Source organism: Myxococcus sp. AB025B (assembly GCF_006518215.1).
GTDB classification, from domain to species: Bacteria; Myxococcota; Myxococcia; order Myxococcales; family Myxococcaceae; genus Myxococcus; species Myxococcus fulvus.
Genome location: NZ_SRLW01000037.1, coordinates 1 through 45246, shown reverse-complemented (window position 1 = coordinate 45246; position 45246 = coordinate 1). Strand labels below are relative to the sequence as shown.

The 45246-nt window shown below is 70.8% G+C and carries 32 protein-coding genes and 1 tRNA gene; 22 read left to right on the top strand and 11 right to left on the bottom strand.

Features of this window, described 5'->3' with window-relative positions:
• Positions 1–86 precede the first annotated feature (86 nt).
• Complete coding sequence (locus FL311_RS08705; protein ID WP_141324472.1) at positions 87–1484, bottom strand: hydroxymethylglutaryl-CoA reductase, degradative; 1398 nt, start codon at positions 1482–1484, stop codon at positions 87–89.
• Between the two features lie 585 nt (positions 1485–2069).
• On the opposite strand from FL311_RS08705, the gene FL311_RS08700 reads away from it, so the two are divergent.
• From FL311_RS08700 to FL311_RS08650, 11 genes are all read left to right on the top strand, one after another.
• Entirely contained in the window at positions 2070–2762 is a 693-nt protein-coding gene (locus FL311_RS08700; protein WP_141324471.1) for a response regulator, read from the top strand.
• 66 nt (positions 2763–2828) lie between these two features.
• Entirely contained in the window at positions 2829–4121 is a 1293-nt protein-coding gene (locus FL311_RS08695; RefSeq protein WP_141324470.1) for a porin, read from the top strand.
• Positions 4122–4170: 49 nt separating this feature from the next.
• Positions 4171–4992 carry a phosphate ABC transporter substrate-binding protein gene (locus FL311_RS08690; RefSeq protein WP_141324469.1) on the top strand — a complete coding sequence of 274 codons (822 nt, stop codon included), beginning with the start codon at positions 4171–4173 and terminating at the stop codon, positions 4990–4992.
• A 42-nt stretch (positions 4993–5034) separates the two neighbouring features.
• Positions 5035–6042, top strand: coding sequence for a phosphate ABC transporter permease subunit PstC (gene pstC, locus FL311_RS08685; RefSeq protein ID WP_141324468.1), 1008 nt, complete (start codon positions 5035–5037; stop codon positions 6040–6042).
• A complete protein-coding gene (gene pstA, locus FL311_RS08680) occupies positions 6039–6950 on the top strand; it encodes a phosphate ABC transporter permease PstA (protein ID WP_141324467.1) in 912 nt (303 codons plus the stop codon). The genes pstC and pstA overlap by 4 nt, the downstream gene beginning before the upstream one ends.
• Before the next feature lie 48 nt (positions 6951–6998).
• A complete protein-coding gene (pstB, locus tag FL311_RS08675) occupies positions 6999–7742 on the top strand; it encodes a phosphate ABC transporter ATP-binding protein PstB (protein WP_228556758.1) in 744 nt (247 codons plus the stop codon).
• A gap of 23 nt (positions 7743–7765) precedes the next feature.
• Positions 7766–8452 (top strand): phosphate signaling complex protein PhoU, encoded by a 687-nt coding sequence (gene phoU / locus FL311_RS08670; RefSeq protein ID WP_141324476.1) that lies wholly within the window; start codon positions 7766–7768, stop codon positions 8450–8452.
• 137 nt (positions 8453–8589) lie between these two features.
• Positions 8590–9798: a ceramide glucosyltransferase gene (locus FL311_RS08665; RefSeq protein WP_141324465.1), complete on the top strand. Its 1209-nt coding sequence runs from the start codon at positions 8590–8592 to the stop codon at positions 9796–9798.
• Between the two features lie 63 nt (positions 9799–9861).
• Positions 9862–10713 (top strand): metallophosphoesterase, encoded by an 852-nt coding sequence (locus tag FL311_RS08660; protein WP_141324464.1) that lies wholly within the window; start codon positions 9862–9864, stop codon positions 10711–10713.
• 96 nt (positions 10714–10809) lie between these two features.
• On the top strand, positions 10810–11199 hold the full coding sequence (locus FL311_RS08655) for a response regulator (RefSeq protein ID WP_141324463.1): 390 nt from the start codon (positions 10810–10812) through the stop codon (positions 11197–11199).
• Between the two features lie 78 nt (positions 11200–11277).
• Positions 11278–12567 (top strand): hemolysin family protein, encoded by a 1290-nt coding sequence (locus FL311_RS08650; protein WP_141324462.1) that lies wholly within the window; start codon positions 11278–11280, stop codon positions 12565–12567.
• 9 nt (positions 12568–12576) lie between these two features.
• Here FL311_RS08650 and FL311_RS08645 read toward each other — a convergent pair whose 3' ends face one another.
• Positions 12577–13128, bottom strand: a complete 552-nt coding sequence (locus FL311_RS08645) for a LuxR C-terminal-related transcriptional regulator (protein WP_228556757.1) — start codon at positions 13126–13128, stop codon at positions 12577–12579.
• 355 nt (positions 13129–13483) lie between these two features.
• On the opposite strand from FL311_RS08645, the gene FL311_RS08640 reads away from it, so the two are divergent.
• Positions 13484–14629, top strand: coding sequence for a hypothetical protein (locus FL311_RS08640; protein WP_141324460.1), 1146 nt, complete (start codon positions 13484–13486; stop codon positions 14627–14629).
• Between the two features lie 880 nt (positions 14630–15509).
• Positions 15510–15583, top strand: a tRNA-Arg gene (locus tag FL311_RS08635).
• 246 nt (positions 15584–15829) lie between these two features.
• Here the strand turns inward: FL311_RS08635 and FL311_RS08630 are convergent.
• Positions 15830–16153: a hypothetical protein gene (locus FL311_RS08630; RefSeq protein WP_141324459.1), complete on the bottom strand. Its 324-nt coding sequence runs from the start codon at positions 16151–16153 to the stop codon at positions 15830–15832.
• Between the two features lie 590 nt (positions 16154–16743).
• Here FL311_RS08630 and FL311_RS08625 point away from each other — a divergent pair.
• The 4 genes from FL311_RS08625 to cml all read left to right on the top strand — a co-directional run bounded on the left by FL311_RS08625 (position 16744) and on the right by cml (position 20186).
• Complete coding sequence (locus FL311_RS08625; RefSeq protein ID WP_141324458.1) at positions 16744–17655, top strand: hypothetical protein; 912 nt, start codon at positions 16744–16746, stop codon at positions 17653–17655.
• Positions 17656–17803: 148 nt separating this feature from the next.
• Positions 17804–18169, top strand: coding sequence for an HPF/RaiA family ribosome-associated protein (locus FL311_RS08620; RefSeq protein WP_141324457.1), 366 nt, complete (start codon positions 17804–17806; stop codon positions 18167–18169).
• Between the two features lie 99 nt (positions 18170–18268).
• Positions 18269–18823, top strand: coding sequence for a TlpA disulfide reductase family protein (locus FL311_RS08615; RefSeq protein WP_141324475.1), 555 nt, complete (start codon positions 18269–18271; stop codon positions 18821–18823).
• Between the two features lie 178 nt (positions 18824–19001).
• Positions 19002–20186 (top strand): CmlA/FloR family chloramphenicol efflux MFS transporter, encoded by a 1185-nt coding sequence (gene cml / locus FL311_RS08610; RefSeq protein ID WP_255510327.1) that lies wholly within the window; start codon positions 19002–19004, stop codon positions 20184–20186.
• A gap of 55 nt (positions 20187–20241) precedes the next feature.
• On the opposite strand, the gene FL311_RS08605 is transcribed toward cml, so the two are convergent.
• The 6 genes from FL311_RS08605 to FL311_RS08580 form a co-directional block, all read right to left on the bottom strand.
• Positions 20242–21600 carry a family 16 glycosylhydrolase gene (locus FL311_RS08605; protein ID WP_141324456.1) on the bottom strand — a complete coding sequence of 453 codons (1359 nt, stop codon included), beginning with the start codon at positions 21598–21600 and terminating at the stop codon, positions 20242–20244.
• Between the two features lie 76 nt (positions 21601–21676).
• Positions 21677–22744 (bottom strand): sulfate/molybdate ABC transporter ATP-binding protein, encoded by a 1068-nt coding sequence (locus FL311_RS08600; protein ID WP_141324455.1) that lies wholly within the window; start codon positions 22742–22744, stop codon positions 21677–21679.
• The gene (gene cysW / locus FL311_RS08595; protein ID WP_194869121.1) at positions 22741–23592 is read right to left on the bottom strand and encodes a sulfate ABC transporter permease subunit CysW; all 852 of its coding nucleotides are present in this window, start codon (positions 23590–23592) and stop codon (positions 22741–22743) included. The genes FL311_RS08600 and cysW overlap by 4 nt, the downstream gene beginning before the upstream one ends.
• Before the next feature lie 5 nt (positions 23593–23597).
• Complete coding sequence (cysT, locus tag FL311_RS08590) at positions 23598–24440, bottom strand: sulfate ABC transporter permease subunit CysT (protein WP_141324454.1); 843 nt, start codon at positions 24438–24440, stop codon at positions 23598–23600.
• Between the two features lie 3 nt (positions 24441–24443).
• Complete coding sequence (locus FL311_RS08585) at positions 24444–25475, bottom strand: sulfate ABC transporter substrate-binding protein (RefSeq protein ID WP_141324453.1); 1032 nt, start codon at positions 25473–25475, stop codon at positions 24444–24446.
• Positions 25476–25486: 11 nt separating this feature from the next.
• Positions 25487–26791 carry an OprO/OprP family phosphate-selective porin gene (locus tag FL311_RS08580; protein WP_141324452.1) on the bottom strand — a complete coding sequence of 435 codons (1305 nt, stop codon included), beginning with the start codon at positions 26789–26791 and terminating at the stop codon, positions 25487–25489.
• Between the two features lie 377 nt (positions 26792–27168).
• Between FL311_RS08580 and FL311_RS08575 the strand changes: the two genes are divergently transcribed.
• Positions 27169–29760 carry a LamG domain-containing protein gene (locus FL311_RS08575; RefSeq protein WP_141324451.1) on the top strand — a complete coding sequence of 864 codons (2592 nt, stop codon included), beginning with the start codon at positions 27169–27171 and terminating at the stop codon, positions 29758–29760.
• Positions 29761–29773: 13 nt separating this feature from the next.
• Here FL311_RS08575 and FL311_RS08570 read toward each other — a convergent pair whose 3' ends face one another.
• Positions 29774–31531, bottom strand: coding sequence for an aminotransferase class V-fold PLP-dependent enzyme (locus FL311_RS08570; RefSeq protein ID WP_141324450.1), 1758 nt, complete (start codon positions 31529–31531; stop codon positions 29774–29776).
• A 139-nt stretch (positions 31532–31670) separates the two neighbouring features.
• Here FL311_RS08570 and FL311_RS08565 point away from each other — a divergent pair, with 139 nt between their 5' ends.
• The 4 genes from FL311_RS08565 (at position 31671) to FL311_RS08550 (ending at position 43872) form a co-directional block, all read left to right on the top strand.
• A complete protein-coding gene (locus tag FL311_RS08565; RefSeq protein ID WP_141324449.1) occupies positions 31671–35084 on the top strand; it encodes an AAA family ATPase in 3414 nt (1137 codons plus the stop codon).
• A gap of 3 nt (positions 35085–35087) precedes the next feature.
• Entirely contained in the window at positions 35088–38486 is a 3399-nt protein-coding gene (locus FL311_RS08560; protein WP_141324448.1) for an AAA family ATPase, read from the top strand.
• 1 nt (position 38487) lies between these two features.
• On the top strand, positions 38488–40800 hold the full coding sequence (locus FL311_RS08555) for an AAA family ATPase (protein ID WP_141324447.1): 2313 nt from the start codon (positions 38488–38490) through the stop codon (positions 40798–40800).
• A 96-nt stretch (positions 40801–40896) separates the two neighbouring features.
• Positions 40897–43872, top strand: a complete 2976-nt coding sequence (locus FL311_RS08550) for a tetratricopeptide repeat protein (RefSeq protein ID WP_228556756.1) — start codon at positions 40897–40899, stop codon at positions 43870–43872.
• A 7-nt stretch (positions 43873–43879) separates the two neighbouring features.
• On the opposite strand, the gene FL311_RS08545 is transcribed toward FL311_RS08550, so the two are convergent.
• Positions 43880–45246, bottom strand: a 1367-nt coding sequence (locus tag FL311_RS08545) for a M28 family metallopeptidase (RefSeq protein ID WP_141324445.1), incomplete at its 5' end; no start/stop codon positions are given.

Here is a 45246-nt window from a genome sequence, read left to right as displayed (position 1 = left end):
GGGCGGGGTCATGGCGTGCTCGCCCCGCCGTTGTGGCACAGCCCCCGCGCCTGGGGAACCGACAACGCGCGGGCGTCAGCCCGCGCTCACTCCAGGTCCTCGCGACGCCGCAGGTCCCCCGTGGGAGGCGGCGGCGCCAGGCTGGCCGCCTCCCCTCCGCCGCGCATCCTGTCCAGCACCTGACGCGCCCGGTCCGGCTTCACCTCGCCCTCCTGCACGAGCAGCGCGGCGATGGCCTCCACCCACTCGGGCGGCGCGCCCACGCTCGAGGCCACGGTGCGCGCATGCACCGCCATGTGGCCCCGCTGCACGCCCGCCGCGCCCAGCTCGCGCAGCGCCGCCAGGTTCTGCGCCAGCCCCACCGAGACGAAGATGCACGCCAGCTCCCGCGCATTGGGCCGCCCCAGCAGGGTGAGCGCCGACTGGACGCCGGGGTGCGACTGGAGGGTGCCGCCCACGGTGCCCAGCGCCAGCGGCAGCTGGAGCTCGCCCACCAGGTTGCCGGCCTCCCTGCGCCACACCGACAGCGGACCGTAGCGCCCCCGGAGGGCCGCGAACGCGTGCGCGCCCGCCTCGATGGCGCGCCAGTCCTGCCCCGTGGCGAGCGCGAGCGCGTCGATGCCGTTCATGATGCCCTTGTTGTGCGCGGCCGCCCGGTACGGGTCCGCCTGGGCGAAGCGGCTGGCCTGGACCACGCCCTCCGCCACCTCGGTGCCGGACAACCCGAAGTCCCCCAGCGTCCGCTCGGGGATGGAACAGCGCGCGCGCGCCAGGCACTGCGCCGACAGGTGCGTCAGGGCGCGCACGTAGACCTTGCCCCCGGTGAGCTGCTCGATGCGCGGCGCGAGCGTCTCCATCATCGAGTCCACCACGACCGCGCCCTGCGCCTCCCGCGTGTCGACATGCACGTGCACCACGAGCAGCGGCTCCATCCCGGGCTCCGGCGAGGGCAACAGCCGCACCTCCACCTCCCGCGCCCCTGCGCCTTCCTCCGCCAGCTGGGGATGCAGGCTGTTGGCCAGCGCGAGCAGCTCCGTGCGCGCCTCCAGGACGCGCGCCATGGCGAAGCTGGGCGGCCCGAAGCGGGTGACCTGGATCTGACCGAGCATCAGCGACGGGTCCGCCTCCGCGAGGAACCCACCCGCCTCTCCCACCAGCTTCGTCGCGAAGGAGGCGGCCGTGATGACCGACGGCTCCTCCACCACCATGGGCACCGCGTAGGCGCGCCCGTTGACCTTCAGGTGGAGCCCCAGGCCCAGGGGCAGGCTGAACAGCCCCACCGCGCTCTCCACCGCCGACAAGGTCGTCTGCATCCGGGGGCCCTGCTCCCCGGTGAGCCCGCTCAACGCCTCCGCGTCCAACCCCAGCTCCACCCCCACCCGCTCGCGACGCTCCTCCAGCGACAACCGCTGGAAGCCCGCGAACACGGACTGGGTGGACCTGTCACCACGAACGCCCTGCGTATCCAGAAACTCATCCGTCATCAATCACCTCACACCATGACAATCCCTCTCAAATGAGCCACACGCAACCCACGAGCAATATGACACATCACCGCCCCGCGGGAACCATTGTCGCACCGCGGACATCCGCGCCCCGACGAGGTTCGTCAGCCCACAGAGACATTGAACCCAGGCACAAGGAACCCCGCCCCCGAGCAATGGACCGGGTCTCATGGACGATTCCTTGCATCCGGCATCTGCAACCGCACCGCATTTATCCCGGGGCCCCATCCTCCCCGCCCGCACTCCGGCCCGCATGCAATCCGTCTGTCTTTCACAAAGCCTTGCAGCCCGCGCTGACTCCGCGCCGTGAAACACGTGCGGGCTGTCTTGCGCATGCGGGCGACGGCCGGTAGGAAGACCTCCGGCCCCACCGGACCTGCCTTGAGTAATGGGGTCGGGCCGGCGGACGAAGGACCCCTCGGTCCCAGACCATTGTCACATTCTCGTCAGGACGCCCCGGCCCGCATTCCTGGCGGCTCGCCCGCCCTGGCGTCCGCCCGCATCACACAATCGTTGCAAACGCGTCACGTGCCTGGAAATCGGGCCACGCAGACTCCGGGCGCCATGGCCCACGTCCTCATCGTCGACGACGAACCCGATCTCGCCCAGCTCATCGACTTCAACCTGCGCGACTCCGGCTTCTCCACCCAGCTCGCAGGCACGGGCGAGGCCGCCCTCGTCGCGGCCCGGGAGAAGCCCCCCGAGCTGGTGCTGCTGGACCTGATGCTGCCCGACATGTCCGGAATCGATGTCTGCCGGCAGCTGCGCGCCCAGTCCCCGTCGCGCGAAGTCCTCATCGTCATGCTCACCGCCAAGGGCGAGGAGGCGGACCGCATCCGCGGCTTCGAGGTCGGCGCGGACGACTACGTCGTCAAGCCCTTCAGCGTCCGGGAGCTGGTCCTGCGCCTCAAGGCCATCCTGCGCCGGGGCGGCACGCCGCAGACCAGCGCGCAGGCGGCCCCCCTGGCCCTGGGCGCGCTCAAGCTGGACCTGTCCGCCCACCGCTTCTACGTGGAGGACAAGGAGGTCCCCCTCACCGCGCTGGAGTTCCGGCTGCTCGGCCACCTCATGACGCGCACGGGCCGGGTCCAGACGCGCGAGCAGCTCCTCGAGGAGGTGTGGGGCCTGTCCTCGTCCCTGGAGACGCGCACCATCGACACCCACGTCATGCGCCTGCGCGACAAGCTGGGCCCGGCGCGCACCCTGCTGGAGACGGTGCGCGGGGTGGGCTACCGCATCGTCGACCCGGCCCACTGACTTCGTGACACGGATGTCACACAAGGGACCCGAAACAGCCACGGACGTTACCTAGAAGCCAGTTTCGTGACCCTTCCGAAACCCTCCTCGATGCGTCTCGTCACCACCTTCCTCACCCTCTGCGTGGCGTCCGGCCCGGCCCTGGCCCAGCAGCCCGCGTCACCGCCGGCCGAGGCGTCCGCCCCCCAGGCGCCCTCCGCCGACGCCCAGGCGCCCGCCGAGCCGCCCCCCGCCGACAGCGCGCCGGCGGACGCGGACCTGGACGAGCGGATGACCAACGCCGAGGGGAAGGTGGCCGCGCTGGAGGAGCAGAACGCGGAGACGAAGGTGGACCTGTCCGCGCTCAAGAAGCTGAAGATTTCGGGGTACGTCCAGGGGCGCTACCAGTACCAGCAGAGCCTGGATGACAGCGGCTCGGGCGGCTTCAGCCGCTTCACCGTGCGCCGCGGCCGCCTCAAGACGACGTACACCACGGACTGGTCCCAGCTGATGTTGCAGTTCGACGGCGTGCCCACCACGGGCGTCACCGTGCGCGACGCGGAGGCCACCCTCTACATCCCGGGCACCCACCAGCAGCTGGGCCTGACGCTGGGCCAGATGAAGTGGCCCTTCGGCTACGAGGCCGTGCAGTCCTCCAGCGACCGCGAGATTCCCGAGCGCACCCGCGTGGTGCGCGCCTTCCTGCCCGACGAGCGGGACCGCGGCGTGAAGTTCGCCGGCAACTTCCTGGACGGGAAGCTCCACTTCAGCGGCGGCGTGTTCGACGGCGACGGCATCTTCAACCAGGGCTACGTCGGCTCCGACAACGACAAGGAGAAGGACGCCATCGGCCGCGCGGGCTTCGACCTGGGCTGGGTGTCCGGCGGCATCTCCGGCTGGTACGGCCACACCATCACCAAGGGCCCCACGGACACCTACCGCAAGGCGTACACGCGGGATCGTCTGGCACTGGACGCCCAGCTCTACCTGGACGTGCTGCCCTTCGGGGCCACGGCCCTCAAGGGCGAGTACATCACCGGGCGCTCGTACTGGAAGAGCTCTGGCGACGTGAAGATTGAACAGCCGGGTGTGCCCGCCAGCGGCTGGTACGGGCTCATCGTCCAGAACATCGGCCTGACGGACGCGGTGGCTGTCCGCTACGACTTCTTCGACCCGGAGAACGGCCGGAAGAACACGGTGACGGACGGACGCCCGGCCAGCACCAACTCGGTGGGCACCCTGGCCGTCGCCGTCCTCCACTACTTCGGCGAGCACTTCAAGGTCACCGCCGCCTACGAGATGCCCGTGACGTCCGCGCCCGGCGCCCCGAAGGACCCGCACGACAACCTCTTCACGCTTCAGATGCAGGCCCGCTACTAGGCCCTACCTTCCCACCGACCCACAACGCTTCGTCAAGGAGCTGACCACCATGAAGACTTTCATTGGCTCACTCATCGCGGGCCTGCTGCTCGCCCTCCCGCTCTCCGCCCATGCGGGCAACGTCACCGTGAAGGGCTCTGACACCATGGTCATCCTCGGGCAGCGATGGGCCGAGGAGTTCATGAAGAAGACGCCCGCCACCAAGGTGCAAGTGACGGGCGGAGGCTCCGGCGTGGGCCTGGCCGCGCTGCAGAACGGCACCACCGAAATCGCCATGTCCAGCCGCGAAATCAAGGACGCGGAGAAGCAGAAGCTGCGCGCGCGCTACAACACCACGGGCCAGGAGATTTCCGTCGCCAAGGACGGCGTCACCTTCTACGTCAACGAGGGCAACCCCGTGACGGCCCTCACCGTGGAGCAGCTGCGCGGCATCTACGTGGGGGATGTCACCAACTGGAAGCAGGTGGGCGGCCCCGACGCGCCCATCATCATCTACTCGCGCGAGAACTCCTCGGGCACCTACGTCTTCGTCAAGGACCACGTCCTGGACGGCGAGGACTACGCCGCCTCCGCCCAGACGCTGCCGGGCACCGCCGCCGTGGTGAACGCCGTCTCCAAGGAGAAGAACAGCATCGGCTACGGCGGCTCCGCCTACGCCAAGGGCATCAAGGAGCTGAAGATCAAGAAGGGCAACGAGGAGATCTCCCCCTCGGCCGAGAACATCAAGACGGGCAAGTACCCGCTGTCGCGCGACCTCTACTTCTACCTGCGCAACAAGCCCGCCGGGGAGGCCAAGGCGTTCATCGACTTCGCGCTGTCCCCGGAAGGCCAGGCCGTCGTCACGAAGGTCGGCTACTTCCCGGTGAAGTGACGCCGGGCCGTCACACGAATGTCACGCGAGGCTGGAGGCCACATGGATAGACAGGCCGTCATGGAGCAGGGTCTCACTCAGCCTCTGGTCGCGCCCTCGCTGTCCCCGGCCGCGCGGCGGCGGCAGCTCAAGGAGAAGGCCATCGCGGGGTTCATCACCCTGATGGCCTTCACCGGCATCGCGGCGCTCATCCTCATCATCATCTTCGTGGCCAAGGAGGCCCTCGCCCTCTTCACCGAGGCCGAGGCCCGACACGAGGCCAGCCTGTCGAAGATGTTCCTGCCGCAGGAGGTCCCCCCCGGCCGCCCGCCCTTCCGCTGGCAGCCGGTGTCGAAGATTCCCAAGGTCAGCATGATTCCCCTGTTCGTCGGCACGCTGAAGACGACGGTGGTCTCCATGCTCGTCGCGGTGCCGCTGGGCGTGTTCGGCGCGCTGTTCGCCGCGGAGTTCGCGCCCCGCCGCCTGCGCGAGCTGCTCAAGCCCGTCATCGAGCTGCTCGCGGGCATCCCCTCCGTCGTGCTCGGCTTCTTCGCGCTGATGGTGATGTCCACCGTCGTCAAGGACGTCTTCGCCTTCGACCGGCCGCTCAACGCCATGGTGGCGGGCCTGGGCCTGGCGCTCGCCATCGTCCCGGTCATCTTCACCGTGTCCGAGGACGCGCTCACCGCGGTGCCGCGCAGCTACCGCGAGGCGTCGCTCGCGCTCGGGGCCACCCCCTGGGAGACGGCCTGGAAGGTGGTGCTCCCCGCAGCGGCCCCCGGCATCCTCGCCGCGTGCGTGCTGGGCTTCGGCCGCGCCATCGGTGAGACGATGATCGTCCTCATGGCCTCCGGCAACGCGGACGTCATCTCCTGGAGCCTGGGGGACTCGGCACGCTCGCTGTCTGCCACCATCGCCGCGGAGATGGGCGAGGTGGTGGTGGGCAGCCCGCACTACTCGCTGCTGTTCTTCATCGGCGTGCAGCTCTTCCTGTTCACCTTCGTCCTCAACCTGCTCGCGTCCACGTGGACCCGGCGGGTGGTGAGGAAGCTCACCGGAGGTGCGGCGTGACGCCCGGCACCCGCCGCGCCGTGGGCCTCGCGCTCACGTCCCTCACGGGCCTCGCCGCGTTCGTCATCGTCGCGGTGCTGGCCATCATCCTCTTCAACGTGGTGGAGAACGGCGCCGGGGGGGTCACCTGGACCTTCCTCACCCAGCCGCCCACGGACGGGATGATGGCGGGCGGCATCTTCCCCGCCATCTTCGGCACCGCCGCGCTCACCCTCCTGATGACGCTCGCGGTGATGCCGGTGGGCGTGCTCACCGCGGTGTACCTGCACGAGTACGCACCCCCCAATTCCCTCTTCGCCCGCCTCGTCCGCGTGGCGGTGGTGAACCTGGCGGGCGTGCCCTCCATCGTGTTCGGCCTGTTCGGCCTGGGCTTCTTCATCCTCTTCGTGGGCCAGGGAATGGACCGGGCGCTCGGCCACGAGGAGATGTACTGGGCCCAGCCCGGCATCCTCTGGGCGTCGCTGACGCTCGCGGTGCTCACGCTGCCGGTGGTCATCGTCTCCACCGAGGAGGCGCTGCGCGCGGTGCCCATGGACCACCGCACCGCGAGCCTCGCCCTGGGCGCCACCCAGTCCCAGACGCTGGCGCGGGTGGTGCTGCCGGGCGCGCTGCCGGGCATCCTCACCGGCGCGGTGCTGGCCATCTCCCGCGGCGCGGGCGAGGTGGCGCCCATCCTCTTCACGGGCGCGGCCTACTTCCTGCCGGACCTGCCCTCGCACCTCAACTCGCAGTTCATGCACCTGGGCTACCACACGTACGTGATGGCCACGCAGTCGCCGGACGTGGAGGCCACCCGTCCCCTGCTCTACGCGACGGTGCTGGTGCTGCTGCTGCTCACGTTCGCCCTCAACCTGGTCGCGGTCATCATCCGGACCCGCACGCGCCGCAAGGCCGCGGGCGCCCACTGACGGTACACGCCCTCCATGTCCCTCACGCCCAACGCTCCCCGCCCGAAGATGGAGGCCCGCGAGCTGACGCTCCGGTACGGCGCCAAGGAGGCCATCAAGAAGGTCTCCCTGGCCATCCAGGACCGGCGCGTCACCGCCCTCATCGGCCCGTCCGGCTGCGGCAAGTCCACCTTCCTGCGCTCGCTCAACCGGATGAATGACCTGATTCCGGGCGCCAACCACACCGGCACCATCCTGCTGGACGACACGGACATCCATGACCGGAGCGTGGACGTGGTGGACCTGCGCCGCCGCGTGGGCATGGTCTTCCAGAAGTCCAACCCGTTCCCCAAGAGCATCTTCGAGAACGTCGCCTACGGCCTGCGCGTGGGAGGGATGAAGGACAAGTCGGCCCTGGCCCAGCGCGTGGAGAAGTCCCTGCGCGGCGCGGCCCTGTGGGACGAGGTGAAGGACCGGCTGCACGAGAGCGCCCTGGGCCTGTCCGGCGGCCAGCAGCAGCGGCTGTGCATCGCCCGCGCGATGGCGGTGGAGCCGCAGGTGCTGCTGATGGACGAGCCGGCGAGCGCGCTGGACCCCATCGCCACGGCGAAGATAGAGGAGCTCATCCACGAGCTGAAGGCGACGTACACCATCGCCATCGTCACCCACAACATGCAGCAGGCCGCCCGCGTGAGCGACAGGACTGCTTTCTTCTACATGGGTGAGCTGGTGGAGTGCGGGCCCACCGAGCAGATCTTCACCAACCCGCGCGAGAAGCGCACCGAGGACTACGTCACCGGGAAGTTCGGGTGAGCGCAGAGAAGGGATTGTCGCAGATGCCGTTGACCCACACGGACAAGGCGTTCGAGCAGGACCTGAGGGACTTGCGCGAGAAGCTCCTCGCGATGGGGGCCAAGGTGGAGGGCCTCATCGTCCAGAGCATGCGCGCCCTCACGGACCGCGACAGCGCCCTGGCGGAGAAGGTCGTCGCGGCCGACAAGGACGTCAACCGGCTGGAGGTGGAGATCGACGAGCTGTGCCGGCGCATCCTCGCGCTGCGCCAGCCGGCCGCCAGTGACCTGCGCCTCATCACCACGGCCCTGAAGATCGTCACGGACCTGGAGCGCATCGGAGACCTGGCCGTCAACATCGCCGAGCGCTCCATGGACCTGAACCAGGTGCCGCCGCTGGCGCCCTACGTGGACACGCCCCGGCTGGCGGAGCTGGCCCAGCAGCAGGTGAAGCGCTCCCTGGATGCCTTCGTGTCCAACGACGTGGCGAAGGCGGAGGAGGTGCTCCAGGGGGATGACCTGCTGGATGCGCTGTTCCTCAAGATCTTCAACGAGCTGCTGGCGTACATGATGGAGGACTCGCGCAACATCCGGCGGGCCACCGCGCTGATGTTCATCGCCAAGCACCTGGAGCGCATCGGCGACCACGCGCTGAACGTGGCGGAGATGGTCGTCTACATGGTGCGGGGCAAGGACATCCGCCATCCGCGCAGCCGCAACCTGGGCGACTAGCGCAGACGGCTTCACCGCGCCGTCACGTGGAATTGCCCGGGGCGCCCCGGGCGCTCCCCACTCCTGACGCGCGAGCCCCCTAGCGTGGCAACCGGTCGCGCGATGCCCGCGCGCCAGTCCCCGGGGACCGCCCGCGCATGTCGCTCGCCTCCGCCCTCCTGCTGTTCGCCGCCTCATTCGGCCTCACCGCGCTCGCCGTCCAGTACGTGCTGGTGCTCCGCCACCGCCGGGAGGCCCCCCGGGCCCTCCCCACGGGCGCCCCGTGGCCCGCCATCTCCATCCTCAAGCCCCTGTGCGGCGCGGACGACGACCTGGAGACCAACCTCAAGCACTTCGCCCACCTGGACTACCCCGGCGCCTACGAGGTCGTCCTGGGCGTCAAGGACACGCGCGACGCGGCGTACCCCGTGGCGTGCGAGGCGGTGCGCCGCTGGCCCGGCGTCATGCGCCTGGCGCTGCAGGAGGGCGCCCCGGGCCTCAATCCGAAGGTGAACCAGCTCATCACCCTGGCGGACCGGGCCCGGTACGACCTCTTCGTCATCAGCGACAGCAACACGCGGGTGGCGCCCGGCTACCTGGAGGAGATCGCCGCGGGCTTCGCGGACCCGACGGTGGGCTGCGTGACGCACCCCGTCTCGGGCATCGGCGAGAAGAGCCTGGGTTCGCTGCTGGACAACCTCTACCTGACGTCCAGCGCGGCGGCGGGGATGATTGGCGCCAAGCGGCTCGCGGACCAGGACATCGTCGTGGGCAAGTCCATGGCGCTCAAGCGCGCGGACGTCGACGCGCTGGGCGGCTTCTACTCGGTGCGCGACGTGCTCGCGGAGGACTTCGTCATCGGCCAGTGGGTGACGCGCAAGCTGGGACGCCGCGTCGTGGTGGCGCGCGCGCCCGTCTACAACGTGTCGCTGGGCAAGAGCGTGCGCGCCTTCTTCCAGCGCTACCTGCGCTGGAGCGTCATCCACCGGACGGCCGTGACGCCGTCCACGTATGTCGCGCAGTCGCTGCTCAACCCCGCGCCGCTGGCCGTAGCGGGCGCGCTGGTGAGCCCCTGCCTGGAGTCGGTGACGCTGGCCACGCTCGTCGTGCTCGGCAAGGTCCTGGTGGACCTGGGCGCGTTTCGCGCGCTGCGTCCCCAGCCGGTGTCCTGGCGCGCCGCGCCGGCGGTGCTGCTCAAGGACGCGCTGCTGTTCGCCGCGTGGTGGCACGGCGTGTTCTGCCGCACGGTGGACTGGCGCGGGACGCGGCTTCGCGTGGGCCCGGGCACCCGCCTCTTGCCGCCGCGCGCGCGCGTGTCCACGGCGAACGCGGCGCTGGCCCCTCGGGACGAGTGGGTCGCCGGCTGATGCACAGGTGTTTCATCACGCTCGCGACGGATTCACGTGGCGGACGTGAAGCCGACGCGGTCGATGCCTACGTTGCTGTGCATGCCCCCAAGGACGTTGGCGCACCTTTCGGATCTGCACCTGGACCTGAGCCCGGCCAGTGACGCCCAGGCCCGCGCGCTCGTCGCGGCGCTCCAGGCGAACCGCGCGGACCACGTGGTGGTGACCGGTGACTTGACGCACCAGGGCTCGCACGAGGAGTACCGTCGCTTCCTCGACATCTTCTCGCCGCTGTTGGACACCGGACGGCTCACGCTCATCCCCGGCAACCATGACCGCCCGGGCGAGGACGTGGGCGGCGGCTGGATGGACGGCCTGAAGGTCCGCACCGTGGAGCGCCCCGGGCTGTATCTGGTGTGCGTGGACTCCACCGGCGAGCACAACCGCAACTACTTCGCGAGCCACGGCGAGCTGTCGCTCGAGACGGTGGAGCAGGTGGAGAAGGCGCTCGGCCGCGCCCCCGAGGACGCGCTGGTGGCGGTGCTGGTGCACCACCACGTGCTGCCCCTGCCCGAGGAGAGCTTCCCGGAGCGGCTCGCCACGCGCATGGGCTGGCCCCACGCGTCCGAGCTGTCCCTGGGCGCGGAGCTGGTGGCGCGCATCCAGGGCAGGTGCGACCTGGTCCTCCACGGCCACCGCCACCACCCCAACGAGACGGTGGTGGACACGGCCCACGGCCGCCCCTTGCGCGTCTTCAACGCGGGCAGCTCCACCGACCTGGGGCGCTTCCGACTGCTCCAGCACTCGGAGGGCCGCCTGCTGAGCGAGCCGGTGTGGTGCCACTCCACCCAGCCGGAGCGTCCGCGCACGGCCAGCCACAACGTGCGCCCCGCGCTGCAGTACCTGGTCACCCAGCTGGGAATGGCCCTCTTCTGATGTCCGCCCGCCCGCTCCGCGAGCGGAAGCCATTCCACCGGGGGAAGCGAATGGCCCGGGGGCGCGGTGGGGTTCTTCCCATGTTGGGGAGGATGCTTGGCGCGACTGGACACCGATGACGGCTCGAGAAGAGTGCTGGTGGTCGACGACGACGCGGACTGGCGGGAGTTCCTGCGGCTCAGCCTGGAGGAGCTGGGGTATGACACGATGGAGGCGGCCGACGGCCAGGAGGCCCTGGACAGCCTCCGGCGCGGTGAGCGCTTCGAGGTCATGCTGCTGGACCTGAACATGCCGGGCATGAGCGGCCTGGAGGTCGTGGAGCGGCTCGAGCGGCTGCCACGAGGACCCCACCCCCGGGTGGTGTTCCTGACCTCGGCGGCGGCCCAGGACGTGGGCATGGCCCTCTTGGCCGGGCCCCACTACTACCTGCCCAAGGGCGCCAGCCGGGATCAACTGTCTCTCCTCTTGCAGTCACTTGGTGGGTGAGCCGCCGGCCAACCGGGGATACGGTAGAGGGCTCCTGAGAGGAGGGCCGTCATCGCATCGGAGCTGCTCATCATCTTATTGCTCGTCCTGGCCAATGGCGTGTTCGCCGGGGCCGAGCTCGCCATCATTTCCATCCGAAGGACGCGGCTGAAGGAGCTGATGGAGCAAGGCAGTGGCTCCGCCAAGGCGGTGGAGGCCCTGCGGGCCAACCCCGAGCGGTTCCTCGCCACGGTGCAGATCGGCATCACCGTCATCGGCGCGACGGCGGCGGCCTTCGGTGGCGCGAGCATCGCCAACCGCCTGGCCCCGGTGCTGATGGAGCTGGGCCTGCCGGAGACGACGGCGGACGAGGTGGCGCTGGCCGCGGTGGTCGTCTTCGTGTCGTTCCTGTCGCTGGTGCTCGGGGAGCTGGTGCCCAAGTCGCTGGCGCTGCGCGCGTCCGAGCGCTACGGGATGCTCATCGGCCGGCCCCTGCTGGGCCTGTCGTGGGTGATGCGGCCGGTGGTGTGGTTCCTCACGGCCAGCTCCAACGTGGTGCTGCGGCTGTTCGGCGACAAGACGAACTTCACCGAGAGCCGGCTGTCCGCGGAGGAGCTCCAGGCGCTGGTGGAGGAGGCCGCGAAGCAGGGCTCGTTGGACCCGAAGGCGGGCGAAATCGCCGCGCGCGCGTTCGAGATGGGCGAGCTGACGGTGGGCGAGCTGATGGTGACGCGCGAGCAGATCGTCGCGCTGCGTCGCCACGCGAGCGCGGACGAGATTCGCCAGATGCTGCTGGAGCGCGGGCACTCGCGGATGCCGGTGTTCGAGGGTTCACTGGACAACATCGTCGGCTACGTCATCGCCAAGGACCTGCTCGCCGTGGCGTGGGAGGGGAACCTCATCGTCCTGGAGGACGTGCTCAGGCCGGCCTTCTTCCTGGTGGAGACGATGCGGGCCATTGACGCGCTGAAGGAGCTGCAGCGCCGTCGCATGCAGCTGGCCATCATCGTGGACGAGCGCGGCGGCGTGGTGGGCCTGGTGACGGTGGAGGACCTGGTCGAGGAGATGGTGGGCGACATCCTCAGCGAGTCGGAGACGCCCGAGGAGCTGGTGCGGCGCGAGAGCCCCGTGGCGGCGGTGGTGCAGGGCAGCGCGGCCATCCGCGACATCAACCGCGAGCTGGGGCTGGAGCTGGCCGAGGACGGCGACTACTCCACGGTGGCGGGGCTGAGCATCGCGCTGGCGGGCGGCGCCATCCCCGAGCCCGGCACCAAGCTGAAGACCAAGGACGGCCTGGAGCTGGAGGTGGTGGAGGCCTCGCCCCGGCGCGTGCGCGCGGTGCGCATCTTCCTGCCGCCGCCCCAGCCGGAAGAAGGCGACGGCGCCTGAGTCCCGTGCTCACCCCGCGTCCATCAACCCCAGGGTGAGCGCCTTCACCACCGCCTGGACCTTGTTGGTGGCGTTGAGCTTGAGCAGGGCGTTGCCGATGTGGAAGTTCACGGTGCGCTCGGAGATGTCCAGGATGGTGCTGATGTCCGCGGACGTCTTGCCCTCCCCCGTCCAGAGCAGCACCTCGCGCTCGCGCGGCGTCAGCGCGGTGTCCACGTCCGGCGCGAGCCGGGGCACGAGGAGGCCCATCATCCGCGCGTGGAGCTGGTGGGCGGTCACCAGCATCGGCTGACGCAGCGCCGCGAGCGTGGCGTCGGAGAGCGGCTCGGGTGACGCGCGGGCGAAGGTGAGCAGGCCGAAGACGCCGTGCGCCGCCCAGCACGACTGGGCCACCGCGGAGGCCAGCCCGAAGGCACGGGCATCCTCGAGGAGCTGGGGGGCCTGGGCGAAGAGTTCGTCGAGCTCGGTGCTGCTCACGCCCAGGCGGACCACCGGGTCGATGCGCAGGTAGTCGTGCTTCCGGTAGTGCGCCATCCCGTGCGAAGGGTTCCCCTGAGTCAAAGCCAGACACTCCGGATGGGAGGCCTGTCAGGACTGACAGGATGAGGCCCATCAGCGATGGCCGCGCCCCTGCCCTCGCGCCGGACGACGCCTGAGCCTCGGCGGCGAATCCCAGACACCCAGGGCGGGCGCCCGCGCTTTCTCGCCGTTTCAGACACCGTGGTGCACGGAGAGTCCTGGGGGACACGGAATCTGGGCTTTACTGACTGGGACTCGGCTACAGGATTATCCTCGGTTGGGTGGAAACCACCCCTCGGTGAGTCATTGCGTGAATGATTTGACCCAGTTCAATACACCCACGCAATTGACCTAACGTGGGCATGCCTCATTGCGAGGCCATTGACCGGAGCCAGACATGACACGTGTATATGGATTCCCCGCGCTCGCGGCGCTGTTTCTCTTGGGCGGCTGCGATGGCAGCTCTTCCGAAGTGGGCGCGCCATCTTCCTTGCAGACACAGGAGGCGGCGGTAGGTGAGCTGGACCTGGCGGTGGTGGACCTGGTGGCGTCCTGCCAGGCCACGGCGCTGACGCTGTCCGCGACGGTGCACAACCTGAGCGCCACTGGCATCGCCGGCTCGACGACGGCCATCTACGCGGGCGAGCCGGGCGCGGGCGGCACGCGCCTGGGCATCGTCAGCGTTCCCTTCCTGGTGGGGGGCGAGCGCTTCCCCTTCCAGCTCTCCTTCACGGTGCCGGAGGGGACGCAGCGCGTGGTGGTGGTCGCTGACGACGACGGCGTCTTCGACGAGGGGGACGAGGCGAACAACCGCGCCGCGTTCGACTTCGCCATTCCGTGTGCGACCAATCAGCTGCCGGTGGCGAGCTGCCAGGATGTCACCGTCCAGGCGGACGCGACGTGCCGGGGGCAGGCCTCCGTGGACCACGGCTCGTTCGACCCGGATGGCTTCCCGGGGCCGCTCAGCGTGAGCCAGACCCCCGCGGCCCCGTTCCCCCTGGGGACGACGCCTGTCCGTCTGGACGTGACGGATGGCGCCAGCACGAGCACCTGCTCCGCGACGGTGAGCGTGGTGGACGTCACCGCGCCCACGCCGGGCGCGAGCCGGGGCATCACCCTGACGCCGTCGGCGGGCTCCGACTACGTGCTGGTGTCGCTGGATGACTGCGCTCTGCCGGCCACGGACAACTGTGGCGGCACGCTGCCCCTGGCGCAGGCGGGCACGCTGCTGCGCGTCACCTCCGACGAGCAGAACGACGCGCTGTCATTGCTGCGGCTCTTGGCCTGTGACGACATCAAGCTGAGCGCGGATGGCAAGTCCGCGTTGGTGCGCGCGGAGGCGGCGCTCTTGGGCAATGGCCGCGTCTACACGTTCGTGTATGGCGTGTCGGACAACACGGGCAACCAGTCCGTGGGCTCCTGTCAGGTCCGCGTTCCCGCGCTGCTGGGAAACCCCGCCGTCGACTCGGGGGCCCGGTATTGCCAGGGCGAGGGCTGCCCCTCGGGGACGACGTACCCCGGGCTGCTCTGCTCGCTGCTGTAGTGGCTTGAGGTCTCGGCACTCCGCCCGGGGCTGTCCCGGGCGGGGTGCCGCGGCCCGATGACTCCGCAATCCCAGATTCCTGGGATGGGCCTGCCCATCCCTCGTCGAATACCGTTGCATCCTCCCCAAGGAGGCAACCATGTCGACGAAGTATTTCATTGGAGCGGCACTGGGTCTGCTGGCGGCCATGGCCATGGGCTGTGGAGCGCCGTCTGCTGAAGATGTCGTCACGACGGAAGGCATCCAGGAGTCTTCGCAGGAGCTCTCGACCTGCACGGCCACCTGCGCCTCTGGCTCGGTGAGCTGTCCGGGGGGCACGACCCTCTGCTCCGCCCAGGACAACCACGGGGTGACATGCAACGGGACGTTCATCGCGTGCCCCACGACGCCGCCGGCGTGCGCGGGGCTCTTGAGTTGCGAGGAGCTCAGGGGAAGCGCCTGCCTGTTCCCCAACGAGGAGCCGTGCTGCTTTGCCTCGGGCCAGCGAGGCGAGTGCAGTTGTTCCTTTGGGGGAATCTGGCGCTGCAACGGCATCTAGTTCGCCCTGAAGGCCGGGGCGTCGCCGGGGGGCTACGGCCGTGGAGGTGGCGGGAGCTCATCCGGGTGGATGATGGAGGGGCTCCGTCGAACGTAGGCCCGGGCCCAGAGGGAGGCCCCCGCGCCTGCCACCAGCAGGGCGCCCACGAGGCCCAGGACCGCCCATCGGGTCGTCCGCGACATCCGAGTCCTCCAGGAGGAAGTGGCCTCCGTGCCTGCTCGACCCTAGGGCACGGAGGCGGCCGCGGACCCGCCAGGGGTGTCACCTCGGCGGCCTCGGGCAGAATGTGTGCTTGCGTCGGCCAGCAAGTTCGGCTACTTGTGCCCTCGCCGCAGCGGTTCTGCGCGATTAGCTCAGCTGGATAGAGCGTTGGCCTCCGGAGCCAAAGGCCGCAGGTTCGACTCCTGCATCGCGCGCAGGGACAACCGCCCGGTCTTCCTCAGGAAACTGATGGAGACCGGGCGGGAAATCCTGCCCCTCGGCCGCCCTTCCCGAACGGATTCCCGGCGACGTCCCGTCAGCGAAACCCCACGGGGTGGAGCCAGGCGGCCGCCTGGATTCGACGTCCGGGCGACCGTGGCACAAGACGCCACCAGGGCTCACTCCGGGCGCCTCCTCGCAGGCAGGGGCGGACCGATGACTTCACGCGATCTCAAAGCGACTCAGCAGACGTCGCAGCCCGCGCAGTAGAAGGTTCCATCCGACCAGAACACGCAGTATTCGCAACAGTCGACATAGACGATGGATTGCGTCGTATCGGTCGAAGAGAGCTTCGCTTCAGTCCCGTCGGTCATCACCACCGTACCCGACGTCACCGGCATGGAGCCTGAGTCACTGTGAATGACCATCGAGCCATTCTCACCATGCTCGATTCGATATTCCGGGTCGGAGACGCCTCCACATCCCGTTGAAACCGCAGCAAAGAACACGAACGCCGCAACCTGACGGATATTCATTGGCCGTATGCCTTTCCAGTGGGTGCCCATGGGGCAACCACGACTATGAGGCGATTGAGATAGACTGTCCACGGGAGTCAATGACACCCCTGCACACCGTCACAAACGACCCGGTCTGATTAGGGCGCCATTGCTGGTGCAGCCCCTGTCGAGCCTCCATCGCAGCTCGGCCCCAGTTCCACACGCACCCAGGAAGACTCCCCTCCCCACCCGCTCGGCTCGCGCCCGCACGCACACGAGGCATACCCGAACAGCGTTGTTCGCGCCGGGCTGCTGTAATAGTAACAGGTATAAGTCTGCGTACAGAGTGCGAGCGACTCCACCTCCTCCGGCTGAGCACTCTCGGGCGGGATTGTTTCGACAGGCCCCTCACCAGCCCCCAACAACAGCCTCAGCGACATCAAGAGGACACTAGGTAGCGTGGACATGTCACCTCCATGAACGGCGAATGAGACTCCGGCCAGGACCCCAGCCACCGGAGACAACCCCATACTTTTCGCTCTCGCCGTCATCCCCCAGCCCCATTCCTCGCAGGGCCACACCGAGGTTGCCATTGCCCCTCGGAAACCCCGCTCAGAAGCCATGCCGTGCTGCATCAGGGCACATAGACTCGGCCGTCCATGTCGAGCACCGCGACGAAGGGCGCTCCCTTCCTGTGGTTCATCCTGCTGCCCCTCCCCGCCATCCTCCTCGGCGCCGTCATCGCCCGTAGAATCGACGTCCCCTTCAGTGCGCTCGCCATCAACGCAGTGGCCGCGCTCCTGGGCGCCGCCGTGGCCCTCACCGTGGTCCGCCGTCCAAGCACCGCGCTCCTCCGCGCCGCCGTCCCCGTCGCCGTCATCGCCACCTTGCTCACGGCCGCGACCCTGCTGTTCCCCGGGCTCGACGGCATCCGCCGCTGGCTCGCGCTCGGCCCCATCCGCCTCCACGCCTCCAGCGTGCTCGTCCCCTGGGTCCTGCTCGGTATCAGCGCGGCCCTGCGCGGCCACTTCCCCATCGCCGCCGCGCTCGCGGTCGTCCTCTCCGCCATCCACGCCGCGCAACCCGACGCGGGACAGGCCACCGCCTTTGCCCTGGCCGCGAGCCTCCTGCTCGCCCGCGCTCACGCGACGTCGTGGCTCTCACGCGCACTCAGCTGCACCGCGGTCCTCGGCGTCTCCGCCACCGCATGGCTGCGGCCAGACCCGCTCGAGCCCGTCGACCACGTCGAGCGCATCTTCCAGCTGGCCTTCCGGTGGCCCCCCCTCATCGGCATCGTCGCGGGACTCGCATTGGCGCTCCTGCTCGTCCCGGGCCTCGCGGGCATCACCCGCGCCGTCACCGCCAGGCACGACGACGCGCTGCTGTCCCTGTCCGCGAGCTTCGTCCTCTACTTCACGGCGGCCTTCGCCGTGACGGAGCCCGGCCACTTTCCCGTCCCGGTGATGGGCACGGGTGCCGGTCACATCCTCGGCTGGTACAGCGCGTCAGGAATCCTCGCGGCACTCGGGTGGCCTCGAGACACACGGGTCCCCATCGCCGCCCGGACGTAGCCTGGGCCCAACACCCTCACGCTCCACCGCATTCCCTCCCGGAGACCTTCGTTTTTTCGAAGCCTCCCGGGAGCTTTTCCTATTGGCGCGAAACTCCGCGGGCCAGCAGATAGGAGATAGGCCCATGGTGGGCCGGAAGGAGCCGAGGATGCGAATCGAAATCCGAGCCCGACACTTCACCCTCACCGAGACCCTCCGCACCCACGTCGAGCGCCGCGCGCGCTTCGCCATGGGGCGACTGTCCGACCGGGTCCGCGAGGTGACGGTGCGCTTGGAAGACATCAACGGCCCACGCGGAGGCGTGGACAAGGTGGCGAAGGTCACGGTGCGCCTGGAGCACGGCGGACAGCTCGCGTCGGAGGCGATGGACGCGACCTTCCCCGGCGCGGTGGACCGGGCCCTGGAGCGCGCCGGCCACGCGGTGGGCAAGGCCCTGGGACGCTCGCACCGCCAGGACAGCGAGAGCGTGAGGACCGGCCCCTGGGAGGCCGAGGAGCAGCACAGCCCCCTCTGACGTGAAGCGCCGCCGAGGGCCCTTCTCCCCGAAGGGCCCCGGCGATGTCAGGATGGGTCCATGACGCGCGTCGCGCGTCCCTTTCCTGGAGGATTTCCGATGCAGACGGCGGGGCCGGGCGTGCTGGCGCGAGGACGGGCCGCATGGGCCCGCGCGAGGCGGCGCTGGTGGGTGCGCTGGGGCGTGGACCTGGTGCTGCTGGCGCTCGTGTTCACCGCCGTCGCGGCCTGGCAGACCCGACACCTTCCCGGCTCCGGAGCGCCCGCGCCGGACTTCACCGTGCAGACGCTCTCCGGAGAGACGGTGTCGCTCGCCTCGCTGCGAGGCAAACCCGTGGTGCTCGCCTTCTGGGCCCCGTGGTGCGGCGTGTGCGGCGCCGAGTCCTCCAACCTCTCCCAGCTTCGCCGCATCGCCGGAGACTCCGCGCACGTCGTGTCGGTGGCGCTGGCCTATGAAGACGTGGCCGCGGTGCGGCGCTTCGCCCAGGAGCACGCGGTGGACTACCCGGTGCTGCTCGGCGACGACTCGATACAGGAAGCGTGGCGGGTGAGCATGTTCCCCACCGTGTTCTTCCTGTCCGCCGAGGGGCGCATCGAGCGCTCCGTGGTGGGCTACACCACCCTGCTCGGCCTGTCCTGGCGGTGGATGTTGTAGAGTCCGAAGCACCTCTCGGAGCCAACGGATGGGAACGACCAAATCCGCAGATGAGTGAGCCGCGGCGACCCTGTTGCCGCGGCCCTCTGTCCCAAGCTCATCACGTTCCCGTGGAGAGGCAGATGGCCGCCCGCTGTTCCCCTTTTGTGCGGATGCCATCGTGGCTCACTCGAAAACCTTGTCGTGGACGTACTCCGTGCCAGCAGCGCTGTTGCTGATGGCCCCCTTCGACCTCCTGGCCTCGCTGGCCATGGACATCTACCTGCCCGTGGTTCCGGCGATGGTCGGAATCCTCCAGACGTCTGCCTCCATCATCCAGCTCACGCTCAGCCTCTACATGGCGGTGCTCGGGTTGGGACAGGTGGTGTTCGGCCCCTTGTCGGACCGCATCGGTCGGCGTCGGGTGCTGTTGGGTGGCGCGCTGTTGTTCGCGGCCACCTCGTTCCTGCTCGCGGGCACCTCGGACGCGATGACGTTCGTCGGCCTGCGGCTCCTGCAAGCCGTGGGCGCCTCCGCGGCGCTCGTCGCCACGTTCGCCACCGTCCGTGATGTCTACGCGGAGCGGCCGGAGAGCGCGGTCATCTACAGCCTGTTCAGCGCCATGCTGGCCTTCGTGCCCGCGCTGGGCCCCATCGTCGGGGCGCTGCTCGCGAGACACTTCGGTTGGCGGGCCACCTTCATCACGCTCGGCGTCCTGGCGACGGCGGCGGTGGTGAATGCGTGGCCCCGGTGGCATGAGACCCTCGCGGCGGACGGGCCACGTCCCGCCGTCGCGTTCCGGCCCATCCTGCGCGACGCGGCGTTCTGGACGTACACGCTGGGCTTCAGCTCGGCCATGGGCGCGTTCTTCGTGTTCTTCTCCACGGCGCCCCGGGTCCTCATCGGACAGGCGGGCTTCACCGAGCTCGGGTTCAGCCTGGCCTTCGCCACCGCGGCGCTCGCGATGATCGCGACGACGCGCTTCGCCAGGCGCTTCGTGGCGGCGTGGGGTCTGGAGGGCAGCCTCAGGCGGGGCATGCTCCTGCTGCTCACCGGCGCGGCCCTGCTCGCGGCGGGGCAGCTGCTCGCCGCCCCGTCGTTCTGGACGTTCGTCGCGCCGATGTGGGTCATCGCGGCGGGCATCGTCTTCGCGGCGTCCGTCACGGCCAACGGCGCGCTCCAGGCCTTCGGCGCCGTGGCGGGGACCGCCGTCGCGCTCTACTTCTGCGTCCAGAGCCTCATCGTCGGCACCGTGGGCACGCTGATGGTCGTCCTGCTCGACGGCGACACGGCGTGGCCCCTGGTGGCATATGCCTCGCTCATGGCGACGGTGACGCTGAGCGCCCAGGCGAACCTGCGACGCAGGCGGATGCCCTCCACCTAGCGCGGGTTCCCACCGCGCCGGAGGGACGTTCAGCGTCCGGCGCGGCGTGCAGCGGCTACAGCTTCACCAACTGCACGTCATCCATGTGCACGAAGTTGGCACCGTTGGCCGTGGTGGCGCGGGTGTGGAAGCCCAGCTCCAGATAGCCGCCGGTGACGTTGATGGTCGGCGTCTCCACCAGCGTCCACGCACCATACGTCCCCAGCTCCGTGAACACGGGCGCACACGCGCCACACGTCTTCGCCTGGATGCGCGACAGGTCGAAGGTGCCGCCCTTTCGCACCCACGCGCGGACCCGGTAGTTGCCGGACGCCAGCCCCGACACCGTCTGGTACGTCCACACCTCGAAGGGCGCGGCGTTGTTCCAGTGCGTCAGGTGATAGCTGCCCGAGTGCCCACCATTGTGCGTCTCGCTGAAGTCCGCGGCCTCCGTGCCGTTGGGGCTCCACGTCGCCCAGCCAGTCATGCCCGACTCGAAGCCCGGGTTCGTCAGCGTCCCCCCCGGCGTGCTGCCCGCCTGGTACCAACGCACCCACTCCACCTCCATCGTCTTGCGCTGTCCCAGCGGCAGGTCCACGTTGCCCGCCGGCGTATTGCCATACCAGTTCCCCCCCAGCGCCAGGTTCAACAGGATGTAGTGGTTCTGCCGGAAGGCCTGCGCCGCGTGCACGAAGTCCGCGTTCGCCCGGACCTGGTTGTCCAAGCGGAACACCATCCGGTCCGCCGTCCACTCCAGCTCGTAGACGTGGAACGCATCCGCCAGGCTGTAGCCCCGGTTCGCTCCCGAGCCCCAATCCCTCGCACCCTCGCCCCAGTGCGTGGCCACCTTCATCCACGACGGCTCGTTCGAGTGCCACTCCAGGATGTCGATCTCCCCCGCCGCCGGCCAGCCGACGCTGGAGATGTTCGCCCCCAGCGTCCAGAACGCAGGCCACATGCCGTAACCGGACGGCACCTTGATGCTCGCCACCAGCTTTCCGTAGGTCCGCTCCACCTTGCCCTTGGTGTGGATGCGCCCCGAGTAGAACGAGCGCGGCCCGTAGCCGGTGCAACGCGAGTCATTGGGCGCGTCGTTGGTACGCTCGGCGGTGAGGATGAGCTTGCCCCCGCTCACCGTCACGTTCTGCGCTCGCGGGTACTCCAGCTCCCCCGTGCCGAAGTTGCAGTTGCCCGTCACCGGGTCGTAATTGCTCGTCAGCACGTTCCAGTTCGCCGAGTTCAGCGCCGAGCCCGTGAAGTCGTCCTGCCACGCCAGGTTCCAGCCCGGCCCCGGGTCGTAGGCCAGCTCCTTCTGCTCCTGTGCGGTCAACGGCGGCGGCTCGGGCTCCGCCGGAACCTCGTTCCCACATCCCCCCAACAACAACCCGCCCAAGACAAAACACGCACCCCAGCTGGACTCGCTCCGATATGCCATCCTCTCCTCCTGGAATAATGCGAGAACACGATTTACTCGAATTCTAGCACCTGCTTCATTCGGAGGGACAACAAAGTCAGATGGCGTAGTCCCCCACGAACACGGAGGCGGAGCGCACGTCCGCGTGGACCGCGTCCCCTTCCGAGACGCCGAGCGCATCGAACTCGGAGCGGGACACCTGCACCGTCACTTCATCGCCCGAAGGAAGTCGCAACAGCACCTTGACGAAGCCGCCCACGGACTTGAGGCGCTCCACCCTCCCGGTGACAGGAGAGGCGCTTCGCGCCGCTTCATCCGTGCGCGCCAGCTTGATGTCATGCGGACGCACGAAGGCATGCACCGCCTGGCCCTCCCGAGCGGCGGACGGCATCGCCAGGGCGAGCGAGCCGAGCGCCGCGCGCCCCTGCTGGACATGGCCTCGCAGGATGCTCGCCCCGCCGATGAACGACGCCACGAAGGGCGAGGCCGGGCGGTCGTAGATGTCCTCCGGTGAGCCCGCCTGGGCCACGCGCCCCTCGCTCAGCACCACGACGTGCTGGGAGATTTCGAGCGCCTCCTGCTGGTCATGCGTCACCAGGAGCGTCGTCAACCCGGTGCGCTCGTGCAGGCCATGCAGCCACTCACGAAGCTCCTCGCGCACCCGCGTGTCCAGCGCGCCGAAGGGCTCGTCCAGGAGCAACACACGAGGGCGGATGGCGAGCGCCCGCGCGAAGGCCACGCGCTGACGCTGGCCGCCGGAGAGCTGCGCCGGATGACGCGCGCCCAGGGCCTCGAGCTGCACCAGGCGCAGCATCTCGTCCACGCGCGCCTCCACCTCGGCCCGGGGGAGCTTGCGCATCTCCAATCCGAAGGCGACGTTCTGCCGCACCGTCATGTGGCGGAACAAGGCATAGCTCTGGAACACGACACCCACGTTGCGCTGTTGCACCGGCTGCGCCGTGCAGTCCGCGCCGTCGATGAGGACACGCCCCGAGTCGGGCACCTCCAGCCCGGCGATGAGGCGCAGCAGCGTGGACTTGCCCGCGCCCGAGGGGCCCAGCAACGAGGTGATGGCCCCCGCGGGCGCCTGGAACGACACCGACGACACGGCGGGGCTTCCGCCCGGGGAGAACCGCCGGGTGAGCTGCTCGACGACGATGCTCATGACGCCTCACTCCTCCACTCCACGTACTTCTTCAGGACCAGCGTCACCAGCGCCAGCACCGTGAGCAACGAGGCCACGGCGAACGCTCCGGCGAAGTCGTATTCGTTGTAGAGAATCTCCGCGTGCAGCGGCAGCGTCGTGGTGACGCCGCGCACGTGCCCGGACACCACCGAGACGGCGCCGAACTCGCCCATCGCCCGCGCGTTGCAGAGGATGACGCCGTAGAGCACGCCCCACTTCACCTTCGGCAGCGTGACGCGCAGGAAGGTGCGCCAGCCGCTCGCGCCCAGCGTCAGCGCCGCCTCCTCCTCGTCACTGCCCTGCGCCTGCATCACCGGGAGCACCTCCCGGGCCACGAACGGGAAGGTGATGAACACCGTCGCCAGCACGATGCCCGGCACCGCGAAGATGACGTGCACGTCGTGCTCGGCCAACAGCGGCCCCAGCCAGCCCTGCCGGCCGAAGAGCAGCACGAAGATGAGCCCCGCGATGACGGGCGACACGCTGAACGGCAGGTCGATGAGCGTCAGCAGCAGCGCGCGCCCCCGGAACCGGAAGCGCGCCAGCAGCCACGCGGCCGCAAGGCCGAAGACCAGGTTGAGCGGCACGGCGATGCCCGCGGCCGTCAGCGTCAGGAGGATGGCGGAGCGCGCCTCCGGCTCCGTGACGGCGGCCACATACGCGGCCCACCCCTTCTGGAACGCGAAGGTGAAGACCGCCACCAGCGGGACGACGAGGAAGACGGCCAGGAAGCCCAGCGCCAGGGTGATGAGCGTCCAGCGCACCCACCGTGAGCCCTCCAGCGGGCGCGTCACGCGGTGCGCCACCAGACTCGAAGGAGCCAGCATGTCGGTCACGCTCCAGGCCGGGCTTCGAACCGGCGGTGGCTCCAGCGCTGGAGCAGGTTGACGACGAGCAGCAGCAGGAACGACGCCACCAGCATCACCACCGCGATGGCCGTGGCCCCCGCGTAGTCGTACTGCTCCAGCCTGGTGACGATGAGCAGCGGGACGATTTCGGTTCGCAACGGCATGTTGCCGGAGATGAAGACGACGGAGCCGTACTCGCCCAGCGCCCGCGCGAAGGCCAGGGTGAAGCCGCTGAGCAGCGCGGGGTAGATGGCCGGGAACAACACCCGCGTGAAGGTCTGCCACGGCGTGGCGCCCAGCGTCGCCGCGGCCTCCTCCACGTCCGCGTCCAGCTCCTCCAGCACCGGCTGCACCGTGCGCACCACGAAGGGCAGCCCGATGAACGTCAGCGCCACGGCGATGCCCACGGAGGTGTAGGCCACCTTGCTGCCCATCGCCTCCAGGTATTGTCCGTACCACCCCTTCGACGAGAACAGCGTGGTGAGCGTCAGCCCCGCCACCGCCGTGGGCAGCGCGAAGGGCAGGTCCACCAGCGACTCCACCAGCGAGCGGCCCGGGAAGCGGTAGCGCACGAGCACCCACGCGACGAGCAGGCCGAACACGACGTTGACCAGCGCCGCCACCAGTGACGCGCCGAAGCTCAGCCGGTACGCCGCGAGCGCGCGGGGCGCCGTCACCGTCTCCCAGAACTGCGGCCACGTCAGGGAGAACGTCTTGAGGAAGAGGCTCGACAGGGGGATGAGGACCAACAGCCCCACATAGGCCCAGGTGAAGCCCAGCGACAGGCGGAAGCCGGGCAGGACATGACGACGCGCGGGCGTGCTCATGGCTCAGCGCGCCTGGGGGACGTAGATGCGGTCGAAGACGCCGCCATCATCGAAGTGCGCGGCCTGCGCCTTGCGCCAGCCGCCGAACACCTCGTCGATGGTGAAGAGCGTCAGCTTCGGGAAGCGGGCGCCCTCCTTGCTCGCCACCGCCTCCGAGCGCGGACGGTAGTGGTGCCTCACCGCCAGCCGCTGCCCCTCCTCTGAGTAGAGGAACTGGAGGTACGCCTCCGCCACGGCGCGCGTGCCGCGCTTGTCCACGTGCCGGTCCACCACCGCGACCGGGGGCTCGGCCAGGATGCTCACCGAGGGCACGACGATGTCGAACCGCCCCTGCCCCACCTCGTCCGTCAGCAGGAAGGCCTCGTTCTCCCAGGCGATGAGCACGTCGCCCAGCCCGCGCTCGGCGAACGTGGTGGTGGCCCCCCGCGCGCCGGAGTCGAGCACCGGCACCCGACGGAACAGCGCCTCCACGAAGCCGCGCGCGCTCTCGGGGGTGCCTCCCGGCTTGCGCAGCGCGTAGCCCCACGCGGCCAGGTAGTTCCACCGCGCGCCGCCGGACGTCTTCGGGTTGGGCGTGATGACCGCGACGTCCTCGCGCAGCAGGTCCTCCCAATCGCGGATGCCCTTGGGGTTTCCCTTGCGCACCACGAAGACGACGGTGGAGGTGTATGGCGCGCTGTTGTGCGGGAGCCGCGCCTGCCACCCCTCCGGGATGAGCGACGCCTTGTCGTGGAGCATGTCCACGTCGTAGGCCAGCGCCAGCGTGACGATGTCCGCCTCCAGCCCGTCGATGACCGCCCGCGCCTGCTTGCCGGAGCCGCCATGGGACTGCTTGATGGACACCTTCTGTCCGCGCTTCGCCTCCCAATCCCTGGCGAACGCCGCGTTGACGTCCACGTACAGCTCCCGCGTGGGGTCGTAGGACACGTTGAGCAGCGTGACGACGTTGGCCGAGGCCGCCTCGGCACCGGCGGGCTTGGAGCACCCGACGAGGGCGAGCACGACGAGCAGGGACGACACGAGCCACGAATGCATGGAGGGGCCTTTCACCAGCTCACCTGGAAGCGGGACATGACGACGGATTCGGGCAGGCGGGCGCCGTCGACGGCGCCTCCCTCGTACTCGGTGTGGTCATACGAGGTGGCCACCCGGACGTTGTTGTTGAGGTACCAGTTGGCCACCGCGCCCCAGCCATGGGCCTTGCGCGCCGCGCGCGTGGGGTCCGCGTAGACGGGGAACGCGTCCGGGTCCACGCGGAGCTCGGACATGCGCGCCCCCACCTCCACCGCGCCCCAGCCGTCCGCGCTCGCGCCGAACGGCTCGGTGGGCTTCACGCCGTCGTAGGCCGCCTTGCCGCCGAAGAGCACGTACGACGCGCTGGCCTGCCAGGACTCGAAGCGCAGCCTCGCGTGCTGCTCCCCCAGGTTGACCTCCTGGGTGGAGGAGACGTACTCGGCCATCGCGCCCAGCGGTCCCAGGTAGAGATAGCCCTGTGGGGACCAGCGCACGTGCGGGCCGTGAGCGACGACGGTCTCTCCCAGGCCGTTGCCCGTCCTGAAGATGAAGAACGTCTGCTGCCCCATGGAGCGCAGCGGCGCCTCGCCCGTGGTGGACGCCGAGCCGAACTGCGACCCGCGCGACGCCGCGATGCCCAGCCCCAGTCCCGAGAGCGACGAGAGCCCCAGCGCCCGGAACGGATGGGCGAACACCCGCGCCGCCAGGTCGAAGCTGTCATCCAGGTTGGTGTCGGCGCTCGCCCCATCCGCCGTGCCGTTGAAGGCCCCCAGCGCGTAGCTCACCACGCCGTCCTTCAGCTCCCCGTGCACCATCACCCCCACGTCCCGGTTGGGCACCAGGTCCGTGGGCAGCGCCCGCTCGATGAAGAGCGTATGGATGCCGGACTGGCTGCGCTCCAGCCCCACCGGCGGACGGAACCTGCCCACGCGCACCCGGACCTCCTTGCGCGGGCGGAACTCCAGATAGGCATCCCACAGCGGAGGCACGTTGGCCGCGAAGTCCACCAGCAGGCGGAAGTCGAACAGGCTGAAGAGCGTCCCCTCCAGCAGCGGACGCGCGCGCCGGATGAGCAGCGTCGTCGCCCCGGGACGGTCCGCGCGGCTCTCGAAGAAGCGACCATCCAGTTGCACGTAGCCGCGCAGCTTCAGCAACAGGGCGTTGTCGGCGGAGTGGAGGGAGATTCCCTCGGACGTCGCCCTCACGCTGACGCTCCCCGGAGCGGGCGGCGCGGGCTCGGCGGGCGGAGGTGTCTGGGCCAGCGCGACGGACGAGCACAGCCAGCCCAGCGCCACGGCCAGGAGCGGGGTGCATCGATGCGGGGGTGGACCTGCCATGGCGGAACCTCGACAGCGGAGAGGGGCGCGATGGACGGGGGTTTCGAACACCAGAAAGCCGAAAGCCCACCTCCTCGCGGATGGTGGGCTTCCTCGAACCAGCTCGAACCAGGCTTCTCAGGCCACGGGTCGACAGGCGCCCACCGCAGGTGCGTCACAGCAGCAACATGCGTGGTGGGTCGAGCGGCGCATCGAGTTCCGCCACGATGCCCGCCACCCTCCATCTTGTCAACGCGGCCCCTGACGACAGCCATCCGCCGGCAGCCGCACTTTCCATTCCGGACAGCCTTTGCCCGCCCCCTCTCACTCGCCCCCGAGGGCCTCGCGGCCAATGGCCGTAATTCAAGCATAATTGGAACTCCAAGTCAGGAGGTCCCATGTCGAAACACAGTCGTTCGCGGTGGGTTCCACGCCTCGCCACGCTGTTCCTCGCGGGAGTGGCGGCGCCAGCAGTCCTCGCGGCGGAGCGCCCTTCGCTGGTGAACACGCGCATCGGCACGCCCTTCGGCGCGAACGGGCATTCGTCCACGATTGATGGCCGCGTCTTCGTGGGCAACATCCGCGAGGACCACGCGACGACGACCACCACCTGGGTGGCGCGGGTGTTCCGTCCGGAGGCGGTGACGTACGACGCGGAGGGCAAGCCGAGCTTCGCCGCCGCGTTCTCCCCCGGGCGCACCACCACGGTGAGGAACGGAGAGAACGCGCTGGCGTTCTGCTTCACCCACCCGGCCCAGCCCTACACGCTGGTGGACGGGCTCGCGGTGTACCAGCCGTACCTCTTCGACTCGATGATGTTCAACGGGCCCAACGTGTTCCGCCGCCGCCCGGTGGACCTCCGCGTGTCCCAGCCCTTCACGCCGCAGGCGGACATCTCGTCGTTCACCACCGGCAACCTGGAGACGCTGACCACCGTCACCGGCGCGAGCATCCGAGGCATCGAGCCGACGATGACCTCCGACGGCCGGCTGCTCATCTTCCAGGGCGGGCCCCTGAACGACGGCGGCATCGACCACCTGATGTACACCTACAACCCCACGCCGTGCGCCGCCTCGGGCTGGAGCAACCCGCGTCCCCTGTCGATGATGAACACCGACACGGCCTCGGGTGTGCAGCGCTATCCGCTGGCGCGCCAGAAGCTCAAGGCCGCCACCGGCGAGCTCTTCGGCGAGACGACGTCCGGCCCGCTGCTGCGCGGCGCGTACCCGTGGGTGGACCACGAGGGGCGCAACGTCACGTACACCGGCGTCGTCTACACGGATGGCGCGCGCCGCGAGGCGGTGAGCCTGATTGGCGCGGACACCCAGTGGACGGCGTACCACATCGATGGCGCCATCAACACGGGCCGGCTCGACATCGCGCACCTCTTCTACTCGGGCCCCATGTGGAACTTCGAGCAGGAGCGCGCCCCGGAGCAGAACTTCCCTCCCGGCGCCAACAACGACAGCCGCTACCTGCCCGTCACCAAGTCCCACGACGTGCTCGCCCTCTTCGGCAGCAACACGTCGGACTACAACGAGGTGGACGTGGGCGAGCTGGTGGACCCGTTCCACGTGCTCAACCTGCCCATGAACGAGCTGGTGACACGCGCGGGCGCCTACGACTTGACGCGCACGCCGGACCACTCGGGCTACTTCTACACGGGCACCCTCACCGGCACCGCGTCCATCTCCGCGGGCAACTTCGTGACGCAGTCCACCTCCGGCTCGCTGTGGGAGCCGCACGGCCAGGGCAAGGCGCTCGTCGTCCCCGGAGGCGGCGCCCTGACCGTGAATCTCACGGACCCCAGCGGCACCGTGCGCGGCGTGGGCGCGCTGGTGCGAGGATTCACCGTGCAGCTCGCCGTCCGCCCCGACGCGAACATCCACGCGGGCTGCACCACCGGCAATCCCTATCGCTACCTCTTCCAGAAGTCGGGGGCCATCGACCTCATCTACGAGTCCGACAACACGGTGCAGCTCTCCTTTGTCATCAACGGCACCCGCGTGCGCCTGGGGCGCAGCCCGCCGCTGCCCGTCGGCGCGTGGACCCACCTGGGCTACTCCTGGGACGGCGTCACCGGCGTCTTCCGCGAGTACCTCAACGGCGTGCCCACGCGCCGCGTCCTCCCGGTGGCCCCGGGCAGCTTCCGCCTGGGCACGGGCGTGCTGAGCATCGGCGCGGGCAACGTGATGAACACCCAGTCCTGTCCCGTCAATGGCGAGGGCTCGTTCAAGGGCGCCATCGACGAGGTGCGCTTCTTCAACCACGCGCGCTCGGCCCGCTCCATCTGCATGACCTCGCCGGGCGCGGACTGTCTGGACACCGCCATCCAGGAGACGCCCACCGAGGGGCAGTTCGGCATGAGCCAGCAGTTCCACCTGTGCAACAGCTACGCAGCGCTCGGAACGCGGGCCTGCTCGTCAGCCATGCACCGCGTCTGCGCGCAGCGCGGGGCGCATGACGCGCTGGCCAACAGCACCAACGTCCTGGAGACGATTCAGCAGCTCATCGGCAACCGCCCGCCCATCTCGCTCCTGGGCGTGCTCGCCGGCGCGAACGCCACCGACGTCAACGTGGCCTGTGGGCCCATCCAACACGAGAGCGTGGCCGTCACCTTCGAGGAGCTGTCGCGCCTGCACGGGCTCTGCACGGATGAGCGCGTCGCGCAGACGCTGGACTGCGGCGCCGCCGCGCATCGCTGGTGCAACAAGCTGGGATGGACGACGGGACAGATCTTCGAGGTGACCTCGCGTCCCTGGGTGGGCTGCTTCAACTCCGGCCTCATCCAGGACGTGCCCAAGGACCAGCTCGGCCCCGTGTCCAACTCCGGCGCCTTCATGACCACCGACTCCAAGCTGGAGGTCAGCCGGTGGTGCCAGGCGCGAGGGTATGGCGCCGGCGTGGTGCAGGAGCTGGGCCTGGGTTACCTCGCGCAGGTGCACTGCTTCCAGCCCGCCGTGACGGTGCCCTGGAAGATCAACCCCTGAGCCCCGGCGCCCCTCAGGTCCCCTGGAGCCTGAAGGGCGTCCCCTTCTCGCCGGTGGAGTGCTCGCGGGTCAGCACCTCGAGCACCTCGCCGGGGAGCGGGAACCACCGCAGTCGCTCGGCCTCCGCGCGGAGCGGGGCGTCGTCCGTCTTCAGGCGCGCGTAGTCCTGGAGCGCCTCCTCGACGGCCTCGTGCGCGCGGGCGACATAGCAGGTCAGCTCCGACTCGGGCACGGAGCGCCCGGGAGCGGGCGCCTCGGCGTCGCCGTGCGCATAGGACAGCGCATCCAGCCGTCGCAGCGTCCGCTGGTGTCCCCGATAGCGCCACTGTCCGGTGGCGGGCTCCAGCACGTAGCGTGGCAAGAGCTTCCAGCCCTCGGCGGCGACGAAGTCCACCGCGTCCAACAGGAAGCCGAACGTCGTCTCGGACAGGAAGTAGTTGAAGCCCAGGCGTACCCAGCCGGGCTTCACGCCATCGGTGCCGCTCAAGATGACGTCCTGGAAGCGGTGGCTGGTAACGGGGTCGATGCTCAAGAGGCGATGGCCGTAGGGGCCCGCGCAGGAGCACCCTCCCCTCGCCTGGATGCCGAACAAGTCGTTGAGCAGGGCGACGACGAAGTTGTGGTGGAGGTACGCGTCACCGTGGCGGACCAGGAAGCTCACGATGGGGAGCCGGGGCAGCGCGGGGTTACCCAGGATTCGCAGCGCGGGGTTCGCGCCCCAGCGCGCGAGGGCTCTGCGGACAAAGTCCTTCTCCAGGGCGTCGATGTGCTCCACGCCCACGGACTCGCGCAGCCGGAACACCAGCCCGGCGCGTATCGAGTCCACGATGGCGGGCGTGCCACCCTCCTCGCGATGCACGGGGTCGCGCTGGTAGACGTGCTCGCTGCCGCTCACATAGGACACCGTGCCTCCCCCCGGCACGGTGGGGATGCGGTTGCCCAGCAGCCTGCGCTTGACCACGAGCACCCCCGTCGTGCCCGGCCCGCCGATGAACTTGTGCGGTGACAGGAACGCCGCGTCCTTCTCCACGCGGGGCCGCGAAGTGCCGTCCTCCCGGCCATTCATCTCCACGTGGACGTAGGGGCCCGCCGCGGCGAAGTCCCAGAACGCGAGCGCGCCGTGACGACGCAGGAGCGCGCCGATGCCCTCCAGGTCACTGAGGATGCCGGTGACGTTGCTCGCGGCGGAGAAGCTGCCGATGCGCAGCGGTCGCTCCCGGTAGCGCACCAGCTCCCGCTCCAGGTGGTCCGGGTCGATGCGCCCGTCCGCGTCCTCGTCGATGGTGACCACGTCCGCGATGGACTCGCGCCAGGGCAGGTCGTTGCTGTGGTGCTCGTAGGGCCCCACGAACACCACGGGACGCTCGGCGGCGGGGATGCGCGAGCGCAGGTCATAGCGGGCATCCAGGTCCGCGGGGATGCGCAGGTTGAGGATGTCGATGAGCTTGCAGACGGCCGCGGTGGCGCCCGAGCCACAGAAGAGCACGACGTCCTCGGGTCCACCGCCCACGGCCGCGTGGATGATGTCGCGTGCGTCCTCGCGAAAGCGCGTCGTCTGGGCGCCGGTGCCGGACGTCTCGGAGTGGGTGTTGGCGTAGAACGGGAGCACGTGGTCCCGGATGAAGTCCTCGATGAAGCCCAGGGAGCGGCCCGACGCGGCGTGGTCCGCATAGGTGAGCCGGCGGGCCCCGAAGGGGCCGTCGAGCACCCGCCCCTCCCCCAGGATGGCGCCTCGAATCGACTCGACCAGCCGTGTACGCGCGTCGTGCATCGCTCGCACCTCTCGTGGTGGGGCCCAGCGTCCCGCCGAAGCGCGCCGACTGTCCAGTGCCCACGCGCCGACGGGCCGCGTCAGCCACGCGAGCGTCGCACCGTCACTGCGCCGCCCCATGTTAGCGTGAACACACTCCATGAACTTTCGCTTCCAGTGCTGGGTGCAGCGCCACGCCAGCGGTCGGGTGACGCTCACGCCGCTGTCACTTCCCCACCTCGCGGTGCACGCGGACTCCCTGGAGAGGGCCACCGAGGAGCTCACGCTGGCGCTCGACGACCAGCTGACCCGCATCCATCCCCGCCGCGTGCCGGAGTTCATCTCCGCCACGGGCGGCACGCCGCACACGCTGGAGCTGCGGGCCCTCCCCGTCTGGGGCGAGGAGGAGAACTCCGTCGCGCCGCTGTCGCTCTTCGGCGTCTCCGCGCCCACGCACCAGTCCTACCTGGGGCTGAACACGCCGCGCCTGGAGACGCAGCTGTGGTTCCAGGGCAAGTCACTCCCCGAAGATGCCCCGGAGCGGCTGCGCGAGCGCCTGGAGGGACTCAGCGACGCGCGCCTGTTGGCCCTGCGCGCGGATGGCGGCGAGGCGTTGATCGACGTGGAGGTGGAGGCCACGCCCACGCGGCTGTCGGCCCTGACGCCGCGGCAGCTCCACCTGGACATCCGCCCACCGCCGCGTCCCCCGGATGCGCCCGACACATCCGATGAGCCTCGCGTCACCGGGCCGCTGGACGACGAGGACGAAGAGGAGGTCCTCGACGAAGACACGTGGGAGCCCCGCAAGCGCAAGCGGCGCCATGAGCCGGGCGACAAGACCGCGAAGCCGCCGCCCACACCCGTGCTGGACCGCATCGCGGTGCCCTGGCACAAGCTCGCGGAGGACGGCCAGCTGGACCCCGCCTACGAGCAGGACGCGCTGGTGTCCCTGCTGCGCGCCCGACTGGCCGCGAAGGACGCGGAGGCCGTGGTGCTCGTGGGCCCCTCCGGCGTGGGCAAGTCCGCCCTGCTGCACGCGCTCGCCGAGGCGCTGCGCGCGCCCAACGCCACGGACGACGAGCGCGCGCGGCCCTTCTTCTTCGTGGACGGCAGCCGCCTCATCGCGGGCGAGGGCATGTGGGGCGGCTGGCAGCAGCAGGTGCTCCAGTCCTACCGCGAGGCCTCCGAGGCCCGCGCCATCCTCGCGCTGGGCCACGCCGTCGACCTGCTCGACGCGGGCAAGAGCGCGCACAGCGACCAGAACGTGGCGCAGCTGCTCCTGCCGCTGCTGTCCACCCGCGAGGTGTCCGTGGTGGCCGAGGCCACGGCGGAGACGTGGGCCCAGGTGGAGCGCCGCAACGCCAGCTTCGCCCGGCTGTTCTCCGTGGTGCGCGTGGAGGAGCCCGCGCTGGAGTCGCTCTCCCGCATCCTGACGCGCGTGGCCCAGGACACCGTGGGCGCCACGTCGCTGGAGGTGAAGCCGGAGGCCCTGGAGGAGAGCCGCTTCCTGTGCCGGCGCTTCCTGCCCTACGGCGCGCAGGTGGGCAACGCGGTGGCCTTCCTCCGGCGGCTGCTCGCCACCTGCACCCACGCGGCCCAGGCCCACGTCACGCGCCTGGACGCCGTCCGCCAGTTCGCCTCCGAGTCCGGCATCCCCGAGTCCCTGCTTCGCGACGACGTGCCGCTGGAGGCCGAGCAGGTGCGCGCGTTCCTTTCCACGCGGGTGCTGGGACAGCCGACGGCGGTGGAGCGCGTCGCCAACGTCGTGTCCGTGCTGAAGGCGGGGCTCGCGGACACGCGCAGGCCGCTGGGCGTGCTCCTCTTCGTGGGCCCCACGGGCGTGGGCAAGACGGAGCTGTCCAAGGCCCTGGCGGAGCTGCTGTTCGGCTCGCGTGAGCGCATGGTGCGCCTGGACATGGGCGAGTACGCCGGCCCGGACGCGCTCCTGCGCCTCCTGGGTGATGGGCAGACGCCGGGCCACCTCTCCGCGGCCGTGCGCCGCCAGCCCTTCTGTGTGGTGCTGCTGGACGAGGTGGAGAAGGCCCACCCCGCCGTGCACGACGCGCTGCTGGGCGTGCTGGGCGAAGGCCGGCTCACCGACGCGTCGGGCCGCTTCACCGACTTCCGCAACGCGGTGCTCGTGCTCACCAGCAACCTGGGCGCGGACACGTGGCGCGCGCGCGTGGGCTTCGACTCGCTCGGCGCAGTCCCCGACGTGGCCGCGCTGCGCACGCACTACCTGGCGGAGGTGCAGCGCTTCTTCCGGCCGGAGATGTTCAACCGCCTGGACGACACCATCGTCTTCTCGCCGCTCTCCGCGGAGCTGCTGCGCCGGTTGGTGGTGCGCGAGGTGGAGGCCGTGCGACGCCGCTCCGGCCTGTCCCGCCACGACGCGAGCCTGGAGGTCTCCGAGTCCGCGCTGGACTGGCTCGCCGCGCGTGGCTTCGACCCGCGCTATGGCGCGCGCCCGCTCAAGCGGGCCCTGGAGCGGGAGCTGGTGGTGCCGGTGGCGGCCTGGCTCGCGGAGCACCCGACGAGCGGCCCGGTGACGCTGCACGTGGAAGGCGGCGACAGTGGCCTCACGCTGCGCGCGGAGGCGGTGGGCGGCGCGGCGGAGGGCGTGGGTCGACAGGCCATCGAGCAGGTGCTGGAGGAGGCCGCCACGCTGCGCGCGGAGGTGCAGCGCTGGGGTCGCTCTCCGCCCATGCGCGTGCTCCGCCAGGAGCTGGCTGTCTTCGACAAGATGTCCCGGCAGACGTCGTACTGGGAGGAGCGCGCGCTGGCGGAGGAGTCGTCACGCAAGTCCGGCGAGGCACGTGAGCTGGACAAGGCCTTCCGCGAGTGCGCCCAGCAGACGGAGGCCATCGAGGACCTGCTCTTCGAGGCACACCTGTCGCGCTCGGTGGGACAGGCGGAGTCGCTCGCGAGGGACGTCTCCTCGCTGCGCGCCACGTTCCGCCCTCTGCGGGAGCGGCTCTACGGGAGCCTCTACCAGTACTCGCGCAGCGTCTCCCTCATCCTGGTGCCCAGCCGTGGCGCCTGGGCCCGGCTGTGCTTCCTGGCGTCGTCCTACGAGCGCTGGTGCAACAGCAAGCAGCTCACGTTCCAGCGCGTGCTCCTGTGGCCCTACCAGAAGCCGGAGGGAGAGAAGGCGCCTCGCAAGCCCCCGCCTCCGACGTGGAGCTACGAGAAGCACGACGACCTGACGAAGCTGAAGACGACGCCCATGGCCTACGCCATCGAGGTGACGGGCGAGACGCGCCCCCTGCTGCTCTCCGCCGAGCACGGCGTGCACCGCTTCGTCGAGGGGAGCCAGGCGGCGCTCGTCCGCGTGCTCTTCTCGACGAATCCGTACAGCCGGGACGTGCTGCCGGAGTGGGAGAAGCTCGAGAAGCTGCTGCCGAAGGAGGAGGTCCGGAGGATTCGCCCCGGCTCGACGGAGATGTCGGGGGGCTCCGTGGAGGACCTGCGCACCGGCGCGCGCGTGCGCTACGCCGGCGGCGTGCTGGACATGGAGTCGCTGCAGGAGCCGTGGATGAACTGGCGGGTGTTCGGCGAGACGGAGGAGGACTGACCCATGGATCTCAAACTGCCCCTCGTCTACGCCCCCATGGGTGGCCGCCTCGTCGAGGCCTGGGTCCCCGCCTTCTGGCCCGCCCTGCACCGCGTGGGCCCCAGCCTGTCCGCGCTGCGCGACGACCTGGCGCTCGCCATCATGGAGCGCTTCGAGAAGGAGCACCCGTCGCGCGTGGCCAGCTACCAGCTGCCTCCGCACCTGTCGCTCAAGCACGTGAAGGTGGACACCGAGGCGAGAGATCGGGAGAAGGGCCTGCGCATCGCGCTGGAGGGGCGCATGGCGGTGCTGCTGGAGAAGTGGCCTCGCGATGACTTCTGGGTGGTGACGCCCACGCGCATGCCGGAGGCCCGCTTCGCCATCGCCCGGCCCGAGGACCTGCCCAAGGCGCTGGGGCGCAGGCTGGGCGCGTGGTGCCTGGAGCACGGGCTGAAGAACCTGGACTCGCGCTGGGCCCAGGGCCGTGAGCGGCTGGAGCTGCTGGAGGTGGATGCCTACGCGCCCTCCATCCTCCCGCGCACGCCGCCCCGTCCTCCCAAGCCGCCCCGGCGCCGCCGCGCGTCCGCGTCGGAGTCGAAGCAGACCGCGACGCCGCCCGAGACGCCGGAGCAGCGAGAGAAGCGGCGCAACCGCAGGCGGCTCACGCTCACGGAGCTGCGCGAGGTGGCGCGCAACCTGAGCCACGCCGCGCGCGACGACGGGCTGGAGCACTGCTATGGCCGAGAGTCGCTCGTGCGCGAGGTGGTGGACGCACTGGAAGGCCGCGAGGGCGCGGCCATCGTCCTGGTGGGCCCGCCGGGCTCGGGCAAGACGGCGCTGGTGCACGAGGTGGTGCGCCGGCTCACCGTCCGCCAGGACGCCGCGGGACAGCGCCGGGACGTGTGGCGCGTGGACGGCAACCAGTTCATCGCGGGCATGAGCTACGTGGGCCAGTGGGAGGCGCGGGCCCGGGGCGTGGTGAAGGAGCTGGTGGAGGTCGCGGACCTGCTCTACGTGGACGACCTGGCGTCGCTCGTCTACGCGGGACGCACCGCGAACGAGCGCACCAATGTGGCGCAGTTCCTGGAGCCGCACATGGCGCGCGGCGAGCTGACGGTGCTGGCCGAGTCCACGCCGGAGCGCTTCGAGCGCGTGCGCGAGGAGGCCCCCACGCTCGCCTCGCTCTTCCGCGTGGTGCACGTGCCCGCGCTGGAGCCCCGCACGACGCTGCCCGCCCTGCTGGGCACGCTGCGCGAGCTGGAGGGCTCGGGTGACGGTGGGCCCGCGGTGCGGCTGTCGCCGCTGGCGCTGGAGACGCTGTTGGACCTGCAGCACCGCTTCGTCGCGCACGAGTCCTTCCCGGGCAAGGCGGTGCGCCTCTTGCGCCGGGTGCTCGCGCGCCCGGGCACGGTGGAGCAGAACGTGCGGCGCTTCACGGAGGTCGACGTCACCGCCGCGATGCGCGAGCAGACGGGTCTGCCGGACTTCGTGCTGGGCAGCGCGCCGCCCCGCTCCCGCGAGGCGCTGGAGCGGGCCCTGGCCACGCAGGTGGCGGGGCAGCCAGAGGCCGTCGGCGCCGTGGTGGACGCCATCCTCACGCTCCAGCGCTCGCTGCAGCCGCCGGACAAGCCGCTGGCCACGTACCTCTTCGTGGGCCCCACGGGCGTGGGCAAGACGGAGACGGCCAAGGCGCTGGCGCGCACCCTCTTCGGCAGCGAGGAGCGGCTGGTGCGCTTCGACATGTCGGAGTTCATCTCCGCGTCCAGCATCACCCGACTGCTCGGGCGCCCCGGAGCCCCGGACGGCGAGCTGACCACCGCGCTGCGCACCCAGCCCTTCTGCGTGGTGCTCTTCGACGAGGTGGAGAAGGCGCACCCGCGCGTGTTCGATGCCCTGCTCCAGTTCCTCGGTGAGGGACGGTTGACCGACGGCGCCGGACGCACCGTGGACGCGCGGCAGGCGGTGGTGGTGCTCACCTCCAACCTGGGCGTGCGCGAGGCCGCCGCCCGCACGGGCTTCCACCGGGCCCCCGAGGGCGCGGAGGCGCACTACCTCTCCGCGGTGCGCGCGTTCTTCCGTCCGGAGTTCTTCAACCGGCTGGACCGCGTGGTGCCCTTCCGCTCGCTGACGCCCGCCGCGCTGCGGCTCGTGGTGGAGCACGCGCTGGAGTCACTGCTGTCGCGTCGGGGCATCCGCCGGGGCAACGTGCTGGTGGAGGTGGAGTCCCCGCTGCTCGACCTGCTCGTGGAGCAGGCCTATGACCCACGCTATGGCGCCCGTCCCCTGAAGCGCGCGTTGGAGCGTCGCCTCACCGTGCCCCTGGCGCATCACCTGGTGCGGCGCGGTGGCGACGACCTGGCTCGCGTGGAGCTGTATCGCCAGGGTGACGACATGGGCCTGTCCGTGGAGCTGCTCGTGCGCGAGCCCGCGTGGGCACCCGAGCAGGCCCCGAGCACGTGGACGCTGCCGGCGGTCTTCCGTGCGCTCGAGGAGGTCACCGCGCGGCTGGACGCGCTGCTGGCGGCGGAGGCGAAGCGCGCGGAGGCGGGAGACGTATCGACGAGCCCCGAGGCGCTGGAGCTGGGAGAGCGCCTGGAGCGGCTGTCGGCCGAGGCCCTGGACATCCGCGAGAACGAGCTGGCGGACCGCGACTTCCTCGAGACGGAGGAGCGCGCGGGCAAGGAGGAGCGTCGCGCGTACGACTCCAGCTGGCACAACAAGGGACGCGGTGGACTGAGGCCCCGTCCGGCGTACGCCGCGCAGCCCCTGCCGGTGTCTCCCGAGGAGCGACTGCGCCGCTGCCGCCCCAAGGTGATGAAGCTGCGGGATGAGGTGGAGTGGCTCGCGCACCAGCTTGGCCGACGCGAGCGCGGCGTGGAGACGCACAGCCTGTTGGTCGAGGGTCTGGCCGATGCGTCCACCTTCGCGGTGAGCGCCGTGACGGGCTCGTTGCCCCAGGGGCTCGGCCGCTGCGTCATCCTCGAGGAGCGCGTGGAGCCGGATGGCAGGACCTCATGGGAGTCGAGCGGGACGGCGCTCCCCGTCGGAGCCCGCGTCCGGCGCGCGGTGGTGACGCTGACCGCGTTCGGGTTGTCGGACGTCCTCCCCCAGTTGGAGGGCTACGCGCTGGTCCTCATCCCGCGCGATGACGGCCCCAGGCCCGCGCTGCTGCGCGTGGAGCGGCTGGAGGGCACACCCGAGCAGCTCGCGGACGTGGCCCGTCGCGTGGCGGCGCGAGACGAGCTGAAGCTCTCCGAGCAGCAGGCCCGCCGCGAGGGCACCGCCCCCGCGCCCGCTCCGGGCCGGGTGGTCCTGGAAGGGATGCAGCCCCCCATCCAACACCTGGCGAGCGGACGGCCCCCCGCGGACGCCGTCACCTGGGCGGCGCGAGTGCTGCGCGAGCAGTCCCGAGGAGGGCACTGACATGGAGAAGAACTTTCACCTGTTCGTGCGCAGCTACCCGGGCGTGGGTGTGGCCGCGCATGTGCTGACGCATCCGCACCTCGCCTCGTTCGCGCCGGACCTGGCGACCGCGCGACTGGACGTGGCGGAAGTGCTGGGGCGACTGCTCAAGCGCGGTCAGCTCCACGACGAAGTCACGCACTGGCCGGACCTGCGCACCAAGAAGATGAACCTCACCGTGCGCGCCGTGCAGCACGGGCGGCTGTTGCCCGTGCCCCTCAAGCTCACCGTGGTGACGCGCGGTGGGCGCGGCGGCGGCAAGGCTGAGCGTGCGAAGCGCAAGGCGGGCTCGGGCAAGGACCCCGTGCACGTCTGGGTGCCGCGCGTGGACGTGCAGGGCTCGCTGCAGGACCTCTCCGACCTGGAGGCGTACGTGGAGGAGCTCGTCCGGCACGAGCTCTACCTCGCGCCCCTGGAGCGGCTGCACTCGCTGGCCTACCTGGGCGATGAGACCGTCGAGACCCTCTCCGTGTCGATGAAGCACCGCGAGGCACCCCGCGCGACCCGGGTCGACGAGTCCCGGCGCGCCGAGCGCAGACCGCCTCCGCCCCCCGCGCTCGCGGAGGCCAGCCGCTGCCTCAACGAGGAGGTCCGCGCGGGCCTGCTGGAGCGTGCGTGGGAACGCAACAAGGAGGTGGGGCTGCTCACCGAGGCCGTCACGGCGCGCGCGCGCGCCAGCGTGCTGCTGGTGGGGCCGCCCTCCGTGGGCAAGACGGCGCTGGTGCACGAGCTGGTGCACCGCGCCGAGTCCGCGCCCGCGGGCAACCCGCTCCATGGGCTGGAGGTCTACAGCACGTCGGGGGGCCGCATCATGGCCGGCATGGCCTACCTGGGGCAGTGGCAGAAGCGCGTGCAGCAGATGGTGCTCGAGCTGCGGGTGCGCCGCGCGGTGCTGCACCTGGACAGCCTCTCGGAGCTGCTCTCGCTGGGCGGCGGCGACACCGGCCTGGACGTCGCGCGGCACCTGCTGCCCGCGCTGGAGGGCGGCGAGGTGGTGCTGGTGCTGGAGGCCACCCCCGAGGACGTCGCGCGCGCCGAGCGCACGCACGGCGCCTTCCTCCAGGCCCTGCGACACCTCGCGGTGGAGCCGCTGCCCGCGTCCGCCGCCAGGGCCGCCGTGCAGCAGGCCTCGCAGCGCGTGGCCAAGACGCGCAAGGTGCGCTTCACGCCGGAGTCCCTGGAGCGCGCGGCCGAGCTGACGGAGCGCTTCGGCGAGGGGCCTCCGCCCGGTGGCGCGGTGTCGCTGCTGCGCGCCGCCACGTCCCAGCTCGACTCGAGCGCGGAGGTGGGCCCCGGCGCGGTGACGGCCGCCTTCTGCACGCGCACGGGCTATCCGCGCGAGCTGGTGGACGCGTCGATTCGACTGGACCCGGACGCGCTCCTGCGCCGCTTCCGCGAGCGCATCGTCGGCCAGGACGAGGCCACGCTGCTGTTGCGCAACCTCGTCGTCACGCTGAAGACGGGCCTCGCCGACCCCTCGCGTCCCCTGGGCGCGTTCCTGCTCCTGGGCCCCACGGGCGTGGGCAAGACGGAGTCCGCGCTGGCCCTGGCGGAGTACCTGTTCGGGGACGTGTCGCGGCTGGCGCGCTTCGACATGGCCGAGTACGCGGCGCCGGGCAGCGCGGGGCGCCTCGTGGGCGAGGTGGGTGGACAGCAGGGCGGGCTCGCGCGACGGGTGCGCGAGCAGCCCTTCGGCGTGGTGCTGCTGGACGAGGTGGAGAAGGCGGACGCGGGCGTGCACGACCTGCTGCTCCAGGTGCTCGGCGAGGGACGGCTCACGGACGGCACGGGCCGCACCGTCAGCTTCCGCAACACGGTGGTGCTGCTCACCAGCAACCTGGGCGCGGAGTCGGCGGCGCGCTCGCTGGGCTTCGGCGGGGACGGGCCTCGCGACATGGAGGCCCACTACCTGGGCGCGGCCACGGCCTTCTTCCGGCCGGAGCTGCTCAACCGCTTGGACCAGGTGGTCCCCTACCGCGCCCTGTCCGCGGACGTCATCCGCACCCTCACCCGGCGCACGCTGGACGCGGCCCTGGGACGCGAGGGCCTCTCTCGGCGGGGCGTGAAGGTGTCCTTCGGCGAGGACGTGGTGGACTTCCTCGCCCGGACGGGCTTCGACGCGCGCTACGGCGCCCGGCCCCTGAAGCGCGCGGTGGAGCAGCACGCCGTCGTCCCGCTCGCCCAGTGGCTCGCCGCCCATGCGGGCGCGCCCCACCGGCACGTGGAGCTGCGCCTGGGCAGCGAGGAGCGCCTGGAGGTGGTGCCCCGGGCCTGACATCACCTCGTGACAGGGCTCTGCTATCGTCGCCCACGCCCTCCCCACCCGGAGCCAGACCCCTCCTTCATGCGCTGTGTCGACGAGGCCGTCTTCATGAAGTTGCTCCTGGGGGAGCTGTCCCCCCAGGAGTCCGCGGAGGTGGATGCGCACCTCGACACGTGCGCCTCCTGCAGGTCCATGGTCGCCGAGGGCCTGCGCGCCCAGTCCCCGGACACCGCCGGCGCGGAGCCGCCCACCGAGCCCGCGCAACCGTTCTCCGGCCGCCCGGACGCGGCCCTGGAGAAGGGCACCGCCGTGGGCCGCTACCTGGTGCTGGAGCTGCTCGGCGCCGGAGCCATGGGCGTCGTCTATGGCGCGTATGACCCGGAGCTGGGCCGCCGCGTGGCGCTCAAGCTGCTGCGCACCGGCGCGCTCGGGCTGAACGTCGAGAAGGAGCGCGCGCACCTGCTGCGCGAGGCGCAGGCCATGGCCCGCGTCTCCCACCCCAACGTGGTGGCCGTGTACGACGTGGGCACCTTCGGCCAGCACGTCTTCCTCGCCATGGAGCGCGTGGAGGCCCGGACGCTCGTCGAGTGGCTGAAGGCCGCGCCGCGCCCGTGGCGACAGGTGCTCGAGCTCTTCCTCGACGCGGGCCGGGGGCTCGCCGCCGCGCACGCCGCGGGCGTGGTGCACGGCGACTTCAAGCCCGCCAACCTCCTGGTGGGCGACGACGGCAACGTCCACGTCACCGACTTCGGCCTCGCGCGCCTGGGCGCCGCCACCGCGACACAGGGCGCCGCCACCACGACGGAGGGCGCCGCCACCGCGGGCATGGAGCGCTCCGTCACGGGCGGCACGCCGGCCTACATGGCGCCGGAGCAGCTGCTCGACAAGACACGCGCGAGCGCGGCCGGGGACCAGTTCTCCTTCTGCGTGGCGCTGCACGAGGCCCTCTACGGCGCGCGGCCCTTCGAGGGCGCCACGCTGGCGGAGCTGTCCACCCAGGTGTCCTCGGGACAGGTGCGGACCGCGCCCGCCGGCACGCGCGTGCCGCCGTGGGTGCGCCGCGTGTTGCTGCGCGGACTGGCCCGGCGTCCCGAGGACCGCTTCCCGCATCTGGGGGCGTTGCTGGACGCGCTCCAGAAGGACCCCTCGGCCCGATGGAAGCGCGCGCTCCAGCTCGGCAGCGCCGTGGCCATGCTCGGCGCGGCCGTGGGCCTGACGCACGCGGTGCACACCCGGGGCGCCCGCGCCTGCGCGAGCGCGCCGGACGAGATGACCGCCGTCTGGGGGCCCGAGCAGCACAACGCCATCCAGAACGCCTTCGCCGCCACCGGCCGTCCCTACGCCACCGCCGCCTGGGAGCGCGTGCGCCGCGAGCTGGACGCGTACACCGCCGCGTGGACGACCACGCGCATCACCGCCTGCGAGGCGACGCGCGTGCGCCAGGAGCAGCCCGAGGAGGTGATGGCGTGGCGCATGCGCTGTCTCGACAACCGGCTGGCGGACGTCTCCGCGCTCGCGCGGCTGTTGTCCCAGGCGGATGCCCGGACGGTGGACGAGTCGCACCGCGCGGTGAAGGGGCTGCCGGCGTTGTCGGGCTGCTCGGAGGCGCTCGCGCCGGGCGGGGCCGTGATTCCCGAGGGGCCCGAGGCCCGGGCCCAGCACGCCGCGCTGCGCGCCACCCTCGCCCGGGGCCGCGCGCTGCTCTCCACCGGGCGCTACGCGGAGGGCGTCGCGCTGGTGGAGCCCACGGCGCTCGCCGCCCGGCGCGCGGCGAACCGGCATGACGGCGCCGAAATCTCGCTGCTGCTCGGCGAGCTGCGCGAGGGCGCGGGCGACTGGCGCGGCGCGGAGGCCGCCCTCTTCGAGGCGCTCAACGCCGCGGAGGCCACGCGTCAGGACGCCGTGGCCGCGCGGGCCTGGACGCTGCTGGTGCGCGTGACGTGCATCGGCCTGGACGAGTACGAGCTCGCCTCGCGCTGGAAGGACCGGGCCGCCGCCGCCATCGAGCGACTGGGCGGCGGCAACGAGCTGACGCGCGTCAACCTCCTCACCTACTCCGGCACGCTCTTGCGCAAGCAGCGCCGGTTCGAGGAGGCCGTCGAACTCCAGCGGCAGGCGCTCCTGTTCGCCGAGAGCACCTTCGGCCCGGACAGCCTGGAGGTCGCGGACGTGCTGCTGGAGCTGGGCTCCACCCAGTGGGTGCACCCCCGGCTGGAGGAGGCGAAGGCCCACCTGGAGCGCGCCGCCGCCATCACCCAGCAGGCCCTGGGCCCCGAGCACCCGGACGTCGCGCGCGTGCGCATCGCCATCGTCCCCGTGCTCCGCGACTTGAACGAGCTGGACGTCGCGGAGCGCATCGCGCGGGAGGCGCTCGGTGTCTTCGAGCGCACGCTCGGCCCCGAGCACCCTCGGGTGTACGACGCGCTCAACGATTTGGCCTCGACGCTCGTCGTCGAGTCACGCACCGACGAGGCCCTGCCCCTGTACGAGCGCGCGCTCTCCATCGTCGCGAAGACGGACGGCGCGGTGAGCCTGGGCGCCGCCGTCATCAACGCCAATCTGGGCGTGCTCTACTTCCAGAGCGGCAAGCACGACCTCGCGCTCGAGCGCTTCCTCGCGGCGGTGAGCATCCGTGAGAAGGCGCGCGGCCTCATGGACCCGGGGCTCGTCAGTCCGCTGCGGCTGGTGGCCCGGGTGCTCGGCTTGAAGGGCCGGTACGAGGACGCCCTGCCGCACCTGCAGCGCGCCGTCGACATCCAGATGCAGCAGGCGGACGACAGCGCCAGTCAGTGGACGCTCAGCCTGAGGGACCTGGGCGCCGCCTTCCTCAAGCTCGGCCGGCCCCGCGAGGCGCTGGCGCCGCTGGAGCGCGCCGTCGCGGGCTGGGACAAGGCCCTGCCGGGCCCCGGCCACCGCACCGAGGTGCGCTTCTTCCTGGCCCAGGCCCTGTGGGACTCCGGCAAGGACCGCGAGCGCGCCGTGCGGCTCGCCAACGAGGCGAAGGCCATGGCCCTCACGGAGGACCCGTCCCCGAGGACCCAGCCGCTCATCGACACCTGGCTCGCCGAGCACCGCCTGCGCTGAGGGCGATTCAGCGCGGCGTGGGCGTCGCCTGCTTGCCGGCGAGGCTGCCGCGCTTGCCCTCCTGCCACTCGTCCCAGAGGTTGAAGGAGCGCAGCTGCTGGGGCAGGTCCGTGGCCTTCATGAGCGCCTCCACCTCCGCGCGGCCCTGACGCCCCAGCCGCTCCTCCATGGTGGCGAAGCTCCACGCCAGCGAGCCCACCACCGCCGCGTTGCCGCGCAGCGTGCGCGCGTCGCACTGCTCGAACTCGTCCGAGCGCGCGTGGTAGTTGGGCCCGTACGTCGCGGACTCCTGGTTGGCGATGAGGTTCGCCACGCCGCTGAGCATGAAGTCCAGGTTGTCGGTGCCCACCACCGGCACGTCGACCTGGGTGAAGGGCCCCAGGCCCGCCACCGGCGCGAGCGCCCGGTCCACCAGGGGCACCAGCGGAGGCCGGCCGTTGGTGAAGAAGCCGTTGATGCGCCCGCAGCCGATGTCCACCGACAGCGCCATGACGTGCCCGTCCAGCTCCGCCGCGTGCGAGCGCACGTAGCCCGCCGAGCCGTACAGACCCTGCTCCTCGCCGTTCCAGAGCGCGAAGCGAATCGTCCGCGCGGGCTTGAGCCCCAGGCGTCGAATCTGCCGGGCCAGGTCGATGAGCATCGCCACGTTGGCGCCGTTGTCGAGCGCACCTCCGCCCAGATCCCAACTGTCCAGGTGCGCGCCCAGCACCACGACTTCGTCCGGCTTGGTGGTGCCCCGAATCTCACCGATGACGTTGCGCGCCTCGTAGGGCCCGCCCGTCTTCAAGTCCAACGCCGCGCTCAACGTGAGGGCCGTGCCCGCGCGGAGCAGCCGCTGCGCGCGTCGGGCGCCATCGCGCTCCATCACCATCATGGGCCGGGTGTTCTTCGCGCCCGTCGACACGTTGTGGCGGTAGAGCTGATTGCCGGGGCGGCTGCCCATGTAGACGACGCCCGCGGCACCGGCGGCCACCGCGCGCGCCTCGATTCCCACCGCCTCCGCGTACTCGCGGAACAGCCCGTCCACGTCCCGCAGCTCGTCCGTCTCCACCAGGACGAAGGCGCCCTTCACCTTCGCGCCCACGCGGGCGTGGTCCGCTTCGGTGCCTCGCCCCAGGTCGATGAGCGGCGCGGTGAGCCCATTCTTCGGCGTCGCGGCCGAGAAGGGCATCGCCGCCACCCGGGGCGAGAAGCGCACGCCCTTGCCCTGCACCGTCGCGCTCGCGCCCTGCTCCAGCCACAGCGTCGGCATCCGGAACGGCTCCGCCTTCGCGCTGACGCCTGCCTCCCGGAAGCGCTCCAGCGCCCACTCCACCGCGCGACGGTTGGCCTCCGAGCCCGTGGCCCGCCCACCCACCTCGTCCACCAGCGAGC

Bases quoted from the DNA above. Each gene is read 5' to 3' on its own strand.
- FL311_RS08705 (WP_141324472.1), bottom strand. From the start codon at position 1,484: ATGACGGATGAGTTTCTGGATACGCAGGGCGTTCGTGGTGACAGGTCC.
- FL311_RS08700 (WP_141324471.1), top strand. From the start codon at position 2,070: ATGGCCCACGTCCTCATCGTCGACGACGAACCCGATCTCGCCCAGCTC.
- FL311_RS08690 (WP_141324469.1), top strand. From the start codon at position 4,171: ATGAAGACTTTCATTGGCTCACTCATCGCGGGCCTGCTGCTCGCCCTC.
- pstC (WP_141324468.1), top strand. From the start codon at position 5,035: ATGGATAGACAGGCCGTCATGGAGCAGGGTCTCACTCAGCCTCTGGTC.
- pstB (WP_228556758.1), top strand. From the start codon at position 6,999: ATGGAGGCCCGCGAGCTGACGCTCCGGTACGGCGCCAAGGAGGCCATC.
- phoU (WP_141324476.1), top strand. From the start codon at position 7,766: ATGCCGTTGACCCACACGGACAAGGCGTTCGAGCAGGACCTGAGGGAC.
- FL311_RS08665 (WP_141324465.1), top strand. From the start codon at position 8,590: ATGTCGCTCGCCTCCGCCCTCCTGCTGTTCGCCGCCTCATTCGGCCTC.
- FL311_RS08660 (WP_141324464.1), top strand. From the start codon at position 9,862: ATGCCTACGTTGCTGTGCATGCCCCCAAGGACGTTGGCGCACCTTTCG.
- FL311_RS08640 (WP_141324460.1), top strand. From the start codon at position 13,484: ATGACACGTGTATATGGATTCCCCGCGCTCGCGGCGCTGTTTCTCTTG.
- FL311_RS08630 (WP_141324459.1), bottom strand. From the start codon at position 16,153: ATGGGCACCCACTGGAAAGGCATACGGCCAATGAATATCCGTCAGGTT.
- FL311_RS08625 (WP_141324458.1), top strand. From the start codon at position 16,744: ATGTCGAGCACCGCGACGAAGGGCGCTCCCTTCCTGTGGTTCATCCTG.
- FL311_RS08620 (WP_141324457.1), top strand. From the start codon at position 17,804: ATGCGAATCGAAATCCGAGCCCGACACTTCACCCTCACCGAGACCCTC.
- FL311_RS08615 (WP_141324475.1), top strand. From the start codon at position 18,269: ATGCAGACGGCGGGGCCGGGCGTGCTGGCGCGAGGACGGGCCGCATGG.
- FL311_RS08605 (WP_141324456.1), bottom strand. From the start codon at position 21,600: ATGGCATATCGGAGCGAGTCCAGCTGGGGTGCGTGTTTTGTCTTGGGC.
- FL311_RS08600 (WP_141324455.1), bottom strand. From the start codon at position 22,744: ATGAGCATCGTCGTCGAGCAGCTCACCCGGCGGTTCTCCCCGGGCGGA.
- cysW (WP_194869121.1), bottom strand. From the start codon at position 23,592: ATGCTGGCTCCTTCGAGTCTGGTGGCGCACCGCGTGACGCGCCCGCTG.
- cysT (WP_141324454.1), bottom strand. From the start codon at position 24,440: ATGAGCACGCCCGCGCGTCGTCATGTCCTGCCCGGCTTCCGCCTGTCG.
- FL311_RS08585 (WP_141324453.1), bottom strand. From the start codon at position 25,475: ATGCATTCGTGGCTCGTGTCGTCCCTGCTCGTCGTGCTCGCCCTCGTC.
- FL311_RS08580 (WP_141324452.1), bottom strand. From the start codon at position 26,791: ATGGCAGGTCCACCCCCGCATCGATGCACCCCGCTCCTGGCCGTGGCG.
- FL311_RS08575 (WP_141324451.1), top strand. From the start codon at position 27,169: ATGTCGAAACACAGTCGTTCGCGGTGGGTTCCACGCCTCGCCACGCTG.
- FL311_RS08570 (WP_141324450.1), bottom strand. From the start codon at position 31,531: ATGCACGACGCGCGTACACGGCTGGTCGAGTCGATTCGAGGCGCCATC.
- FL311_RS08565 (WP_141324449.1), top strand. From the start codon at position 31,671: ATGAACTTTCGCTTCCAGTGCTGGGTGCAGCGCCACGCCAGCGGTCGG.
- FL311_RS08560 (WP_141324448.1), top strand. From the start codon at position 35,088: ATGGATCTCAAACTGCCCCTCGTCTACGCCCCCATGGGTGGCCGCCTC.
- FL311_RS08555 (WP_141324447.1), top strand. From the start codon at position 38,488: ATGGAGAAGAACTTTCACCTGTTCGTGCGCAGCTACCCGGGCGTGGGT.
- FL311_RS08550 (WP_228556756.1), top strand. From the start codon at position 40,897: ATGAAGTTGCTCCTGGGGGAGCTGTCCCCCCAGGAGTCCGCGGAGGTG.